We start from the raw sequence: 57042 nt of genomic DNA on the forward strand, positions 1-57042 counted from the left end.
CCTCACTCGGCGATCGGATATAACGTCCCGATTGACCTGCATAATCCCGGTGGTGCAACCAGCCAGCCATCGTGATCAAAGCCGGAAAACTCCAGCTTTCGGCGATCCAAGGTTCGGTCTCAGAGCAAAAGCCGGAAAACTCCAGCTTTCGGCGATCCAAGGTTCGGTCTCAGAGCAGCCTCATAGAAAGCGCTCGCCGCGCGTAACGGCGGAAATGGCAGCACGCATCAAACGTCTTCTTCTTGAGCGAATGATGCAACATGACATCGCGGCTACGTTCGGTATCAATCCGGGCAGAATTAGCGAGATTAAAACGGGCAGACGTTTCGGTGATGTCCGTCCGGCTTCGGAGGTTTGAAAAAATGGCTAAAAAGCAGTCTTCCTCTCCGGTTTCAACATTGGCCTCGAAGGTGCTTTCAGGCGCTAAGAAAGCCACGCCCGCCGATGCGAAGAAGCTTGCCGCTTCCGTCCTTTCGCAGGACGAGAAGAAGGGTAAGTGAATTAAGTGTAGCCCGTGTCATCTGCGGGCTACACTTGCCCTCCCCCAAAAAAGGTGAAACCCATGACGGATAAGAATAAAACATTCGCACAAGATGGCTTTATGCCAACGCCTCGGATCGCAACGGAAGGAAAGGTTGTCGTCCAAAACGGCTACTTACCAACTCCGACTATCTCGACCGCCCAAAGTCAATCTCAGAACCAGTCATCGGGGGAAAAGAAGTAATCATGATTATTCGGCGTTTCCCCTTCGATCCACTCGGCGGCGTGGTCCTTCCGCACAACGGGCTCACAGATCCACAGGGCGGATACCTGAACACTCCGCTCATTCGTCCACCGACAACATCACAGAACAAGACCGTTGAGGAAAAGCCAAAACAGAAAGACGAAGATAAGTAGTCGGCAACCTCATTAAGAACCCTAGCTTTAAGACCGCTTCATGAACGAAAAACGTATTATGCTAACAGAAGGCTGCAAGTCGGCTCCACCGATTGCTCCGCCTACAGCAAAGCCTACGACACTCTCGTCGGCGCCAATGCAGCTTTCCCCCAAGAAGTGGAGGTTCCTTGATGTCTGACGACAAGCTGAAAACTTCTCCAGACATCGCGGTGTCGCATGGCAGGGCGGAGCCGCCCGATTTGACGGGAGCCAACAGCTATCTTCCAACTCCGGTGATACGGCCGTCCTCTGCTTCGACAGGGCAAAGCACCTCTCAGGCCAAACCAGTTTCGACCGAGAAGAAATGATTAAAGAGATTGTTGATCTGTTGACAGATCGGCCTTTCGAGAAGGGCGTATTCTGTCTACTATCGACATGCGAGACATCAACGCAGTGGCGGTGGTTGCCGGAAAAGTTAAACTTGTTGGATGTCGCTACCGCTATTGGTGCTCTTGGCTCATTCTTCGCCGTCATAGCCGCTGCTGTTGCCATATTTCAATCGGCAAAGGCACGTAATTTAGCAACTGTTATTGAGCTAACGCGCCAATTGTCCTCTGAACGTGAGAAGGCTCACGCGGCCAAAATTTATGACTGGTCGGACGCACAGTTTCACGCCTTTCAGATGGTTCACCTCGTCGAGCAGGCGTCAATGATCGTGAATCAAGGTTGGGTATCAGGGAAAAAGTCTAGAGAATTTCTACTTGATTGGCTTCGCGGCGAAATTCCGTCGATGGCTAATCAAGAGGCTTATAAGGCAATGTTCGAAGGCGTTTCGGGGAACCAGTTATGCGAGCTATTCAAACTACGAGATCAGTTCGCCGCCGAACATGAGCGTGCTGAAAAAAAGGCGGAGGCCGAGAGAAAACAAGAAGCTCATTTCGAAAATATTTACCGGCGTCATAAAGCTAGGAAGCGTCAGCAATCTTCAACAAAATGACCGCCGTCATGCCGTTACAAAGAAATTTCTAAATAATATTTTTTAAATATATAATTTCGACCTAAAATCTCTCCAATGCCACCATTATCTCCCTAATATATCGCGAATGTTTAGCGCCGCGCCGTAACAGATTCGATGCGATTTTCCCGATCACCTATTTGATCGGCTCACTCCCAGTCGCCTTCAAAATATTGATAAACGCCTCCGCCGTCCACGAAAGCGGCGCCCCCGGAACAGTGATGATGCCGTAATCATACGCCTTGTCCGGCAAAAACGGCCGCATCGCAATCGCAGCGCTACGGAAGAATTCGGCGATCAGCGTTGGCACGATGGCGATGCCGAGGCCCTGGGCGGCGCAGGCGCAGGCGGTTTCCACCGAATGGACCTCCAGGCTGCAGCGATAGGTGGGCACGATGCGGCGCAGTTCGTGTTCAAGTTCGTTGCGGTTGATCCGCTGGCGGCCGAGCAGGATCAGGTCGTTGCGCGCGAGGTCGTTGACATCAATCGCCTCCTTTTCCGCCAGCGGATGGCCGACAGGCATGACGCAGGTCGTGCCGCTGGAAAAGAGCGGCCGGGCCTCGAAGGAATGGCTTTCGGCCGGCAGGCGCACGAAGCCGAGATCGGCGATGCGGTCATGCACCAGCCGTTCGATCGCATCATAAGGACCGCTGAGGATCTCGACCGTGACGCGCGGATGGTCCGCCTTGAAACGAGCGACGATCGGCGGCAGCATGGTGGTCGACAGGCTGTGCGGGAAAGCGACGCGCACCAGGGCCTCGCCGAACGCGCCGGTGCGGACGTCGCCGATCTTCACCCGCAGCCGGGCGACGCTCTGCGCCACGTCATCCACTTCGTCGCGCAGCAGATGCGCTTCGGGCCGCGGAATGAGCCGGCCCTTGTCGCGCAGGAAAAGTTCGCGGCCGATCTCTTCTTCCAGCGAGGCGAGCTGCCGGCTGATCGCCGATTGCGACAGGCCGAGCTGCGTGGCGGCCGACATGGTCGAGCCGGTATCCATGATCGTCTTGAAGATTTCGAGCTGCTTGAAATTCATTCGGCAATCCTACGGGTATCGGACCGCCGAACACAAGCGATGACGCGAGACAGGGTTACCCTCGCGCGCAAAACGCATAGGCCAATGCATTCTCCTCATAATATTGCGCATATTCCCATCGTCGCTATCGTCATCGGCAATAAACAGAATAAGGGAACGCAATTTATGAAGTTTCTCTGTCCTTGCGGGAACAAGGGTAAGCAGGAGCGCACGTTATGACGGTCTTCGTCATCCGCCGCTTCCTGCAGAGCATCGCCGTCCTGTGCGTGACCGCGATCATCGTTTTTATCGGCATCTATGCGATCGGCGATCCGGCCGAAATGCTGATTGCGCCCGATGCGAGCCAGGCTGAGCGCGCTCAGGTCGTTGCTTCGCTCGGCCTCGACAAGCCGCTCTGGGAACAGTTCTTCACCTTTGCCTGGAATGCGCTGCACGGCGATCTCGGACGCTCCTTCGTGTTCAACCGCCCGTCGATCAGCCTGATCTTCGAACGCCTGCCGGCAACTTTGGAACTGACGCTGGTCGGCCTGTTCATCGCCATCATCATCGGCATTCCGCTCGGCCTCCTGTCCGGCCTGAAGCCGAACACGGCGACGGACGAAGTGATCATGACCGGCTCGATCTTCGGCTTTTCGCTGCCGAGCTTCTGGCAGGGCATGATGCTGATTATGATCTTTTCGGTCTGGCTCGGCTGGTTGCCATCCACCGGACGCGGCCAGATGGGCGAGTTTCTCGGCATTCATTCCAGCCTGTTCACGCTGGATGGCCTGAAGCACCTCATCCTGCCGGCGATCAACCTGTCGCTCTTCAAGCTGTCGCTGGTGATCCGCCTGACACGCACCGGCGTGCGCGAGACCCTGCCACTCGATTTCGTCAAATTCGCACGCGCCAAGGGCCTGTCCGAAAACCGCATCGTCTTCGTGCATGTGTTCAAGAACATCCTGATTCCGCTGATCACGGTGATCGGCTTGGAGCTCGGCAGCATGCTGGCCTTCGCCGTCGTCACCGAGACGATCTTCGCCTGGCCGGGCATCGGCAAGCTGCTGATCGACAGCATCATGCGCCTCGATCGCCCCGTGGTCGTCGCATACCTGCTGGTTATCGTCAGCCTGTTCATCTTCATCAATTTCGTGGTCGACGTGCTTTATTCGCTGGTCGATCCGCGAGTCCGGCTGGGAGACGCATCATGAGTGTTGCCGCTCTCTTCGGTGAAGATATGCTGCTCGGCCGTCTGGTCGTCGGCATTTCCCGCAGCCCCAAGGCGGTGGTGGCCGCAGTGGTCTGCGTCATCCTGCTGTTCGCAGCCGTCGTCGGCCCGTATCTCGTGCCGCAGAACCCGTTCGATCTCGCCGTTCTCGACATCATGGATTCCAAGCTGCCGCCGGGTTCTGAGAGCATGGACGGCCTGACTTACATTCTCGGCACGGACGGCCAGGGCCGCGACATGTTCTCGGCGATGATCTATGGCCTGCGTACCAGCCTCGGCGTCGGCGTGTTTTCCGGCATCGTCGCATTGCTGGTCGGCACCGTGCTCGGCCTGATCGCCGCTTATTTCGGTGGTCGTATCGATGCACTGATCATGCGCGTCGTCGACCTGATGCTCGGCTTCCCGACCATTCTCGTGGCACTGATGCTTCTCGCTCTGCTGGGGCAGGGGCTCTGGAAGGTCATCTTCGCGCTGGTTCTGGTGCAATGGGCGACCTTCGCCCGCGCCGTGCGCAGCGCCGCGCTGGTCGAAAAGAACAAGGACTATATCGAAGCTGCCCGCACGCTCGGCATCTCGACGCCGCGCATCCTGCTTGGTCACCTGCTGCCGAACTGTCTGCCGCCGTTGATCGTCATCGGCATGCTGCAGGTGGCGAATGCCATTTCGGCGGAAGCGACGCTCTCCTTCCTCGGCATCGGCCTGCCGATTACCGAACCTTCGCTCGGCCTGCTGATCGCCAACGGCTACCAGCTGCTGATGTCCGGTGAATACTGGATCAGCGTCTATCCCGGCGTGCTGCTGCTCGTGCTCGTCTTCTCGATCAACATCGTCGGCGATCGCCTCCGCGAAGTGCTGAACCCTCGTCTGGGCGAAAGGTGAGTGGGATGACTCCAGTTCTCGACGTCAAAAACCTTTCCACCCATTTCATGACCCGCCGCGGCGTGCTGAAGGCCGTCGACGATGTCAGCTTCACCGTCGGCCAGCGCGAGATCGTCGGTCTGGTCGGCGAATCCGGCTCGGGCAAGTCGATCACCGGCTTCTCGATCCTCGGTCTCGTCGATCCGCCGGGCCGCGTCGTCTCCGGCCAAATCCTCTTCAATGGTGAAGACCTGTTGAAAATGCCGCCGACCGCCATGCGGACGATCCGGGGCAAACGCATCGCGATGATCTTCCAGGATCCGATGATGACGCTGAACCCGGTCCTTTCGGTCGGCACCCAGATGGTCGAGACGGTTCTCGCCCATGACAAGGTCTCCCGCGCCGAGGCCCGGCAGCGCTCGCGCGACGCGCTCGGCCTCGTCGGCATTCCTTCGCCGGAAGAGCGGCTGGACAGCTATCCGCACCAGTTTTCCGGCGGCATGCGCCAGCGCGTGGCGATCGCCATTGCGCTTTTGCACCGGCCGGACCTGATCATCGCCGACGAACCGACGACGGCGCTCGACGTGACGATCCAGTCGCAGATCCTGTTCGAGATCAAGCGGCTGGCCGGCGAGTTCGGCATGGCACTGATCTGGATCAGCCACGATCTCGGCGTCGTTGCCGCGCTCGCCGACCGCATCATGGTCATGTATGCGGGCAAGATCGTCGAGGCAGGACAGGTGGATGGCGTCCTCACCGAGCCACGTCACCCTTACACGTCCGGCCTGCTTAGCGCCGTCCCTGCCGCCGTGCCGCGCGGCGAACCGTTGCGGCCGATCCCAGGGTTTGCCCCATCACCGCTGTCGCGCCCCTCTGGCTGCGCCTTCCGCGACCGCTGCGCCCGTGCGACGGAAATCTGCGCCACCGAACCGATGCTGGAAATCGCCGCCGATCGCGAATTCCGCTGTTTCCATCCGCATCTCGGGAGAGCCGCATGACGACAGCCCTTATCGAAGCAGTCGACGTCAGCCGCCGCTTCTCCCGAAAACTCGACTATGCGGAAAAGATCGCCAATCTCTTCGGCGCAGGCCTTGAGGAAAAGACCGTGCACGCAGTCGACGAGGTCAATCTTGCCGTCTACCCGGGCGAGGTTGTCGGCCTGGTCGGGGAATCCGGCTGCGGAAAATCGACGCTCGGCCGCGTCATGGCCGGCATCATGCCCACCAGCGGCGGCGAGGTACGCTGGCAGGGCAAGGCTCTGACGTCGCTGGAAGGCGCGGAAAAGCGCTCGATGCGCCTTTCCGCCCAGATGATCTTCCAGGATCCGATGTCGACGCTCAATCCGCGCAAGAAGGTCATCGACCTGATCGGTGAGGCGCCCAAGGTGCATGGCATCGTCAAGGGCCGCGAGATGCGAGACTACGTTGCCTCGCTGGCCGAGCGCGTCGGCCTCGATGCCACCTATCTCGACCGCTACCCGCACCAGTTCTCCGGCGGCCAGCGGCAGCGCATCGGCATTGCCCGCGCGCTGGCGGTCAAGCCGAAACTGCTGGTCTGCGATGAGTCCGTCGCGGCGCTCGACGTGTCGATCCAGGCGCAGATCCTCAACCTGTTCATGGATCTGAAGCGGGAATTCGGCCTCACCTACCTCTTCATCAGCCATGATCTCGGCGTGGTGAAGCATATCTGCGACCGGGTCGTCGTCATGTATCTCGGCCGCGTGGTAGAAAGCGCCACGCCGGACGAGCTCTTCGACAATCCGAAACACCCCTACACCCAAGCGCTGATCCGCGAACTGCCGTCGGTCACCGACCGCCGCCGCGTCTTCACGCCGATCAAGGGCGAAATCCCGTCGCCGCTTCATCCGCCACCGGGATGCCACTTCCATCCGCGCTGTCCGATGGCCTTCGACCGCTGCCGCGTGGAGCGGCCGGCCCTGAAGCAGAATTCTGCCGGTCATGTCAGTGCCTGCCACCTGAACGACTTGCCGGCAAATGAGATCAAGAACGTAGCGGCCGAACCGGCCATCTAAAAAGAAAGGGAACGAACACATGAAACCGATGAAATTCCTGATGGCCGGCGTCGCCGCCACGGTGCTGATGATGAGCACGGCTCACGCCGCCGACCTGATTATCGGCAGCGCTACCGAGCCGTCCGCGATCGATCCGCTCTTCTCGCGCACCGGCAACAACCAGAACGTCGCCCAGGCGATCTTCGACCGTCTGGTCAACACCGATCCGGCGATCAACATGGAGCCGGCTCTGGCCGTCTCCTGGACCAATATCGATCCTCTCACCTGGCAGGTGAAGCTGCGCGAAGGCGTAAAATTCCACGACGGCAATCCGTTGACGGCAGACGACGTGATCTTCTCGCTGACCCGCGCCAAGGACGTGCCGAACAGCCCGGCGCCGTTTTCCGGCAACGTCGCGGCGATCGACAGCATGAAGGCGATCGACAACCTCACCGTCGAATTCAAGACCAAGAAGCCGACGCCGGACTTCATGGAGCAGATCGGCTTCGTCTACATCCTTGAAAAGAAGGTCGCCCAGGGCGCCACGATCGAGGACTATAACAGCGGCAAGGCGGCGATCGGCACCGGTGCATACAAGTTCAAGTCCTGGTCGCCGGGCGACAACCTGGCTCTGACGAAGAACGACGGCTTCTGGGGCAAGAAGCAGGATTTCGACAACGTCACGATCAAGTTCATCTCCAACGATGCCTCGCGCGTCGCGGCTCTGCGTTCGGGCTCGGTTGATCTCATCGATGCGGTGCCCCCACGTGACGTAAAGACCCTTCAGGGCATTTCCGGCCTCAAGGTCTTCTCGATCGCCTCGGCCCGCCTGATCTATCTCGCCCTCGACAGCGCGCGCGATAAAACCCCCTTCGTCACCGACAAGGACGGCAAGCCGCTGGAGAAGAACCCGCTGAAGGACCTCAAGGTTCGTCAGGCGCTTTCGCAGCTCGTCAACCGACAGCTCATCGTCGACCGCATTCTCGACGGTTCGGCCGAACCTGCCGGCCAGCTGGTCCCGACCGGTGTTGCCGGCAACGATCCGTCGATCAAGGCGGCTGCCTATGATGTCGAAGGCGCCAAGAAGCTCTTGGCGGAAGCCGGCTACAAGGACGGTTTCGGCATCACGCTGCACACTTCCAACGACCGCTTCCCGGGTGATGCGGATACGGCCCAGGCGCTCGGCCAGATGTTTGCCCGCGGCGGCCTGAAGGTGAACGGCGTCGTCGCCCAGCCCTATAACGTTTATACCAAGGGCGCCGGCAACGGCGAGTTCTCGGCCTTCATCTTCTCGCTCGGCAACTCGACCCCGACTTCGGCGACCGGCCTTCGCAACCTCTTGATGACCGTCAACAAGGATGCCGGCACCGGTTCGTTCAACCGCACCAAATATTCGAACCCGGCTTTCGACCAGGCCATGCAGGCCGCGACCGCCGAGTTCGATGCCAAGAAGCGCATCGAGGGGCTGCAGAAGGCGACCAACATGGTCTTCGCCGACGTGCCGGTCATTCCGCTCTTCTGGCAGAAGGTTCACTGGGCCGGCAAGGCGAACCTGACCTATGTCGCCAACATGACCGAAGACACGATCCCGACGCTCGCCGGTATCGCAAAGTAAGAGCGCCGTTTTAGACGCTGCCTCGCTTCGGTGGGACAGCAAATGTCCGGGCCGGCAGGAGTGTGGCCGGCCGGCCCGGATCTTCTTTGTCAATTTTTCAAGGATACGGACATGGATACCCTGACGCCTTCGCGCTTCGAGGTGATTGCCGACGACGTGATCGTCGAACGCGATGTGATGGTAACGATGCGTGACGGCATCAGGCTCGCGACCGATGTCTATCGCCCGGCTAAGGACGGCAAGGTGATCGAAGGCAAGCTGCCGGCGATCATGGAACGCACGCCCTATGGCAAGGCCGAGCGCTCTCGCTCCGAGATCGAAGTCGGCATGGATACGCCGATGAAGCGCAACGAAGTGGCGTCCTATTTCGTCCGCGCCGGTTACGCTGTTATTTATCAGGATTGCCGCGGCCGCCATAATTCCGAAGGCCAGTTCAGCAAATACATTTCCGAGGCGGCAGACGGTTACGACACCGCCCGATGGCTGGTGGAGCAAGGCTGGTCGAACGGCCAGTTCGGCACGATGGGCTTGTCCTATGCCGCGCATACGCAGGCGGCACTCGCCTGCCTCAATCCGCCGGGTCTTGCCTGCATGATCATGGATTCGGGCGGGTTCTCCAACGCCTACCAATGCGGCATCCGCCAGGGCGGTGCCTTTGAACTGAAACAGGCGACCTGGGCTTATAATCAGGCGATCGGCGAGGCGGACGAATTCGCCCGTGTGGCTATCGAGGCGGAAGATATCAATGCCTGGTTCACCTCCATGCCGTGGCGCGAGGGCGTCTCGCCGGTGCGCTGGATGCCGGAATACGAGAGCTATCTTCTGGAGCAGTGGCGCAGCGGCACGTTCGACGAAAGCTGGCGCCGCGTCGGCCTCTATATGGAAGGTTTCTACGAAACCTTCCCGGAAGTGCCCTGCGTGCTGATGTCCAGCTGGTACGATGCCTATGTAAAATCGACGCTCGATAACTACCGCGGCCTCTCCGGCAAGAAGGAACGCCCCCTGCAGCTCATCATGGGGCCGTGGCTGCATGGCAACCGTAACACCACGCTCGCCGGCGACACGTCCTTCGGTCCGACCGCACCGCTCGGCGGCAACGTCATGGAAAGCTGGCTCGCCTTCCGCCGCAACTGGTTCGATCGCTGGCTGAAGGGCAACGATAACGGCGTTTCCGAACAGCCGACCGTGCGCGCCTTCGTCATGGGCGGTGGCTCGGGTAACCGCAATGACCAGGGCCTGCTCGATCACGGCGGCCGCTGGATCGAGGCGGCAGACTGGCCGCTGCCGGGCACCGAGTTCCGCAATTTCTACATCCACGAAAACGGCTCGCTCTCCGCCGACAAGCCGAAGGCCGATATTGCCCCCTTCGTCTATGATTTCGATCCGAAGAACCCCGTGCCGACCATCGGCGGTTCGCTGACAAGCGGCCAGCCGATCTTCGAAGGCGGCGGTTTCGACCAGCGCGAGGGGAACAAGTTCTACGGTTCGAAGCACCCCGGCCTGCCGCTCTCGGCCCGCGCCGACGTGCTGTCCTTCGAGACCGAAATACTCACCGAAGACGTCGCCGTCGTCGGCCCGATCACCGTCGAGCTCTACGTCTCTTCCGATGCGCCGGATACCGATTTCACCGCCAAGCTGGTCGACGTCTATCCGCCGAGCAAGGATCATCCGACCGGCTACGCGCTCAACATCACCGACGGCATCATCCGTTGCCGCTATCGGAACTCCTTCGAAAAGCCGGAACCGATCGTCGCAGGCGAGGTTTTCAAGGTGACAATCGAGCCGTTCGCCACCGCCAACCTCTTCGCCAAGGGACATCGTATCCGGCTGGACATTTCCTCGTCCAACTTCCCGAAATACGACGTCAACCCGAACACCTATGCGCCGGAGGGCCGTGGCCGTACCACGCAGGTCGCCCGCAACACGGTGTTCTGCGATGTGGCCCGCCCCTCCGCCATCCGCTTGCCGATCGTCAGCGGCGAGGCGATGGCGGCGCTGAAGCCTTTCGGGAAATAGACGATGCCGCTCACCGTCGCCGTCATCGGCCAGATTTTGATCCACGGCTGCCTCGATCTTTCGGGCGAGGGGCAGCAGGAGGTGATGGATTTCCTGAAGGCGGATGTCGCCTTCGGCAATCTGGAAGCGACGGTGGAAACGGCCGGCGCCTGGCCGACTAAAACGAAGACGCTTCATCTGGCCTCGCCCGGAGCGCTCGCCTCGGTGCGCGACCTTGGTTTTCATGCGGTCACGCATGCCAACAACCATGCCTTCGATCTCGGCCCGCCCGGGATCGCTTCAACACGGGCTGCGGCGGAAGCCGCTGGATTACAGCTTGCCGGCAGCGGCAAGGATATCGATGCAGCAGCGACTCCGGCGATTGTTGCTCCCGCCGGAGCTTCAGGGAAATCCCTGGCGATCTTCTCCGTCGATCTCGGCCCGCAGCCGGATATCAACTACGCCTCGGCCGACCGGGCCGGCATCGCACCTCTACGGATGAAGCGCGCTGTCGCCCTGCCGCCTGCGGAATTCGAGACCCTGCAGCGGATTGTCACGACACTGGGAGATGACAAACGCAGTGCTGCCCGCGCAGCCGTCGGCTACGATGTCGGCAAGCAGCCCGAACTCGAAGCCTTCGGCACACAGATCGTGCCCGGTGACGCGATTGCCGCCCGTTGGATTGCCGACGAGCAGGATATGCAAAGGCTGGTGGACGGCATCGACGCGGCCAAGGCCATGGGCGATCTCGTCGCGGTAGCAATCCACGGCCATCACTGGGATTCGAACTGGAAGGAGCCGCCCGCTTGGCTCCTCGATCTCTGCCGCAGTCTGATCGACAATGACGCCGACCTGATCCTCGGCACCGGTGCACCGGTCATGCAGCCGATCGCCTTCCACCGTGGCAAGGCGATCATCCCTGGTCTCGGCAATTTCGTCTTCCACACCCGCCGTCCGGCGACTTATGACGAAAAACGTGTCGATGTCTGGCGCAGCGCGGCGATCCGGCTGACGCTTGCCGATGACGGAACCTGCGAAAAACTGGAACTCCTGCCGATTTCGGTCGGCCGACCTTCTGACGATACACCGTTTGGTCCTGTACCGTTGAGCGGCGCAGATGCGGACGAAATCCGCACTCGCGCTTTCTCCGACCTGTCGAAAACGGAAAAGGCGCTCGTCTCTTGAATCCTCAACAGATCCTGCCGGTAAACACGTAACCCACGCCGCGTACCGCCTTGATGAGCTGCGGGTGCTTGGCATCCAGCTCGATCTTGCGGCGCAGCCGCACGATTTGCGCGTCGATCGTGCGGTCGAAGGCTTCAAGCTGCCGCCCGCGTGTTTCGTCCATCAGGAAATCGCGGGTCAGCACCCGGCCGGGATGCTGCACGAAGGCGGCCAGCATGTCGAACTCGCCGGTCGTCAGCTCCACCTCCGTGCCGTCGCCGGACAGCAATTGCCGCCGAGATAGATTGAGCGTCCAGCCTTCGAAGCGGATGATTTTCTCGTCCGTCGGCTCGGTTTTCGACATCGAAGGCTGGCGGCGGCGCAGGATCGATTTCAGGCGCGCATGCACCTCACGCAGGTGAAACGGCTTGGCGATATAGTCGTCGGCGCCGATCTCGATGCCGATGATCCGGTCCACCACGTCGTCGCGGCCGGTCAGCATCATGATCGGGATATCGGATTGCATGCGGATTTCGCGGGCAAGGTCCAATCCGTCCTGGCCACCCGGCAAAGACAGATCGAGAAGGATGATATCAACTTCCTTAGCCTTCATCTGGCCGCGCATTTCCTGCCCGTCGGCGGCCGTGCTGACGCCGTAACCTTCGCCTTCGAAATAGCGGGTCAGCATCTGGCGAATGCGCGGATCGTCGTCGACCACGAGGATATGGGCAGCGGCGGGAGAAGACATCAGCAGAGAACCGTCGTGTTACAGTCTGTTACCAAATCGAACCAAGTTTTACTGGGTTAGCATTCGCGTGTTACCGGTAAGAGGTCAACTGCCCTCAACTGAACGGACGGGGCAAGACCATGTTTCTCACGGATTACGCGAAGGCTTTGAACACGACGGGCGCCGGCCTTTATGGCGAGCCGGATTGTCTGCACGGGCTTTTCGCAAAACAGCCCGCCGAATATCTCGCACCCGGTCAGGCGCTGTTCTTCGAAGGCGACGAGGCACGCCACATTTTCGAGGTAATCGAGGGCACTTTGCGGGTTTTCCGCATCATTTCGGACGGAAGGCGCGTCATCACCGGCTTCCTGCATGCGGGCGATATCGTCGGCGTCTCGCTGCGCAACGACTATCTCTACACCGCTGAGGCGATCACCACGGCCAAAATCCGCCGCCTGCCGCGCCGCCAGTTCGAGGCAGCTGTGGCGAGTTCGGACGGGTTGCGGCAGGATGTCTTGGCCCGCGTCTGCGACGAAATGGCCGCCGCTCAGGACCAGATGGTCCTGCTCGCGAGCAAGAGCGCCGAGGAGCGCATCTGCACCTTCTTCCAGAAGTACCTGCGGCGCGCATTGTCGGAGGGAAGCCTGCAGCCGGTCGTCGAACTGCCGATGAGCCGGCAGGACATGGCCGACTATCTCGGCCTGACGATCGAGACAGTGTCGCGCACCATCACCCGGCTGATCGGCAAGGGCGTCCTGAACGTGTTGGATCCGACCGCACGCCACTCGATCCGCATCGAACGGCCGGGAATGCTTGCACAACTCGCCGGAGACGACGATGACTGTATCGACATGCGGCGTGATTTGCAGGCTCAGGGTGAGCGGCGGCGCCACTGACCTTTGAACGGAATGTCTATGCCTGGCAGGACCCAAACCGGCACGTCCACCGACAGCCAGCTCGACGCCCTCACCATGCTGCTGGACGATGCCAACCTGATCGTCCATGGCACCGATGGCATCGTCCGCAGATGGACGACAGGCTGTGAGCGGCTTTACGGCTGGTCGAAAGACGAAGCGCTGGGCAAAGTCGTGCATGAATTGCTGGCGACGGAGTTTCCCGAGCCGGTCGAAGACATCCGCCGGCAGGTGCAGACCACTCACGCCTGGGAGGGGGAGGTGGTCCATCGCCACAGGGACGGTCACACCGTCTTCGTCGCCACCCGCTGGGTTTTAATCAACACGTCCGGTGATGGGCCTCCGATCATCATCCAGACCAACAATGATGTGACGGAGATGAAAAGGGTGCAGAACCATCTGGCCGAGCGCGAAGCGCATCTGCGCTCCATTCTGGATACCGTGCCGGAATCGATGATCGTCATCGATGAGTTCGGCAAGATTTCCTCCTTCAGCGCCGCCGCCGAGCGGCTGTTCGGTTATGCGTCAGAGGAAGTCTGCGGCCACAATGTCAGCATGCTGATGCCCAATCCGGACCGCGAGGCACATGACAGCTATATCTCCCGTTACCTGACGACCGGCGAACGCCGCATCATCGGGTATGGCCGCGTGGTGCAGGGCCAGCGCAAGGACAGGTCGGTTTTTCCGATGGAACTTGCGGTCGGCGAGGCGCAGACCAACGGCAAACGCATCTTCACCGGCTTCGTTCGCGATCTGACCAGCCGCCACAAGATCGAGGAAGAACTGCGCCAGGCCCAGAAGATGGAAGCGATCGGTCAGTTGACTGGCGGATTGGCGCATGACTTCAACAATCTGCTGACCGTCATCAGCGGTAATCTCGAAATGATCGAGGACCGCTTGAAGGATGCCGGCCTGCTGGAACTGCTGCACGAAGCGCAAGGAGCGGCGGAGGACGGCGCCAAGCTGACCGGCCAGTTGCTCGCCTTCGGTCGCCGTCAGCCGCTGCATCCAAAACTCGTCGATGTCGGCAGCCTCGTCAGCGGTTTTTCCGAACTTCTGCGCCGCACGCTCGGCGAAACCATCCAGCTGCGCACCACCGTGACCGGTGCGGCCAACGAAGCGAATGTCGATGGATCGCAGCTGCAGAACGCGCTTCTCAACCTCACGCTCAACGCTCGCGATGCCATGCCGCGCGGCGGCAAGCTGACGATCGAGATTTCCCGCGTGCGGCTGGATGTCGATTATGCGCAGATGTATCCGGACGTCCGCACCGGCGAATACGTGCTGATCGCGGTGACGGACACCGGCGAGGGCATGACCGCCGACGTGCGTGAAAAAGCCTTCGATCCCTTCTTCACCACCAAGGGCGCCGGTGCGGGCACGGGGCTTGGTCTCAGCATGGTCTATGGTTTCGCCAAACAGTCCGGCGGCCATGCGCAGCTCTATAGCGAGCTCGGGCAGGGCACGAGCGTGAGAATATTCCTCGCTGCGGCCCCACGCCACGATGGTGCGGACCAGCTCGCATCCGAGGCTGAAACGAAGCCAACCTCCATGCCCGGCGGCACGGAAAAGATCCTTGTCGTCGAAGACGATCCACGCGTGCGGCGTATCGCCGTCTCGCGATTGACGCAACTCGGTTACGAGATCGTCGAGGCGCCGAACGCAGCGGAAGCGCTGGACCGTCTCGATGAACACAATGATATCGCGCTGCTCTTCACCGATATCGTCATGCCGGGCGGCATGACCGGCGATGAACTCGCCGCCGAAGTCCGCATCCGCCGGCCCGGCATCAAAATATTGTTCACATCAGGCTATGCCGAACCCTCGATCGCCGGCCGCGAGTTGGCGCAGTCGGGCAGCTGGTTGAAGAAGCCTTATACGGCGCGGGAACTGGCGACATTGCTGCGGGAGTTGCTGGACTGAAGCCGTCTGGCCTCAAGTGTTTCCCGCCGTGAAGACCGCAAGCTGAGCCTCGAATGCGCGCTGATATGCTGGCCGTGCCTTACCCCGCGCGATATAGGCGGCGAGATTTGCGTATTCGTCCAAAAGACCGGAGCTTTCCAATCGGCGCAGCACCGTCACCATCAGGATATCGGCGGCGCTGAAGGCGCTATCGAGCCATTCGGCATCGCCAAGCCACGTGGAAAGTTCCATGAGCCGCTTGCGGATGCGTTCTTCGATCATGGCGAGGCGTTGAGAATACCAGGTCTCTTCACGCTCAAGGAAAAACGCCATCTCGCGCTCGACCACCGTCGGCTCGATCGTGCTCAGCGCCGCAAACATCCATGTAATTGCCCGCGCCCGAGCATCGGCATCATGCGGCAGCAGACCCGGATGACGCTCGGCGATATGAAACAGGATCGAACCGGTCTCGAACAGGGCGAGCCCGCCTTCCTCATAGGTCGGAATCTGCCCGAACGGTTGAAGCGCCAGATGTGCGGGCTCCTTCATCGTCTTGAATGACACAAGACGGACATCGTAGGGCTGCCCGACCTCTTCCAGCGCCCATCGAACGCGAAAGTCACGCGCCAGGCCACGGCCGCGATCCGGCGAGCTTTCAAAGGCGGTAATCGTAATCGTCATCGGAGTTCTCCCAAGCTTCATTGCTTTGAAGACGATCGAGCAGACGAGGTTCCGACATCGATCACTGAGATAGTTGCGGTATCGGACCCGTCCTTCACACTGGACGAACACCCGCCCGTCTGTCAAAAGGCGCGCGGGGCGCGACCGCCAGTAACTTTAGACTGGGTTCGGGCGGCCGATTGACGTCACGCTGCTGCCGCGAGATCACGCTGGCCGCCCCACTTAAAACAACTGATTGATTGTGATCTAGATTTGTGCAGCCGGATAAGGCAGGTTGGCCGCGATCGTTTTTGAATTTGGCTGGCGACATGAAATCCGCGACACTTTCCTACCATAGGGAATTTCCTTGGGCACCCATGAGTGGTTGGGCTGGCGCAACAACGGCTGGCTGGGTTCAGCAAAAGATGCCGAGCGGGCAGCGCAAGCGTCCCAAATCCGTCAGCCATCCCTTTCCGTTTCAAAGGAAGCTCTGGTGCCGTTTGGCTGTTCATTTTGATGGAGTGGATTTGATATTCGCAATGCCGGCAGAGCTGGATCTCTTTATCAGTGTGATGTCACAAAACCCACTGCCCTCTGGGTGGAGACTACTCAAAGGTTGGCCAAAGGGCAGACCAAACGGGCACTGGCTGTCGCGCTTGCCCAAAGAGGCGAAGCCGTGGAATTTTCGGCAAGCCATCTGCAAGTTTCTCCGAGAGAATGAAACGGTTAGGGAGTTCAGACAGTTTTATGTTGCGCAACCGGTAAAGTTCTCGTTCGAAGGTATTCACAATACCTGGCATGAAGCGCAGTTGGAGTGGAGGCAACAGAGCGGCCATTCTGTTCCTCGTTTCCTCCGCATTTTCTAGGCCGCCTTGCTGAATTTCCGACCGTTGACAGCCAGATAGGCGTCAAAACTTGACGCCACTGCCCGCACGATGAAGCGATGCTTTTCCGAAACACGCACAACACCATCGCGAACGTCTACAAGCCCGTCCTCTTCCAGCTGTCGCAGTCGTGTATTGTCCCTGAGAAGCATCTCCTCCCCAAAGCCATGCCTTGCTGCAATCCCGCGTACATCGGCGGAGAAGTCGCACATCAGCCGCTCGATAACCTCGCCGCGAAAACGATCCTCTGCCGTCGTGGCGCAGAGTTTGGCAACCGGCAGCTCACCGGTCCCGACCTTGGCTTCATAAAGCCCGATCGGGATTTCGTTCTGCGTATAGCCGCCATAGAATCTACCGATCGAGGAGGCGCCGATGCCGATCAGGGTTTCGCAGGCGTCGGTCGTGTAACCTTGAAAATTCCGGTGCAGCCGACCCTCAGCCTGGGCGAGCGCCATTTTATCATCGGGCAAGGCAAAGTGATCGAGGCCGATGGCCCGGTAGCCGGCAGTGATGAGCGCTTCAGCCATGGCTTCCGCCTGCCGATAACGCTCCTGCGCATTCGGAAGCGCGTCTTCGTCGATCATCCGCTGATGCTTCTTGAAACCCGGCACATGTGCATAACCGAAGACCGAAATACGATCCGGCTGCATGGCGACGGTCGTGGCGATCGTTTCCAGACAGGATTCGACCGTCTGTTCCGGCAGGCCATAGATCAGGTCGAAATTGATGCCGACGACACCGGCGCGGCGCAGGTTGCTGACCGTATCCATGGTCATTTCCGCACTCTGGATGCGGTTGATCGCCTTCTGCACCACGGGATCGAAGCTCTGTACGCCGAGGCTGGCGCGGGTGACGCCTGAAGCACCCAGCACTGCCGCCATCTCCGCGGTCAGCGTCCGCGGGTCGATCTCGACGGCGATATTCGGCTTCTCCACAAAGCCCAGTCGATCCTGCATCACATAAAGCAGGCCGACAAATTGTTCCGGGTGGAGAATGGTCGGTGTGCCGCCGCCGAAATGGAGTTCAGAAACAGAGAAACTGCGGCCGCGCTGTTCGGCCAGGAGCTCGATCTCCCTATGCATCGCCGCGACATAGGTGTCGATCGGCTTCTGCTGGCGGGTGATCGTCGTATGACAGCCGCAATACCAGCACATTGCCCGACAGAAGGGCACATGCACGTAAAGCGAGGTCGGCTGCCCGGCCGGAATGTTGCTCAGCCAGGTGCGGTGCAGAGCCGGATCGAATTCACCGGTGAAATTCGGCACCGTCGGATAGCTGGTATAGCGCGGCAGGCGGGCGTCGCCATATTTCTCGACGATGGCCTTTTCGGCGGCGGCTTGGGGCATGGCAGAATCCTTCTCGGGCATGATGTCCCGACACTATCGCTGGCCGCTGGGCGGGTGTTTGTTCGAAATCAATCGATCACTGTTCGGGCGGGTCGTCGCGCAGCACCCGCCAGGATGCGCCTTCCAGATCGTCGTACTGGCCGCTTTTCAGCGACCAGAGAAAGGCGAAAAGACCCAGCCCCCCGAGAAACAGGGCGATCGGGATGAGGTAGATCAGCATGTTCATGCGACACGAGCCTCCTGCGGCACCGGCCGCTCGGCTTCGGTAAGCGTCGGCTTTTCCAGCACGGCCAGCCGGCTCAGCCGAAGCGCATTGGCGACAACCAGTATCGACGAGGTCGACATCGCGACGGCGGCGATCAAAGGCGTGGCGTAACCGGCAAGCGCGATCGGTACGGCGATGATGTTGTATCCGATCGCAAGCGCGAAATTCTCGCGGATCAACCGTCCGGCGCGGCGCGAGATATCGATTGCGACAGGCACCGCTTCGAGGCTGTCATGCATGAACACGAAATCCGCCGCCTGCCTTCCGATATCGGCCGCTGTTGCCGGCGCGATCGACACATGGGCGGCGGCCAGTGCGGGCGCATCGTTGACGCCGTCCCCGACCATCAGCACCTTGTGGCCGGTGGCGGCCAACGAGGCGCAGGCCTCGGCCTTTTCTTTCGGCGAAAGCTCGGCCTTCCAGTTGTTGAGGCCGAGACGGATAGCAAGGTCTGCCACGACACGGGTCCGGTCGCCGGAAAGGATGCCGGTGTGGAAGCCTTGCGCGCCGAGTGATGTAATCGAAGTCGAAGTGCCGGGCCGAAGCACATCGTCGAAACTGAAGGTGGCGATCTCCCGACCATCAAGCGAGAGAACTGTCTCCGAGACCGTGTTGCCCGGATTTCCGGGCTCGATCCCCGGCAACGCAAAACGTCGGTTGCCGAGCCGGTAGACGCCCTTCGGCGTCACCGTTTCCAGCCCGCATCCGGGAGTTTCGGTCACCGTCTCGAAGATCTCGACCGGACCCGAGACCGCATGCGCGAGGGCTTGCGAAAGCGGGTGGCGCGAATGCACGGCGAGCCCTGCAGCCAACGCCAGATCCTTGCGGCTGAACTTCTCCATATCCAGCAGCCGAGGCCGGCCGAGCGTCAGCGTTCCGGTCTTGTCGAACAGCACCGTATCGATCTCGGCAAGCCGCTCCATCGCGGAGCCATCCTTGACCATGATGCCGTTCCGGAACAGCCGTCCGGCCGCCACGACCTGCACCACCGGTACGGCAAGCCCGAGCGCACAGGGGCAGGTGATGATCAGTACCGCGATGGCGATCAGCATCGCCTGCTTCCAGTCGCCACCGAAGATGCCCCAGGACACGAAGGCGGTGAGCGCCAGAAAATGTACGGCCGGCGAATAGATTTGCGCCGCCCGGTCGGCGATCCTGCGATACCGCGCCCGCCCGCCTTCTGCGGCTTCCATCAGCGCGATGACTTCCGAGAGGAACGAGTCCCTTGCGGCTGCCGTGGCGCGCAGCAACAGCGAGCCGGTGAGACTGAGCGTTCCGGCCTGCACCGCGTCTCCCGCCTTCACCGGGCGTGGCGCGCTCTCGCCGTTGACGATCGAGACGTCCAGATCGCTGGCGCCGCTTTCGATCACACCGTCCACCGGCACCCGTTCACCGGCAGCGATTGCAATTCGGTCACCGGGTTTGACCTCCTCCACCAACCGATATTCGCGCGAGTCATCCGCCGCGACCACCATCGCGCCGCGCGGCGACAATCGAGCGAGCCCGCTGATTGCGGCCCGCGCCCGGTCACGCATGACGTGATCCAGCGTGCGGCCGATCAGCAGGAAGAAGAGCAGAGACACGGTCGCATCGAACCACGCGTGTTCGCCATGATGGATCGTCTCCCAGAGCGATACGACATAGGAAAGCGTGATGGCGAGCGCGATCGGCACATCCATATTGGTGCGCCCGCGCTTCAGCACGGTCCAGGCGGACTGATAGAAAAAACGGCCGCCATAGATCAGCGCCGGGGCGGCGATCATCGCCGAAATCCAGTGGAAGAGGTCGCGGGTCGCTGCATCGGCGCCGGACCAGACCGAGACGGAAAGCAGCATGATGTTCGCCGCCGCAAAACCGCACAGCGCCACAGCGCGGATCAGATCCTTCTGCAGCTTCTCTCCGGCCTCCTCGGCATTGGTGAAGAGATGAGCATCGTAGCCGGTGGCATCGACGATCGCCTTCGCAAGCAGCGCCGGATCGGTCGCACCGGCTTCCGTCTTCTCCTTCCAGACGATCGAGACGCGGCGGGTCGAGAGGTTGACGCGCGCCCGCTCCACCGCCGGCAGCATGTTCAAAGTACCTTCGATCGCGGAGATGCAGGCGCCGCAATGCACCTGCGGCACGCTCAGATCCGTCTGCAGCAATCCGTCACCGACGGTGCGGCTGGAGAGCAGCAGCTCTTCCGACGAGGGCAGCGGATGACCAGACGAGCCTTCGGCTCCGGGCGCACAGCAGCTCATTCCTGCCCCCTCAGCACCGCGACCCGTTCTGCCTGGTGAAGAATGCGTTTGCCGTCCTTCATCGCACTGGCATCGACGATCCAGTGTCCGGGCAGAACCTGATGCGTCGTGCCGAACACGCCTTTGGAGATCGGGGTCAGATCGAGTTCGAAATCCTGATGTTCGCCCACCGGTCGCTTGAATTTCAGCACCAGCGTATCGGCTTCGACCAACCCGTTTTTCGGGTGGCGGATTTCGTAGCGGATGTCGGAACCGTGCATGGTGAGCACGCCCGTGACGCCGCTGGCGGTCAGCGCGCGGGCCTCTGCCGCCTTGCCGTTGAACTGCTGGCTGGCGACATAGGTGTTTTCCGCCACCAGCCCGCTCCAGCTGTGGATGGCGTTATAGGCCATATAGAAATTGACCGAGATGATGGTGCCGAAGAACAGCACCATGACGCCCATCATGTGCCAGCCCGTGAAGGTGCCAGCGAACTTGAAAGACTTGGCCCGGCCCGAATTGATATGATCCGTATCGATATGCGTCATGTTCAGCTCACTTTCTGGGGCCAGGCGTGTTGAAGACGGCCGGGTGGCTGTCCTTTTCGTGGCTCGATCGGTCTTCGGCGATGAAACGAAAATCGGTGGCCTCGGCGGAGATGGCATCCTTCGGCAGGGTGACGAAAACCTTCAGCGCCAGCGTCTTGTCCGGCTCGACCTGGATGGCGAACAGCCGGCCCGGCAGGTCGGTGACGCCGGTGATCTTCATGGTCGCTTCCGGCAGGCCTTCCATGGAGAGAAGGATGGTGCGCGGTTCGGGGATCATGTTGAGCAACCGCACGGTAAAGCCGTTGCGGATCGAACCATCGGACTCCAGCACGAATTGCGGATTGCGATCGTGCAGCACATTCACTTCCAGCCGGTCGCGGGAAAGAAGGGCATAAACGAGGCCGAGACCCACCAGCGCCCAGACGCCGAAATAGAGAAGCGTGCGGAAGCGCAGGATTATCTTCCAGTTGAAGTGCCGCATGGCGTCGATGAACGAGCCGTCCGTATTGCGCACCTTGCCGGGATCGATCGCCGTCGTGCCGCCGCTGGTGGCGATGTACATATTGTGATCGTATTCTTCGAGCGTTGCATAGGCGATCAGCCCTCGCGGCTTGCCGATCTTGTCCATCACGCTGTCGCAGGCATCGATGCAGAGCGCGCAGGTGATGCAGGCCAGCTGCTGCCCGTCTCGGATGTCGATTCCCATGGGACAGACCGCGACGCAGGCATTGCAATCGACGCAATCGCCGACCGGCTGGCCGGTCGCAGCCGCCTTCTTCGCATGCCGGCTGCGCGGTTCGCCGCGCCAGTCGTTATAGGTCACGACAAGCGAATGTTCATCCAGCATGGCGCCCTGAATGCGCGGCCAGGGGCACATGTAGATGCAGACCTGTTCGCGCATCAGCCCGCCCAGAACATAGGTCGTGGCGGTCAGCGTCGCGACGGTGGAATAGGCCACCATTGCTGCTTGTCCGGTGACGAAATCGAAGGCGAGAGACGGCGCATCGGCGAAGTAAAAGATCCAGGCGCCACCGGTCGCCACCGCGATCAGCAGCCAGATCGAGTGTTTGACGACCCGCTTCCACAGTTTGCCGAACGACCACGGCGCCGCATCGAGCTTGATGCGGGCATTGCGGTCCCCCTCGATGAAATGTTCGACGGCCAGGAAGAGATCCACCCAGACCGTCTGCGGACAGGCATACCCACACCAGGCCCGGCCGACCGCCGAGGTCACCAGGAACAGTCCGAACCCCGCCATGACCAGCAGGCCGGCAACAAAGAAGAATTCCTGCGGCCAGATTTCGATGAAAAAGAAATAGAACCGCCGCCCGGCGAGATCGACCAGTACCGCCTGATCCGGCGCAAACGGCCCGCGATCCCAGCGTACCCAGGGCGTCAGGTAATAAATGCCGAGCGTGATCAGCATCACCAGCCACTTGAACCGGCGAAACTGGCCTTCAGCCTTTTTGGGAAATATCTTTTTGCGTTTTTCGTAAAGCGGCTGATGCGGCTTGCCGGGCGGATGCGCGGACTGAACGTCGATGCGCTCGACCGACGAGCCGTTCTGTTCCAAATGCGAGGCGGTATAAAGGTTCATGGGACGATATCCTTAGGTCCCATATTTTCGCATCACGGCAGGTGTGAGCCGTTGATCAAGGTCAACCGACCGGGGCGTCGGGCTGCGGCATTCTGGCGGTGAGACGTGAAATGCATTATTTTTAATAGGGCCAAGGAGAGGATTATGGGTCTGCATAAAATAGTGATCGAAGTCGATGATAAGCTCTTGGCAAAGATCGACCGTATGGCGGCCCTTTGGGGTCTCTCCCGCTCCGAAGCTGTTGTGCGGATGCTGGAGGAGGCTTTTGCTGCAGAAGATGCATTGAACAGCAAAGGCCTGCAGGACCCGGATAATGGGCGTTGAGATTGGATGAAAATCGACCGGGGCATTCGCACCCCGGCCGGTATCGAGCTTCGTTACCTTACAGCGAGTGAATGATCACTCCCCGCCACCCAGCGAGTGGATGTAGACCGCAAGCTGCTTGACCGCGACGTCGCCAAGCCGGGCGTTCCAGGCCGGCATCACGCCGTGGCGTGGCGCGAGAATTTGTCGAGCGATGCCGGCTTCGCCATCGACTTTCAGCCAGATGGCGTCGGCGAGATCGGGAGCGCCCATGTCGCGATTGCCCTCAGCCTTTTCGCCGTGGCACGAGGCACAGTTGTCGGCGAAAAGCTGCTTGCCGGGGGTGGCCATGGCCGGGTCGCGGGGTGTGCCCGTGAGGCTCACCACATAGGCGGCGATCTCGCGGACCTCGTTCGGTTTCAGCATGTCGGCGAACGCCGGCATTTCCGAGATGCGGGTTTCCGGATCGGCGGGATCGCGGATGCCGTGGGCAACCGTTTGGTAGATCTGATCGAGATTGCCGCCCCAGAGCCAGTCGTTATCGTTGAGGTTCGGATAGCCCTGGCCGCCAGCAGCACCGCTGCCGTGGCATGGCGTGCAGTTGACGCGGAAGGCTGCCGCACCGGCGGCGGTCGCGAATTGCGACAGCTGCGGATCGGCAGCGATCTCCTGTAGCGACGAGGCGGTGATCTTCTCCACCACCGCGCTCTGCGCCACCTTGGCGGCATTCATGTCCGCCGCGAATTCGGCGCGGCTCGAAAAGCCGAGCACGCCGCGGGTTGCGTCATTGATCAGCGGCCAGGCCGGGTAGAGTACGCAATAACCGATTGCCCAGATGATGGTGGCGTAGAAGCACAGCACCCACCAGCGCGGCATCGGGTTGTTCAGCTCACGGATGCCGTCCCATTCGTGGCCGGTGGTTTCGACGCCGCTGACTTCGTCGATATGCCCATTGGGTGTAAGTTGATCCGCCATGATCAGTCCTCCTTCAGGGGGATCTGTGCAGCCTCGTCGGCAGAGGCTTTTCCGCCGGGGCGCAGGGTGAAGACGAGAACGCCGAGGAAGAACAGGGTCATGGCAAGCAGACCCCAGCTGTCGGCGAAGTGGCGCATGGCCGTGTAGAATTCCATGTCCTTGACCTCCTCAACGGTAACCGGCGGCATCGTCATAGGTCGAGAAATCGACCAGCGTGCCGAGCATCTGCAGATAAGCGACCAGCGCATCCATTTCGGTGAGCTTCGTCGCATCGCCGTCGAAATCACCGACCTTCGCCTTCGGGTAGCGAGCCAGAAGTGCTGATGTATCGGCGTTCGGGTCCGCCTGGGCGGTAAGGTCCGCCTTGGCGCTGGCGATCATCTCGTCCGTATAGGGCACACCGACCGAGCGGTTCGCTTTCAGGTCCATGGAGACGTCGGTGATCTTGAGTGGCGTTTCCTTGAGGAAGGCGTAGCTCGGCATCACCGATTCCGGCACGACGTCGCGCGGTTCGGTCAGGTGCTGCACGTGCCATTCGTTGGAATAACGATCGCCGACGCGGGCAAGGTCCGGGCCAGTCCGCTTCGAACCCCACTGGAAGGAATGATCGTACATGCTTTCCGCCGCCAGGCTGTAATGCCCGTAGCGCTCCACTTCGTCGCGGAAGGGGCGGATCATCTGGCTGTGACAGACGTAACAGCCTTCACGGACATAGATGTTGCGTCCAGCAAGCTCGAGCGGCGAGTAAGGCCGCATGCCTTCCACCTTCTCGATCGTGTTCTGCAGGTAGAAGAGCGGGGCGATCTCCACGATGCCGCCGATCGAGACGACGAGCAGCGAACCGACCAGCAAAAGCGTGGCATTGCGTTCGATGTAGTGGTGTTTGTCGAGAATAGACATGGTCGAACCTCCTTACTCGGCCGGCTGCAGGGCAGGCGACTTCGAGGGTGCCTTGGGCAGCGAGCCGCCGATCGGTGCCTCGTCGCGCTGATGGCCGAGGATGGTCATGGTGATGTTGAAGGCCATGATGAGCGCGCCGGCGAGGTAAAGCCCACCGCCGATGGCGCGCAGCACGTAATAGGGCAGCATGGCCGCGACGGTTTCCGCGAACGAATAGACGAGGAAACCCTGGTCGTCGTACTCGCGCCACATCAGGCCCTGCTGCACGCCGGCGACCCACATGACCGCGGCGTAGACGACGATGCCGAGCGTGGCGAGCCAGAAGTGCCAGTTGACCATGCGGACCGAATAGAGCCGCTCGCGGTTCCACAGTTTTGGCACCATGAAATAGAGCGCACCGAAGGTGATCAGGCCATTCCAGCCGAGCGCACCGGAATGCACGTGGCCGATCGTCCAGTCGGTATAGTGGCTGAGCGAGTTGACGGCCTTGATCGACATCATCGGCCCTTCGAAGGTCGCCATGCCGTAGAAGGCGACGGCCATGATCATCATGCGGACGATCGGGTCGGTGCGGATCTTGTCCCAGGCGCCGGAAAGCGTCATCAGGCCGTTGATCATGCCGCCCCACGAAGGCATCCACAGCATGATCGAGAACACCATGCCGAGTGTCTGCGCCCAGTCGGGCAGGGCGGTGTAGTGCAGGTGGTGGGGGCCGGCCCAGATATACATGAAGATCAGCGCCCAGAAGTGGATGATCGACAGCCGGTAGGAATAGACCGGGCGGTTCACCTGCTTGGGGATGAAGTAATACATCATGCCGAGGAAGCCGGCGGTGAGGAAGAAGCCGACCGCGTTATGGCCATACCACCACTGGGTCAGCGCATCCTGCACGCCCGAGAAGGCCGAGTAGCTTTTGACGCCGAGGAACGAGGCAGGGATCGCCAGGTTGTTCACCACATGCAGCATCGCGATCGTCACGATGAAGCCGAGGTAGAACCAGTTCGCCACATAGATATGCGGCTCGCGGCGCTTGATGATCGTGCCTAGGAAGACCACGAGATAAGCGACCCAGACGATCGTCAGCCAGATATCGACATACCATTCCGGCTCCGCATATTCGCGGCTCTGGGTAATGCCGAGCAGATAACCGGTCGCCGCCATGATGATGAAGAGCTGGTAGCCCCAGAACACGAACCACGCGAGATTGCCGCCGAACAGGCGCGCCCGACAGGTGCGCTGGACCACATAGAACGAGGTCGCCAGAAGTGCATTGCCGCCGAAGGCGAAAATGACGCCGGACGTGTGCAGCGGCCGCATGCGCCCGAAATTGAACCAAGGCTCGATATTGAGATCGGGGAAGGCCAGCTGCAGCGCAATGACCACGCCGACAAGAAATCCGACGATCCCCCAGAACATCGTGGCGACGGTGCCGTAGCGGATCACCTCGTCGAAATATTCCGACTGTTTTGCCGCAATCTGAGCCGGGGTTGGCGGCGTGAAGGAGATGCGGCGCATCAGCAGGATCGTGCTGATCAGCAGCGTGAAGAACAGCACCCACATATGGGCCTGAAACAGGCTGTCATGCGCAAAGGCCGCCCCCAGCAGAGCCAGGAAGGTGCCGATCGCCAGCCAGATGGTCTCGGAGACGTAATTCATGGTCTTGAGCCTCACAGCGCGAACGCGCTGCCGGTTGAAGGATTGTGACCATGATGGGGTGACACAGGGGGAGCGTGAGGCGTTTGACCTGCGTCAACGGGGAGGGTGTCGGGTGTTGGTAAGGTGAGGTTAACCGCTAATGTTGGAGCGCGGCACACCCCCCTCTGCCCTGCCGGGCATCTCCCCCACAAGGAGGGAGATTACAAGAGGCACGCTCCTCACCGCACATTAAACGTTGCGGCACTGAGCAAGATTAGTTGCCTGGGGAAACCGGTGCGCCCAGCCAATCTCCCTCCTTGTGGGGGAGATGCCCGGGAGGGCAGAGGGGGGTACCCCACGCTCCAACTCAAAATTGGAAGTCTCCTCAATCCTCCGGATCAAGAATGCAGCACTGCTCCGGCACAGGCGTCAGCATCGCTCTCGTCCCTGCCTCCAGCGGATCTGACAGCGCACCGTTGGCGGTTATCTCCCCCGCCGCCGTCTGGCACTTGTACTGATACGCCCGCCCGAGATACGTCCGTGTCCCAAGCGTCGCCGGAATACCCTCACCGTCGCGGCGCACCGTCAGGCCATCCGCTCGGCTCGCCAGCACGAAATCGTCCTTGATCGCCCCGAACACATCTTGCGACAGATGCAGCTTTGTCCCGCCGATGGCCTCCGCCGTCACCACCGCTCCATCGCGGCCGGTCACCTTCATGCGGATCAGGTTCTCGAACCCGACGAACCGCGCCACGAAGGCATTGGCCGGCTTGCGATACAGCATTTCCGGCGTATCGAGCTGCAGGATGCGGCCGGCATTCATGATGGCCACGCGGTCGGAGATCGAGAACGCCTCTTCCTGATCGTGGGTGACATAAAGCGAGGTCGTGCCGTTCGCCCGCTGCAGCTGGCGGATTTCGACGCGCATGTCGATGCGCAGCTTGGCATCGAGGTTGGACAGCGGCTCATCGAACATCAGGAGCGGCGGCTCGATAACGAGGGCGCGGGCGAGCGCGACGCGCTGCTTTTGACCACCGGACAATGCCGAGGGCAGGCGGTCGGCAAGCGGCGCGAGGCCGACGCGTTCCAGCATCGCCATGGCCCGCTTCACCCGGTCCGGCTTGGCGATAGTGCGCTGCTTGAGGCCGAAGGCGACATTGTCCAGCACGGTCAGATGCGGGAAGAGTGCGTAGTTCTGGAACACGAGCCCGATATCGCGGGCATGCGCAGGTAATGTCGTCAGGTCGCGGTCTCCGAGCCGCACGCGGCCGGCGGTCGGCTGCAGAAATCCGGCGACGATGCGAAGCGTCGTGGTCTTGCCGCAGCCGGAAGAACCGAGCAGCGAGACCAGTTCACCGGCGGCGACGGAGATGGAGAGATCCTTCAGAACTTGCGTGGTGCCGTAATGGGCCGAGAGGTTTTCAATAGTCAGGGATACGGTCACGAGAAACCTATTTGGTCAGGAATGTGAGGCCGAGCGTCGCTTCGACGATGGCCATGACGCCGACGGTTACCAGCATCAGCAGCACGGAAACGGACGCGATCGTCGGATCGAAGAACTGTTCCATATGCGCGAGAATCTGGATCGGCAGCGTGGAAATGCCGGGTCCCGTCAGGAAGACGGAGACAGAGACGTCGTTGATCGAGGTGATGAAGGCGAGGATGAAGGCGGCGATGACGCCGGCCTGGATATTTGGCAGCACTACCGTCATGAAGGTTTTCAGCGGCGGGCAACCGAGGCTCATGGCCGCTTCCTCGATCGAGAAGTCGAAGGACGCGAGGCTCGCGCCGACCACCCGCACCGAATAGGGCAGGACGAGCAGCGCGTGGCCGAGAATGAGGCTTGGGAAAACCGGCAGGCCGGCGGCAATGGTGATCGATTTCAGGAGCGAAAAGCCGAAGACGATTTCCGGTACCAGGATCGGCAGTACGAACAGCGTCGAAAGCCAGCGCGGCAACTCCACCCTGTAGCGGTTCAGCGCATAGGCAGCCGGAATGCCGATCAGCAGCGAAAGGCCGGTGCCGAGAAAAGCAACCTGCAGGCTGGTGATCGCCGTGCGCCGAAACGCCTCGATCTGGAAGATATTGGCGAACCAGCGCAGGCTCAGCCCCTGCGGCGGAAAGGTAAGGTAGGTCGTGTCGCTCAGCGATGCACCGATGATGATGACGAGCGGCGCAAGCAGGAAGAGGAAGACGAGGGCGGCAAAGGCGCCGAGGACGGGATGAATGCGTGTCGGCATCTTACACCGCCATCGGGTTCAGCCGGCGCGCGATCCGGCTCATGATGGAAACGACGGCGATGGTGATGACCACCATGATCGCCGCAACGGTGGAGGCGCCGACCCAGTCGAAGGTCACCATGGCGCGCTGGTAAAGGAATGTACCCATCATCATCTGCTTTTCGCCGCCAAGCAGCTGCGGCGTAGCGTAGGAGGTGAAACTGCCGGTAAAGACCAGCACCGCGCCGACAATGAGGCCGGGTGTGGCAAGAGGCAGGATGACCTGGAAAAAGGTGGGGATCGGCCTGGCGCCCAGCGAGGCGGAGGCCTCGATCAGGTCGCGCGGAATGCCTTCCAGCACGCCGGTCAAGGTGAGGATCATCAGCGGCACGAAGAGATAGACCATCGCGACGATGACCGAGCCTTCGGTGTAGAGCATGGAAAGCGGCTCGTTGATGATGCCGATCGACATCAGCGTGTCGTTGATGATGCCGTTCTTGCCGAGGATGATTAGCCAGGCGAAGGATCGGACGACGACGCCGGTCAAAAGCGGGAAGACCGCGGCGATGATCATGATGCTCTTCAGCCGGCCGGGCATCTGGGCGATGACATAAGCGGTGATGAAGCCGATCACGAGCGACAGCGCCGTGGTGATCAGTGCCACTTCCAGCGTGCGCCACAGCACGGCGCGGCGGAAACCGCTGTTGAAGAAGGCGGCATAGGTGGAAAACGCCCCCTTGGCCTCGCCGAACGTGGTGGCGATGGTGAGGGTCACGGGGATGATCAGCAGCACCGTGACGGCGATCGTCGCGGGTAGCGGCAGGCCCCATTTGGCGAGTTTGGTCATTGGTTTGTTATCTCATGTAGTGGGCTTGGCCCCCTCATCCGGCCCTTCGGGCCACCTTCTCCCCGAGGGGAGAAGGTGAGGTGCCGCACCGTCTCTATTCCCTCCTCTCCCTATCGGGGAGAGGGTGGCCGAGCAAAGCGGAGGCCGGGTGAGGGGGCTCCGGGCTCTGATCTTGCTCAGTGGCAACTGCCACCCTTACTTCCCAAACACCTCATTCCACTGATCGATCCACTCGGTCTTCGCCGCATTCATCTTCGAATAGCTGATCAGGCTGAGGCTTCCGACCTGCTCGGCGCCATAGGTCCAGATCTTCGCCTGTTCCGGAGTCAGCACCACCTTGGTGTTGATCGGCGCATCGACGCCCTGTTCGGCTTCCTTCTGCTGCACGTCCTTCGACAGGATGAAGTCGATGAACTTGTAGGCGAGGTCGAGGTTTTCGGTGCCCTTGGAAATGTTGATCGTGTTGACCGTGGCGATATCGCCTTCCTTGAGCTTGGCCCAGGTCATGGTCTTCACCGCGGCCTGCATGGAAGCGAGCGTGAAATCCTGCGCCATGGCGACGCGCACTTCGCCGGTTGAAATGAGGTTCACCAGTTCGGAACCGGTATTGTAATTCTTGACGATGTTCGGCTTCAGCGCCTCGACGGCGGCGAAGGTCTTTTCCGTGTCGGCATAGGGATCGACGCCAGCATGTTTGCCGGCTTGGATGACGGCCATCGGGCCGGCCGTGGTGGTGATACCCGGCAGCGAGACGGCGCTCTTCAGGTCCGGACGCCACAGGTCGTTCCACGACGTGACCGGCGGGTTGACCTTGGCGGAATCGTAAACCAAGCCGACGCGGCCGATCGTGTAGGCCGGGCCATACTTGCCCTGCGGCGCGCGGCCGAGTTCGTAGATCTCGGCAAGGTTCGGGATCTTCGACGGGTCGATCTCCTTGAACATGCCCTGCTCGATGCCCTGCTGCGAGAAGCTGTCGGAGAGGTAGACGACATCGACGCCCTTGCCGTCGCGGAGCTTCAGCTTGTTCAGGCGGTCGGCATTGTTGCCGGTCTCGAACACGATGTTGCAGTCGCAAATCTTCTTGAACGGCTCGATGATGTTGGCGTTCATCTTCTCGCCGTTATACCCCCACCAGGAAATGGTGAAGGTTTTCGACTGGGCGCTGGCCGTCGCGGCACCACCGAGAGAAGCGAGCAGGGCGAGGGTTGCCATTTGGGTGAAGCGAGCGGCTTTCATGAGCCATGTCCTTTGCGAGAGAGCGGCGTTGATCCGGCTCCGGGCGTCCCCCCGGATTTGAGGGGATACTATTTTTTGAACCGCCCCGTCGCAAGCTCAATAATTGGGCATTCGCGAATTTGAACAGGAGATGCGGTTGCTTTACAGACAGGGTGCCTGACTTTAGTTTCCGGCCATCCGAACTTTCGAAAGCATGCCCATGGTGACCGTGTCAGAAACCCTTCCAGACGACCTCCTGATCAACGCGAGCGACGAAGTGCGCATCCGGCAGGATCTCGTTCTGACCGCGCTGGGAAAGCGCCCGGCCGATCGGCTGCTCAGGGTCGGAAGGTTGCTGGATGTCCACAGCCGCACCTGGCTCGAAGACCAGGAAATCGTCATCAAGGGCCGCCGCATCGCCTATGTCGGCCCGGCTGGCAGCTATACGGGCGAAGTGATCGAGCGCATCCACGAGCCGAACCTTTCCGCCGTGCCGGGTTTCGGCGAGGCGCACAAGCATATCGAAAGCTCGCACCTGACGCCGGAATTCGAGGCCGCACTTGTCATGCCGCATGGCGTCACCTGGGTCTGTGAGGCAAGCCACGAATTCTCCAACGTCAACGGCGCGAAGAACCTCGAATTCTGGCTCACCGCTCGCCGTGCCGGCTCGCCGATGAAGATCTTTCCGCTGCCGGGCTCGGCCGTGCCGCCGACCGCCTATGAGTGGGGCGGCGGTCATTTCGGTTATGATGAGCAGAGGCAGTTCATGGGCGAAAGCCTGATGGTCGCCGGCCTCGACGAGGTCATGGACTGGCCTTCGATCACCGACCCCTCCAATCCATCCTATGATCGCCTCTGGGGCATGATCGGCGCGACCTTTGAACAGCGCGGTGTGGTGGAAGGCCACGGCGCCGGCCTGCGCGACTTGGCCTCGGTCAATGCCTTCGCCGCTGCTGGCCTGGCGTCGGATCACGAAGGCTGGTTCCTCGAAGAGGTTTGGCAGAAGCTGCAGCACGGCCTGTTCATCGAGCTTCGCCCGCATTCGCTGCCGGAAGTCATCCGCGGCCTGATCGAAAAGAACCTCGCAGACTGGTCGCAGGTCGCTTTTGTCACCGACGACCGCAGCGCCACCGATACATTGAAGATGGGCGCGACCGATTACAATGTCCGCCTCGCGATCGAAAACGGCCTTTCGCCGGAGATCGCCATCCAGTGCGTCACGCTCAACCCGGCACGGCATATGCGCCTGACGCCTTGGGTCGGCTCAATCGCGCCCGGCCGTTTTGCCGATATCGTGCTGCTCGACGATGTCGAAAAGCTCTCCATCGCCAAGGTATGGGCCGATGGACGTCCGGTCTCCAAGGGCAAGAAGTTTACCGGCTCATTGCCGAAGATCGACTGGCCGGACTGGGCGACACAGACGGTGACGATCGACCGCGAAGTCGCCGCCGCCGATTTCCGCATCGAGGCGCCCGCCGGTCGCGAGACTGCCAATGCAGCGCTGCTCCGTCCCTTCCACTGGTCGGACGATTTCATCACCATGGAACTGCCGGTGGCCGATGGCGCCGTGCAGCGCGATCACGACCGCAATGTCACGAAATTCTCGATCGTCGATCGGTTTTCCGGTCAGGCGAAGGTTTCAAAGATGTTCTGGCTCGGCACCGGGCCGCGCACGCCGGATACCGCTCTGGGCTCGACGCTCGGTCATGACAAGCACAATATCTGGGTCGTCGGCTCCTCGGACGAGGCCATGGCCATGGTCGCCAACGAGCTGAAGTCACAGCAGGGCGGCTGGGTTCTGGTTTCGGGTGGCAAGGTTCTGGCCCGCGTGCATTACGAGGTCGGTGGCCTGATGACGGCCCGGCCGGCGGAAGAGCTGGATGCCGAGATGCAGGCGCTCTACAAGGCCGGCGAAGCGATCGACTGGATGTATGAACCGACATTTTCGCCACGCTGGTGGCCGGGTTTCCCCGAGCGCCTGTCGTTTGCAACGCTCACCTGCTCGCCCTGGCGCTGGGTTCTCGTCGCGCCGTCCGAGCGCGCGCCGCAAGGTTTCGTCAACGTTTTGACCGGTCAGACGCATCCCATCGTCTGGTAAAGGTCCAGGATTTCAATCAAGGAAAACGAATATGCCCGAACCGACACTGTTTACGCCTTTCAAGGTCCGCAATCTCGAACTCCAGAACCGCATCGTCATCGCCCCCATGTGCCAGTATTCGGCAGAGGACGGCTGCATGACCGACTGGCACCTGATCCATCTCGGCCAGCTGGCGCTTTCCGGCGCGGCGCTGCTGACGATCGAGGCGACCGGCGTCACCCCGGATGGCCGCATCACCTATGCCGACGTTGGCCTTTATGACGACGCGACCGAGAAGGCGATGGGCCGCGTGCTGGACGGTATCCGCAAATGGTCCGATATGCCGATCGCCATCCAGCTCGCGCATGCCGGCCGCAAGGCTTCCACCGACAAGCCCTGGTTCGGCGGCAGCCAGATCGCGCCTGATCATGAGAACGGCTGGCAGACGGTTTCCGCCTCCAACATCCCCTTCAACCCGAAATACGTCGCGCCGACCGCACTCGACAAGGACGGCCTGAAGCGCATCCGCGACGGCTTCGTCGACTCCGCCAAGCGCTCTGCCCGCTTGGGCATCGCCGCGGCACAGATCCACGCAGCGCATGGCTATCTGCTCCACCAGTTCCTATCGCCTCTCTCCAACCAGCGCACCGACGAATATGGCGGCTCGCTGGAAAACCGTATGCGCTTCCCGCTCGAAGTCTTCGATGCGGTTCGCCAGGCCTTCCCGTCCGACAGCGCGGTCACGGTTCGTGTTTCGGGGACGGACTGGGTGCCCGGCGGCTGGGATATCGACCAGACCGTCGCCTTCGCGCAGAAGCTCGACGAACTGGGCTGCGACGCGATCCACGTTTCGAGCGGTGGTCTCTCCATGGAGCAGAAAATCCCGCTTGGCCCGAACTACCAGGTGCCGCTCGCCCGTGCCGTCAAGGCGGCGGTGAAGATGCCGGTGGTCGCCGTCGGCCTCATCACCGAACCGACCCAGGCGGAAGCGATCGTTTCGACGGGCGATGCGGATCTCATCGCACTCGCCCGCACAATCCTCTACGATCCCCGCTGGCCCTGGCATGCGGCAGCAGCGCTAGGCGCTACGGTCTCCGCAGCACCGCAATATCTCCGCTGCCAGCCGTCGCAGCTGAAGAGCCTGTTCAAGAGCTGACGGTCGTATGCACGGCATGGACCAGCGGTTCTTTGATCGCGGCGCGGTAGATGTCGCCCGCGACCTCATCGGCGTCGAACTCGATGTCGCGGGCGTCGGCGGCATCATCGTCGAAACGGAAGCTTACGAGCCGGATGAACCCGCCTCGCACAGCTTTCGCGGGCCGACACCGCGCACCGCCGTGATGTTCGGCCCGCCGGCTCTTGCCTATGTCTACCGGTCCTACGGCATCCATTGGTGCCTGAATTTCGTCTGCAGGCCCGGCAGCGCGGTGCTGATCCGGGCCATGCAGCCGGTTCGTGGTCTGGACGAGATGGAAAGGCGGCGCGGCCTTGCCGATCCGCTGCTCTTCTGTTCCGGGCCTGGCCGGCTGTGCCAGGCGCTCGGCGTCGGCATCGAGCACAATGGTCTGTCGCTCCTGCAGGCACCGTTCGAATTGCGCCTGCCGGACGTGCCGCCGCTGGTCGTGGTCGGCCGGCGCATCGGAATTTCCAAGGCAGTCGATCTGCCCTGGCGTTTCGGCCTGTCCGGCTCGCTGCATATCAGCAAGAAATTCACCGGCAAGGGCGGTCTCGCCCCGGCCTGACCGCGCTTTACCGGTTGCGGCCGAGCAGCGACAGAAGCCCGCCGGTCGCAAGGCCAAGCAACACGCCGCCGGCGGCCAGCAGCAGCGCATAGGACATGATGTTGTCCGAGAGCCAGTTGGCGGCGATCAGGCGGACGTTTTCCAGCGAGAAGGGCTGCGTCGGCAGGAAGCGGAACCGGCTCACCGGAATCTCCGTCAGGTCTTCCTTGCCGTCATAGACGATAATGCGGCCGCGCAGCTTGTTCCATTCCTCGCGGGGAGCAAGTGCCTGCATGCCGTCCTTCAACGCGCTTCCGTCTGGTGAGACGATCGCGGTCCACGTACCGAGCTGTGTCGGGTCGCTTTCCTGTGCGATCAGCATCTTGGCGGTCTGATCGGGCTTGTAAAGATTGTCTGTCGCCGGGGCGAAACGCAGCATGCCGAAGGACAGGTCGAAATTGTCCTTGGCCCATTCGCTGAGCGTCGCGAATTGCCGTGCGAAGAAATTGTTACCGGTGCGCTGCTGCCAGTCCTGCAGCGTCACAGAGGAAGAGGCCGCTGCCGTGGCGGGGCTGCCGGATGGGCTCCAGCTGTTGCGGGCTTCCTGGTCTATCTTCAACTGAGTGAGGATATTGGCGGGAAAATCGGAAACGGCCCCGACAAAGAGCGCGTTCGTTCCGGTAACCCGGGCTGCCGATATGGTAACGTCGATCGGCAGGATCGTATGCGAGGCCACCGACATCTTGCTGACGAAGGTTGCTGCCGCCGAAAGTGTCTGCTCGTCGATACGCCCAAGGAAGAGGGAGATCGGGTCCGCATTGGTTCGATAGGGAAAACCGGTGCCGGCCGTTGCCGCGAGATTGGGGATCTGGGCAATGCGCGCGAAATTCGGCATCTGGAACTGCGAGCTGCCGAAGATCGCAAAGCGCGCCTTGTTGTCGGCCGTTGCCCCTGGCGCGCAGACGCTGTCCTTCTGGGTGCGCAATGCCGCTTCGATGGTGATGGTGTTCACGCCCGGTTTGAAATGCTGCAGCGTCAACTTGATCGGCAGGTGGCGCAGCACGGCGCCGCCGCCCGAGGTGATCGGTACGGTCGAAGCGATATTGCCGTTGACGAAGATGTCGATATGGCTGCCCGGCTGGACATCGCCGGAATAGGCGGCGTCAAGCAGGATGCGCGCCTCGCCGTAGGCATTGGCGTAAAAGTCCGACGGCACGCCGATCGTGAAGCGGCTGCGGAACAGGCGGCCGGAAAACTCCTGACCTTCGATGCCGAGCTGGGTGAAATCGATCAGCGCATTGTTGAACAGGAACGGCGTATCGAGGCCGTGCCAGGATTGGGTCGCCAGCGTCTCACGCCTCTGGGTGGACACGCCGCCGCCCGTGGAGGCGACGAAACTGTCGATCAGGCCGTCGAGTGCTGGCCAGCTGGGGCCGGAAAGCACCAGGGCCGAATAACCGTCCGCGCCGGGATAATCGAGGAAGCTCGCCACCGCCGCATTCGCAGCCGCTGGCGGAAGGTTGGGCAGGTACGGGCGCAATTCATCGTAGGTGCCGATAAAGATTGCAAGCTCTCCCCGTTTCGGAAGTGCGCTTGGAACCTTCTCGAAGGTGAACGACTGGTTCGGCATGCCGCCCATCAGCGCCAGTCCCTGCGAAAGCCGCATCAGCACATCGGTGGCGCCAAGCTGGTCGAGAGCCGGTACGATCAGCCGAAAGCGGGTATTACCGGCATCATCGAGACCGATTGCCCTTATATCGTCCAGCCGCGCGAAACGGCTCATGTTCGCGGAGTCAAAGGACAGGAACGTGCGGGTCGGATCCACCTCCGTCCACAGCTCGAACGTCGATTCGATCGTGCAGTCGGTGCGATGGCGCTGGTTGCTTTGAAACTTGATGAGATTGATGCCGGCCTTCAGCGTGCTGGGCGGCACCTCCACGACATGATCGCTCACCTTTTCCGGCGAGTTGATCGAGCTGGCGTAGACCAAAACATCGTTGATGGTGATACGGAGGTTCGACATCTCCGGCGCAACGACGATGGCGTTCTGATAGGCGATATGCAGCTTGGACGGCGCTGCGGCCTGTTCAGGCGTCAGATAGACCGACCAGGAACGTTGCTCGGTTTCGCCATTGAGGCGCAGGCTCTTTTCGGGAACCAGATAACGGCGGGTCGAGAGCTCCGCGATCGAAGGCGCAGGTTTTGCCGGTGCCTGTCCGGCCTGCTGCACAGGGGCGGGTGCCTTGGGAGCAACCGGTACCGGTGCCTGGGCGGGCGCTGTCGACGGTGACGTCGGCGCTGGAGAAAGAGGGATTGGCGTCGCTGCCGGGGCCTGCGTCTGAACCGGAGCCGGAGCTGCAGGTCGTGCCGGTACCGCCGGAGCAGCTTGCCGAGGCGGCTGCTGTGCAGGCTGTTGGACCTGCGGTGCGGCCGGCTGAGCAGGCGATGATGCGGGCGGCAGGTTATCCCGCGCCCGCTCCTCGTTCATGCTGAACGGAGCGGACGACTGGCCGGCGGCCAGGCCGGCGGAAAGAAGCAGAATGCCAAGGACGAGCGCTTTTTTCATCATGCCCTCCTATTTTTGCGCGGGAACGCTGTCGCGTCCCATGGTACGGACCAGATAGGACAGGCCGCGCGCCGTCTGATAGATGGCAAGCCCCAGGAACCAGAGCGTTCCGCCGAGCAGGCCGGGATTCTTGCGTCGGGAAACCTGGAACTGCGTCCATAGAGCCGAATTGGCAAACATCAGATCGGCGATCAGCCGATGATCGACGGCCTTTTCCGGCATATAGCGGCAGCCGATCGAGCTGACATCGCCGGTCGTCTCGAAATTGCGGATTTCGACCGGCAGGTCGCTCACCGGCAGATCGCTATAGGGCTGGAAGCGCAGGACGGCGGTCTTCTCGACCGAGAGTTCCTTGAAACCCTCTGTATAAACCTGAACCGCTGCGCCATGCACCGAAACGTCCTCGATCGTCGCCGTGAACCACTTGTCGCCAATGCCGAACTCGCAGCGCCGGCTGACCTTGATGCGCCGGGAGGCCTGCCGTTCTCCGCGTTCGGAAACGACGCCGAGCGCGCAGCCGGCCAGGATGATGTTGAGGAGGTTCCAGCCGCCGACGACCAGCGTCACGTCCGCCTTGTAGGGTTCGGCATAGACACGGTAGACGCTGATCGCGAAAGCGACGATGAGCACGAAGAAGATGACGAAGAAGGGCCGGCTGATTTCCGACAATCGGCTCACCGCGACCGACTCGTCCTTTGCCGTCACCTTGAAGGTCGGCTTTCGCGGATTGAGCATGACCGACACCACGGCGGGCAACAGATGCACCGTCTGGACATATTCGTAGAGCTCGGAAATCCAGGGCCAGCGGAACGATCCGTAGAGATAGTTCTGCATCATCAGGTTGGTGACCATATAGGCCAGCGAATAGACCATGAATTCGCCGCCGGAAGACATGAAGATTTCCAGGTCGAAGAACAGATAGAAGAGCGGTGCGAACAGGAAGATCGTCCGCGGGAACGGAAAGAGCCAGAACAGCGTCGACGACATGTAGCAGAGGCGTTGCGGCAGCGAGAGACCGCGTTTCAGCGGCGGGAAGCGGAAGCGCAGGATCTGCATCATGCCCTGCGCCCAGCGGCTGCGCTGGCCGATGAAGCTCGCGAATGTCGCAGGCTGCAGGCCGGCGATCAACGGCCGGTCGAGGTAGAGGCTATGCCAGCCGGAGCTGTGCAGGTCGAGTGCCGTTTCACAGTCCTCGGTAATGCTGACGCCGGAAAAGCCGTTGGACTGTTCCAGCGCCTTGCGGTTCAGAACAGCAGCCGATCCGCAGAAGAAGGCTGCATCCCACTTGTCGAGGCCGCGCTGGATGATGCCGTAGAACATCTCGTTCTCGCTCGGCATTCTTTCGAACGTGCGCAGGTTGCGCTCGACGGGGTCGGGATTGAGGAAGAAATGGGGTGTCTGGACGAGGAAGAGTTTCGGATCCTCGTCGAAATAGCCGGTCGTTTCGAGCAGAAAATCGCGCGTCGGCGCGTGGTCGGCGTCGAAAACCGCCACCAGCGAGCCGGTCGAGTGTTTCAGGCCGTTATTGAGATTACCGGCCTTGGCATGTTCGTTCTTCTCGCGCGTCAGGTAATTGACGCCGAGGTCCTCGCAGAGCTGCATAAGCTGCTTGTGACGCTGTTCGGCGGCGCGGGCGTCCGCGACATTGGCGGATTTCCGCTTCTGCACGGTGCCGCCGTCGTCGAGAAGCCAGACGGTCAGTTTATCCGGCGGATAGTCCATGTTGCGGGCGGCGGCGAGGGTGTTGGCAAGCAGGATTTCGTCTTCGTTATAGCTTGGCACGAAGACGTCGACCGTCGGCAATTCCCGGTCGCGTTTGCCATAGAGCGGACGCGGCGGCAGCGGCATGGAGACGACGAAAAGGCTGAGTGCCAGCATCATCACGCTATACATTTCAGCCAGATAGACCAGCAGGCCGGGAATGAAGTTTTCGAGCTGGTTGATCGGAGGCAGCGTGCTTGTCGTGCGCCAATAGACATAGCGCAGCACCATGGCGGTGCCGAAGGCGAGCGCCACGAGCCGCCACTTGCCCTCCGCCTTGACGATCTTGATGATGGCCATGACGCCCACCACGACCAGGCTGGCGATCAGCTGAGTGCGGGTGTTGATCGGCAGCGTCACCAGTGTGATGATCAGGACGCTGGCCAGCGCCCAGATGAAGGCGGAGAAGACTATACGCATCTTACGTTACCTCCGTGCGCCGCAAATGGTGGTCGCAAGCGATCATCTGCACGCATTGGCCGCCCCGCTGGTCTGGCTGCAGGCGGGCGACGGCACGGTGACCCGCTGTCCCCGCGGCTGGTTCAAGCCCGAAGGCGTAGGGACGACGGGAGAACGCGTCGCGGCCTGGCCTGACGGCGTTCCTACGGGTGCAGTTGCATAGCCGCTGGTCGTCTGTCCGGTAACCGGTCGGGGCACGGAAACGGTGGGAGACGCGCTGACAGCCGGAGGTGGAACGAAGACCGGGGGAGCCGTCGCAACGGGTGCAGTTGCAACAGGCCGCGCCGCCCGGGTGACGGCCGGACGGACGTAGACCGGAGCAGGCTTCGGCGGCAGCACCGGCACGATCGTCTCGTTGGATGTCGGCCGCGGGTAGATCGGCGCGCTGGTGGCACCAAGCGTCGGCGCAACGGATTGTGGCTCGCCATAGGGGTTCCAGCCGGCGGCATCGACCGAGGCGGTGATCGTATAATTGTACATGACCGCCAGCAACTGTTGTTCGGTCGCGTCTGCCTGGCAGTAGCGCAGGCGAACCTGGATCGCGCCGAAATTGGCAAAGGGCGACATCGTGCCGCCCGGCGAGCGCAACTGCTGCCAGGCATACATGCAGAGATCGCCGCCGCCGCTATGGCCGAAGGCATAACCGAACGGTCCGTAGTTGTTCTGCACGTAGTAGGAGGAGCGGGCCATGCGGATGCTCGGGAAGGTCTGCCGCATTTCCGAATTGATGCTCGCTTCCGTCAGGCCGGCGGAGGAGAGCTTGTTTTCGCTGAAGGTGAACGGGCTCTCGGTTCCGAAGAGCTGTACCTTCAAGCTATTCTGCCCCGGTGTGCGGGCGGATGTATAAAGCGAAATGTCCTGCTGGACCGCATTGTCATAACGCCGTTCGATGACGCTGACGATCGCAGGCCCCGAAGGAGGCGGCAGGACCATGGCTTCCTCGTTGGGCACATTTTTTGCAAAAGTGCCCATCTGGGTCGGTTGTCCGGCGCAGCCGGTGGCAGCGAGCGGCAGCAGGGCCAGCAGCAATATCTTGTTGCGGAAGCCCCGGCTGCGCTTCTCTTCGATTCGAATCAGATGGTAATCCGCCATATGTGAGCTTTATCGTTTGAGCCGCGGACATCAAGCATCCACGGGCTTTCCCAAAGTCCATAAGCGGGGCCTCGACGCGAAAACAAATCACGGTCCCGGGTTAATGAGCCTTATCTAATTAGGCAAATCTAAAATGTTCGTTAACCATATCGTAGCAATGTGCAGGAAATCGAAGTGATTGTGCCAAACCTGTTCCGAATGGGAGCGGGCCGATCCGTAGCAGGACGATACGGGAGTACGCATGCGGTTTCCATTGATAGCATTGACGGCGTTGGGCTTTGCCGCAGTTGGCCTTTACGTGTTGAAAAGCCGCCCCGATGTCGATCTCGGCATGGTTACGCAATCCGTCACGCCCGATGTACCGCCGGCCAGTTCGTCGAAGAGCCCGCGTCCGGCTGCTCCGTTTGCGGAAAAGACCGAGCGCATCGTCGCCCAGCTTTTGACGCCGAATACCAAGACGGACACGAAATCCGGCCCATCCTCGCTGGTCATTGCCCAATCGCCGCAGCCTTCCGGTACATTGTCACCAGCCTCGCCAAGCCCTGACCCGGTTGAGACGGCCCAGACGCCGGCACCCCAGCCGGTCATTTCCGTTACCGCACCCAGCCAGGCGGATCAGCCGGCGGTGGACGAAAGCGCGCTTCGCTATTTCGCAGCCCGTGGAGACACCGCCCGCCTGCAGGCCGAAATCTCTCGCCTCCGCGCGCTATATCCGAACTGGAACCCGCCGGCCGATCCGCTGGCCGTTCAGGTGAACACCGACCGGCAGCTCGAAAACATGTGGGCGCTTTATGCCCAGTCGCGTTATGCCGATGTCCGCAAGGCGATCACCGATCGCCAGACGGCAGAACCGGGCTGGCAGCCGCCGGCCGATCTTCTCGACCGGCTGAAACTTGCCGAAGCCCGTGTCGGCGTCGTTGCCGCTTCGGACGCGAAAAACTACGACACCGTCATCCGTCTCGCGGCCGAAAACCCGACGCTTCTGACCTGCAGCGAAATCGACATGCTGTGGCGCGTGTCGGAAGCTTTTGCCGAGACCGAAAAGGCGGGTCGGGCGCGCGATGCCTATCTGTATATATTGAACAACTGCGACGATGCCTCGGCGCGGTATGCAACGGTGCAGAAGGCGAGCGAGCTGCTCGGCCCGGACATGCTGGAGCAATTGCTTGCCAAGGAGCGGACGCCGGCCGGTGGGCAGCCTGAATTCGAACCGTTGCGCGACGACATCGCCCGCCGCCTCGTGGCGGACGGCAATAGCGACGCTAAACTCGTCGTGCCGGAAAAATACCTGACGCGGCTGGAGCGGGTGGCCGAAAGCAATGACATGGCCTCGGATGCGCTGTTGCTCGGCTGGTATTATTACCGGCGCGACAATCTGGGCGGCGCCGAACGCTGGTTCCGCAAAGCCTTCACCAAGGAGGAGACGGCGTCTTCCGCAGAAGGGCTGGCGCTGACGCTGGTTGCCCAGAACTCTCCGGTCGAGGCCGAATCGGTCCTTTACCGCTGGCGCGATTCCTCCGATGGCTCGCGCGAGGCCTATCTGGCCGCAGTAGCCAATCTTCTGGCGCTTGATCCGCCGCCTGTCCTGCAGCAACAGGTGCTGCAGCGCATGGCGCCGGTGGTCATCGCCGCCCGCAATGCCGATGCCGCCCAGCAGTTCGGCTGGTATGCCCGCGCGATGCAGCAATTGCCGACAGCCGCCGAATGGTTCCAGGCCGCTCTTTCCTGGAAACCGGATGACGAACCCTCCGCTTATGGCCTTGTCCTGACCCGCAACGATCTTAACGATCGAGCTGCCGTCGCGCAGATCCAAAGGGTCTGGGGTGGGCGTTCGGAGCGCATCGCCCGGCTTGGAGAGGTTGTGACCGAACGCGGCGGAGCACGCCGGCAACTCAATATCGCATCCAATGCAGTTGTCGATGAAGGAACGCGGACCGAAGCGGTTACCGTGCAGCAACCAACGGCGCCGCCTGTTCCGGCCTATCCTGCTCAAAGGACGGAAGCGCCCGTCGCTCGGCCCATGCAGCAGGCAGCGCCGAGAACGGCACGCGTCGCCGTTCAGCCGGCCGCCAGTCGCGGTGGGTGCTGGACGACCCAGGATCCCAACCAGATGGCACCCGCTGCCGCGCTTGATCGCGGTTGGTGCCTGATGAATATCAATCGCCCGCTTGAGGCAGCCAAATCGTTCGAAGCCGCTTATGCGAGCCCGTCGCCGGATGTCCGGTCCGATGCCGCCTATGGCAAGAGCCTTGCCTATCTGCGCGCCGGCCTCACCAACAAGGCCTCTGTCGCCGCGGCCGATACGGCCCAGACGAACAAGCGCGCGGTGGAGCTACAGACAGCCATCCTGACGGACCGGGCGCTCAATGCTTTCAGGCTGGGGCGTTTCCGCGAAGTGATCGTCGCGCTCGACCAGAGGGCGCAGATCGCGCCCGAACAGGCCGACCTCATGGGGTTGCGTGGTTATGCCTATCAAAACCTCGGCCGGGAGGGAGATGCCCGCCGCATTTTCCAGGCGCTTGCCGACACGGGCGACAAGACCGGCCAGCGGGCGATTTCGGACATGGACAGCGATTACCACTAATCGGCAGGCCTAAAGCTTCGAAAGTGGAAAAGATGTTTCTGTCTGGGTCAACTGCAAGAAGCAAAACATGGGTTCTAATACTGTCTATTAACCTTCAGGCAAGGAATTAACCATACATATTAGAGACCACGGCGAAATGGGATGACTACGGTCACCCACCAGGCATGAAGCCGCAAAGCCGTACCGGTGACAATCCGGTATCCGCTCATGAAATCCAGCAATGCCTGCGGTGACCGTGTTGCCCCCGCCCGACGGATGTTATCCGGTCTGGCAAGCACCCCCATTCATCCTTGGCGCCTGGCCTTCAGAAGCTGCGCATGCCGCCGGTTCTTGAGGATCGGCCAGTTAATTCGTGGGGACGGGTTTTGGTGCAGGAAACGCCATCGGATCAGGCGCGACGAGCTCAGGCGGGAAGCCTGGGTGAGAGACTGGCATTTGCCGGGCTCGACGGCGAGCTGCGCGATCTTCTCCGCCGTTGCCGGCCGGAGCTCGAACGCCATCTGAAGGGTGGCCTCCGCGATCTCTTCCATCGTTTCCAGTCCTTCCCCGAAGCTGCCCGCAATTTCGAGAGCGAACAGCAGATCGAGCGCCTGCACGACCTGCAGGCCTCCCATTGGGGCGTGCTGACCGACGCGCGGTTCGATGCGGTTTACGCCGAGCGGGTAAAAGTCCTTTCCGACGTCGAGAGCCGCATGGGCCTCGATCCGCGCTGGCACATCGCCGGCCATGGCGTCATGCTCGAACACCTGATCGCCGGTGCGATCGTCGATATGGCGCCGAAATCGCTGCTGCCAGGTGGCCGCAAGCGCGAACAGGAACTTCTCGATCTCGTCGGTGCCGTCATTCGCCTCGTCATGGTCGATGTCGAAATCGCCGTATCGCTGCGCTTCAACGAACTGCGCCAGCGCCACCAGCGCGCCCTTGCCGAACAGCGCGTCGCCGATCAGGCGCAGGCGATCGAGACATTCTCGGATGTCATCGCCGCACTTGCCGACCGCGACCTGACCTCCTGTCTGCCCGAAGGCGTCCCGGACGCCTATCGCGAACTGGCCGGCGTCTTCAACGAAGCGATCACCGGCCTGCGTTCTTCCGTCGAAGTGGTCGATGGCCATGGCCGCAAGGCAGGCTCGCTCACCGACATGCTTGCCGGCAGTTCACGCTCTCTGGCATCCGCATCCACCGAACAGTCCGACCGGTTGCGCGAGGCTGCAGGTTCGCTGCAGGCCGTGACGAACAGGGTCAAGGGAAGCGCTGCCGAAACCGCAGCCGCAGAAAAGGTTGCTGCCGCTACCCGCGTTTCAGCCGAGGCAAGCGGTCAGGTCGTCGGCAAGGCGATCAGTGCCATGTCGGATATCGAAAATTCCGCCGAAAAGATCGGCCAGATCATCGGCGTCATCGACGAGATCGCCTTCCAGACCAACCTGCTCGCCCTGAATGCCGGCATCGAAGCGGCCCGCGCCGGCGAGACCGGTCGCGGCTTTGCGGTCGTTGCCCAGGAAGTCCGCGCACTTGCCCAGCGTTCCGCCGAGGCCGCCCGTGAGATCAAGACGCTGGTCAACACGACCAAGGGTCAGGTCGATGCCGGCGTGGACATGGTCCACCGCACTCAGGATGCGATCGGCGGCATCGTCCGTCAGGTCTCCGAGATCAACGATACGATTGCCGGCATTGCCCGAGATACCCATGAGCAGGCGGGCAGCCTGGACAAGCTCACCTCCGAGATAGGCTCGGTCAGCGAACGCGTCGCGGTGAACGCCGATATGGCGAGCCGGGCAGGCGAGGGCGCCGATGAGCTGCACACCGTCATTCTCGAACTCGGCCGCACCGTCCGCGAGTTCCGCATCGAGCGTCAGAACCGCCGTGACGAAACCCGCCGGCCGGTTGCGCCGCCCGCATCCCACGCCCAGCCCACGCTGGTGTCGATCGCCCAGGCTCCGATCGAGCGGGCGGACGACGACGAATATCTTTTCCAAAGAAGACAAGGAATGAACTGATGGCAGCGAAGAAGGCAGCCCCCGGAAGTGTGAAGCTTTCCGCAGTGCTCGACCTCAATGAGGCGTCCGTCCTGCACGGCAAGCTCATGTCCATACGCGGCAGCGACGTCGTCATCGACGCTTCCGGTGTAGAACGCCTTGGCGTGCAGTGCGCCCAGGTTCTTGTCGCAGGCCACCGTGCCTGGGCGGAAGATAAGAAGTCTTTCCTGGTTGAGAAGGCTTCCGACGCATTTCAAAAGACGATGCAGCTCATCGGCATCGATAACGGAAATTTGGTTGCTAAGGAGATCTAGCAATGAAGAAAAAAGTCCTCACCGTGGATGATTCACGGACGATCCGGAACATGCTTCTGGTGACCCTGAACAATGCTGGTTTCGAAACCATTCAGGCCGAAGACGGCGTCGAAGGCCTCGAAGTCCTCGAAGGTTGCAATCCGGACGTCATCGTCACGGACATCAACATGCCGCGTCTCGATGGCTTCGGCTTCATCGAAGGCGTCCGCCGCAACGAGAAGTACCGCGCCGTTCCGATCCTCGTCCTGACGACGGAAAGCGATGCCGAAAAGAAGAACCGCGCGCGCCAGGCCGGTGCGACGGGTTGGATCGTCAAGCCTTTCGATCCTGCAAAACTGATCGATGCGATCGAGCGTGTAACCGCCTGAGCCAGGAATTCCTCCGATGGATATGAACGAAATCAAAGAGATCTTCTTTCAGGAATGCGAAGAGCAGCTCGCTGAACTGGAATCTGGTCTTCTCAAGCTGAACGACGGGGATCGCGACCCCGAGACGGTTAATGCCGTTTTTCGCGCCGTTCATTCCATCAAGGGGGGCGCTGGCGCCTTCGGTCTGGACGATCTCGTCTCTTTCGCGCACGTCTTCGAGACGACGCTGGACTGCGTCCGCTCCAACAAGCTGGAGCCGACCCAGGACGTTCTGAAGGTCATGCTGAAATCGGCCGACGTTCTGGCCGATTTGGTCAGCGCGTCCCGCGACGGCGGCGGTATCGATGAATCCCGCTCCCGTGCCCTGGTCAAGGAACTGGAAGCACTCGCCCATGGCGAGATGCCGTCCGCCTCCGCTCACGAAGCTCCGAAGCCGGCTCCCAAGGCCGCTCCGGCTCCCGCCCCGGTCGCCAAGGCAGAGCCGCCGAAGCCGACCGACGAAAGCGGCTTCCAGCCGATCCCCTTCACCTTCGATGGTTTCGGCGACGACGAAGAGCCGGCGCTCGAAGGCTCCGTCTACGAAATCACCTTCAAGCCCCGTCGCGAACTCTATTCCAAGGGCAATGAAGCAGCTCTCCTGCTTCGCGATCTCTCCCGCCTTGGCGATATGAGCATCAACTGCGACATGGATGCGCTGCCGGCCCTCGATAAGATGGACCCGGAAGCCTCCTATTTCGGCTGGAAGATTTCGCTCAAGACCGTCAAGAGCGAAGACGACATCCGCACCGTTTTCGAATTCGCCGAATGGGATTGCGATCTCGACGTGAAGCTGGCTGAAGAAGCGGCTTCCGACGAAGAACTGCCGATGATCCCGGTCCCGTTCGATCTCGGCATTCTCGACGAGCCGTCGACCTCCGAAGAGGAAGAGAAGGCTGTCCAGTCTTCCGCCGACGAAACGGTCGCTGCTGCCGTCTCCGCCGCCGAAACCGCGACGAGCGTCGCCAAGGCCGCCGGCCGGGCTTCGGAAAAGAAGGAATCCGCTGCTGCAGCCGCTGCAGCCGCTGCCCAGAACAATGCCGCTGCGGCTGCCGCCGCTGCCGGCCAGACTATCCGCGTCGATCTCGATCGCGTCGACCGCCTGATCAACCTCGTGGGCGAGCTCGTCATCAACCAGGCCATGCTGTCCCAGAGCGTCGTCGAAAACGATGCGACCGGCACTTCGGCAGTCAACATGGGTCTCGAAGAGCTGCAGCAGCTCACCCGCGAGATCCAGGACTCGGTCATGGCCATCCGCGCGCAGCCGGTGAAGCCGGTCTTCCAGCGCATGTCGCGTATCGTTCGCGAAGTGGCCGACATGGTCGGCAAGCAGATCCGCCTCGTCACCGAGGGTGAAAATACCGAAGTCGACAAGACGGTTATCGACAAGATCGCCGAACCGTTGACCCACATGATCCGTAATGCCGTCGACCACGGCATCGAATCGCCGGAAAAGCGCGAAGCCGCCGGCAAGGATCCGGAAGGCACGATCAAGCTCAGCGCGAAACATCGCTCGGGCCGCATCCTGATCGAACTCACCGACGACGGCGGCGGTATCAACCGCGAACGCGTCCGCCAGAAGGCGATCGACAACGACATCATCGCCGCCGACGCCAACCTGTCGGATGATGAAATCGACAACCTGATCTTCATGGCGGGCTTCTCCACCGCCGACAAGATCTCCGACATTTCCGGTCGCGGCGTCGGCATGGACGTCGTCAAGCGCTCGATCCAGGCACTTGGCGGTCGTATCTCGATCTCCTCACGTCCGGGCCTCGGCTCAACCTTCACCATGAGCCTGCCGCTGACGCTCGCCGTCCTCGACGGCATGGTGGTCACGGTTGCCGGCCAGACGCTCGTCGTGCCGCTTACCGCGATCGTCGAAACGCTGCAGCCGGAAGCTTCGGCCATCCATTCCTTCGGTGCCAGCCAGCGGCTCATCTCGATCCGTAACTCCTTCTGCCCGCTGGTGGATGTAGGCCGGGTCCTCAACTATCGCGCCACCCAGGCGAACCCCGTCGAAGGTGTTGCTCTCCTGGTGGAATCGGAAGGTGGCGGCCAGCGTGCTCTGATGGTCGATGCGATCCAGGGCCAGCGTCAGGTCGTCATCAAGTCGCTCGAAGCCAACTACACCCACGTACCGGGTATCGCTGCCGCCACCATTCTCGGTGACGGACGCGTCGCTCTTATCCTTGATGTCGATGCGGTTGTCGCAGCGTCGCGCGGCCAGTCGATGAAACCTGAAATGTCACTAGCCGCCACGGGTTGATTGTATGTCGTCTTTTGCCGTGAAAAACCTTGCCCAGGGAAGCCGGGAGCTGATTGCTTTCCGGGTGGGCGATCAGGAATTCTGCGTCAATATCATGTCCGTCCGCGAAATTCGCGGATGGACACCCGCTACGCCGATGCCGCACGCTCCCGCCTATGTCATGGGCGTGATCAACCTGCGTGGCGCTGTCCTGCCGATTATCGATCTGTCCGCGAGGCTCGGTATGGCGGAGGCGGAGCCGACGGCCCGCCACGTCATCATCGTCGCGCAAGTAAAAAGTAAGGTTGTTGGCCTCTTGGTCGAGGCCGTTTCCGATATCCTTACGATTACCGAGGAGAATATCCAGCCAGTGCCGGAAATCTCTTCGGACCTTGAGAAACAATACGCCCGGGGAATTCTCGCCATCGACAAGCGGATGATCTGCATGATCGAGCTGGATGCTCTCTTCCCCGAAAAGGAAAGCGAAGCCGCATGAAGCCTTTGGGCGCCATCGAGATAAAGCAGTCGCCGGATGAGGTTCTGGCCAGCGGAGAATATCCGTTGACCAGACGCGACCTCTCCGAAATCGCTGCGATGATCTATGCCGATGCCGGGATCTATCTCAATGATTCCAAGGCCTCGCTGGTCTATTCGCGCCTTTCGAAGCATATCCGGTCCCTCGGTCTGCGCGGGTTCAGGGATTATTGCGTCCTCGTGGCCTCGCCGGAGGGTGCTGCCGCCCGCCGTGAGATGCTGTCGCATCTGACGACCAACTTCACGCGATTCTTCCGCGAGAACCATCATTTCGAGCACCTGCGCGATGAAGTCCTGCCGGGTCTGATCAACCGCGCCAAGGGCGGCGGCCGCGTTCGCATCTGGTCCGCGGCGTCTTCCGATGGCCAGGAACCCTATTCGATCGCGCTCACTGTACTGTCGCTCCTGCCGAACGCTGCGGACCTCGATTTCAAAATCCTCGCGACCGACATCGATCCGAAGATTCTCGCTGCCGCTCGCGCCGGCATTTATGACGAGGGCGCGCTAGAGGCGGTGAGCCCGGCGATGCGCAAGCAGTATTTCCGCGACATCGATGTTGGCGGCCGCCGCAAGGTGCAGGTCGACGACCGGGTCAAGAAGCTGATCACCTACAACGAGCTGAACCTGATGGCGCAGTGGCCCTTCAAGGGCAATTTCGACGTCATCTTCTGTCGTAACGTGGTCATCTATTTCGACGAGCCGACCCAGATGAAGATCTGGTCGCGTTTCGCATCGCTGCTGCCCGAAGGCGGGCATCTTTATATCGGCCATTCCGAGCGCGTCTCTGGCGACGCGAAAAACCTGTTCGATAACATCGGCATCACCACCTATCGGTATGTCGGTAAGAACGCGGGGAGGAAAGCATGAGCGCTCCGGCACGAGTCCTAGTCGTCGACGATTCACCCACCATGCGTGGCCTGATCACGGCAGTTCTGAATTCCGATCCGGAAGTGAACGTGGTCGGGCAGGCCAGTGACGCCATGGAGGCGCGTGCTGCCATCAAGCAGCTCAATCCCGATGTCGTGACGCTCGATATCGAAATGCCAAACATGAACGGTCTCGAATTCCTCGAGAAGATCATGAAGCTGCGCCCGATGCCGGTCATCATGGTCTCGACCATGACCCATCACGGCGCTCATGCAAGCTTGGCCGCGCTGGAGATCGGCGCTTTCGATTGCGTCGGCAAGCCGGCGCCGGGCGACTCCCGTCCTTTCTACGATCTGGCCGAAAAAGTGAAGGCTGCGGCGCGTTCCGCGCACCGTCGCAGCGGGCCGGCGCCGGTGCCGACCGTGGCACCTGCAGTCGAATATCGCGTCGGACGTAAGGTTGTAGCGATTGGTTCATCAACCGGTGGTGTGGAAGCGCTCATCGCGGTGCTACAAAAGTTTCCACAAAACTGCCCACCGACCGTAATTACTCAACATATGCCTTCCACGTTTACCAAAAGTTTTGCTGAACGGCTTAATCGTATCTGCGCTCCTGTGGTGCAGGAAGCGACTGACGGGGCGAGATTGGAGATCGGCAAGATCTATCTGGCGCCGGGTGGCGAACGGCACCTTCAGGTAGTCAATCCGTCGGCACCCTGTTGCCGGCTGGTCGAAAAGGAGCCGGTCAACGGTCACAGACCTTCGGTGGATGTGCTTTTCGATTCGGTCGCGGAACTGGCGGGCCGCAATGCAGTCGGGGTCATCCTGACAGGCATGGGCCGCGACGGAGCATCCGGTCTGCTGAAGATGCGTAGCGCAGGCGCTCGCACCGTAGGTCAGAACGAAAAGACCTGTGTGGTCTACGGCATGCCGAGGGTCGCCTACGAAATTGGGGCCGTCGAGCAGCAACTGCCGCTAGGCTCCATTGGAGAAGAAGTTTTGAAGTTAACTGCCGCCCGAAAAGAAGGTACCGAATAAATGTCTATCGCTGAAAAAATCAAAGTTCTGATCGTTGACGATCAGGTAACTAGCCGTCTTCTGCTCAGCGACGCTCTGACACAGCTCGGCTTCAAGCAGATCACCGCCGCCGGTGACGGTGAGCAAGGCATGAAGATCATGGCCGAGCAGCCGCATCACCTAGTGATCTCGGACTTCAACATGCCCAAAAAGGATGGCATCGAATTCCTGCAGATGGTGCGCGCCAATCCGAATACTAAAAAGGCTGCGTTCATCATCCTGACCGCCCAGGGCGACCGCGCCCTCGTTCAGAAAGCAGCTTCGCTCGGCGCCAACAACGTTCTCGCCAAGCCGTTCACCATCGAAAAGATGAAGGCCGCTATCGAAGCGGTGTTTGGAGCATTGAAATGATAGACGCCGCTGCAGCCAGGCGTGTCCATATTATCCAGGGAGAGTACAAGGTCGTAAACGATCCTAATGTCGTGCTTTCAACCATTCTGGGCTCCTGCGTGGCTGCATGCCTTCGTGATCCTGTCGCCGGTGTCGGCGGCATGAACCACTTCCTCCTGCCGGGGTCGGCAACTGCCATGGCATCGGGCGGCGATGCGACACGCTACGGCGTGCATCTCATGGAATTGCTGATCAACGGGCTCCTCAAACAGGGAGCCCGCCGCGACAGGCTGGAAGCAAAAATATTCGGCGGTGCCAAAACCATCGCCAGCTTTTCGAATGTCGGCGAACAGAATGCCGCATTCGCCATGGAATTTCTCAAAGACGAAGGCATTCCGGTGGTCGGCTCCTCTACCGGGGGAGATCATGGACGCAAGCTCGAGTTCTGGCCCGTCAGCGGCCGTGCTCGTCAATATCCGCTGACCGGCGCCGAAACGCAGAGGACTGTCGCTCTCGAGGAACGTCCCGTTCGGACCCCGCCGAAGCCGGTCGAAAGCTCTATCGAATTCTTTTAAGGGTACGGGTACGGCAATGAACGACATCACCAAGCCGCCAATCGCTTCTCTCGAGGAACCGCTTCCCGAGATTCTGATGCGGCTGGTGTCGGAACTTCACGACGTTGCCTATCTGATCGAACGGGTCGAACCGCAGTTGATCGAACTGGGCGGCGACCAGCTGCTTTCTTCGCCGGACAGCATGAAAGTTCTGCAGGGTATCGACCTTGCCGTTCAGAAAACGCGCGGCATCGCGGAATTCATCGACACGATCACTGCGACAATTCCCGACGAATGGGCCGTCGACGTGTCGACGGCGCTGAGCCTCGTCAAGCTTGCCGATATGCAGAAATCGCTCTCGAATGGCCTGCGTCATGGCCACTCCCAGCCGCTCAGCAAGGCAGCGGGCGACTTCGATTTCTTCTGATAGCCTCAGATCAGAGTGGCCAAAGCCTTGCGGGCTGGGCCTCCCGTCTAAATTCCGTTCCAAATCGTCAGACAGGACGCACCAGCGAAACGCTCGCACAAGCTTCGCTTTCTAGGGTGCACACAGGCATAAGCCTCTATATCCTTGTTTGGCGATGTGGGAACAGAATGAATCTGTTGGCTCAATTTCAGCAAATCTTTAAAAACCTGGCGGGTTTAGGCCAGACGCGGCTCATTGCGTTGGCCGCGGCGGGTGTCATTTCAGTAGCGATCGTTATTGCAGCAGCAATGTTCGTGAACAAACCGGCTTTCGAAACCCTTTACGTCAATCTGGAAGCGGGTGACCTTAATCAGGTCAGCATGGCACTTGCCGAAGCGAACATGGGGTTCGAAGTCGGCAGTGATGGCAAGAGCATCCAGGTTCCGGTCGGCACCACCAGCAAGGCTCGCCTTATGCTGGCCGAAAAGGGCCTGCCGAACAGCCACAATGCCGGTTACGAACTGTTCGACAATGTCGGTTCGCTGGGTCTCACCTCCTTCATGCAGGAAGTCACCCGCGTCCGTGCGCTTGAAGGCGAAATCGGCCGGTCGATCCAGCAGATCAGCGGCGTATCGGCCGCCCGCGTCCATATCGTCATGCCGGATGTCGGGAACTTCCGCCGCGGCGAGCAGAAACCGACCGCGTCGGTGATGATCCGTGCCGCATCCAATGCCGGCCGCAAGGCCGCTTCATCCATTCGCCATCTCGTCGCTTCGGCCGTTCCCGGGCTCGATGTTGACGACGTCACCATCCTCGATTCGACCGGCCAGCTCCTGGCTTCGGGCGACGAGAACGGTGGTGAAATGAACAAGTCGCTCTCGATCGTCCAGAACGTTCAGCAGGAAATCGAAAGCAATATCGACAAGGCGCTCGCGCCCTTCCTCGGCATGGACAATTTTCGCTCCAGCGTTACCGCATCGCTGAACACGGACAGCCAGCAGATCCAGGAAACGGTCTACGATCCGAATTCCCGTGTCGAACGTTCGGTCCGTACCACCAAGGAAAATTCGAAGTCGCAGCAGAGCGCGGACGACAATGCCGCGACCGTGGAACAGAATGTTCCGCAGGCAGCTCCGCAGCAGGGTGGCGCAACCGGTCCGAAGTCTTCCGATCAGTCCGACAAGAAGGAAGAGCAGACCAACTACGAAATCAACCAGAAGACCACGGCTACGGTCCGTAACAGCTACCAGATCGAAAAAGTCTCGGTCGCCGTCGTGGTCAACAAGGGTCGTATCGCCAAAATGGTCGGCGAACCGGCCGACCAGGCCAAGGTCGACGCCTATCTCGCCGAGATGCAGAAGATCGTTTCCTCGGCAGCAGGCATCAATTCCGGCCGCGGCGACGTCGTGACCCTGACGGCCATGGACTTCCTCGAAAACCAGCTGCTCGACGACGCTGCCGGCGGCCCGGGCGTGATGGAAGTGCTGACCCGCAACCTTGGTGGCATCATCAACTCGCTCGCCTTCCTCGGTGTTGCATTCCTGGTGGTCTGGCTCGGCCTTCGCCCCCTCATCCGCTCGGTCGGTGGTGGCAGCGCAGCCCTCGGCGACACCTCGACCGAAGGTGGCGGCCTGGAACTGCCGGACTTCTCCCCGTCGACCGGTGCACCGGCCCTCATGGACGGGTTCGGTTCGGACTTCGGCTTCGACAGCACCGGCGATGCGTTCGGCGAGGACGAAGGCGAGGGCTTCAACCGCCGCGTCAAGGAAGGTCCGGAAAAGAGATTGGCCCGCATGGTGGAGATTTCCGAAGAGCGCGCTGCCAAGATTCTCCGCAAATGGGCTCTCGAAAAAGCAGCTTGATCCGCGATCACGAAAATATGATTACCAAGGGCCGGCCATTGTCCGGCCCTTTTCTTATGAGTTTTGCCACACACTTGGCTAAATCACTTCAACCCCGAATTATGACGTTCATACCTGCAGTTGGGGAAATCCCATGCCTTGGCGATGGTAATTCGGTGGGTCTTTCCTACAATGACGGTGATTCGGTGGAATGTTCCAAAGCGCCAGCGATACGGCAATGCGGGAAATTACCAATGGAGGCCAGACTGCCAAACGTGTCAGGAAGAAGGCAATGATTCGCTGGAAACTTGGACCGTTTCGGTTTTGAAGTGGTTGTGCGTCGTTGAGACGTGCCGCGATACGCGCATTCATGATGAATGTGCGACGGGGCGAGGAGCAGATAACGCATGGAGTTGCAGGGGGTAGACATGACAGCGGAGGGGCGCTCCTTTATGGAGGCGACCGGCTCCAAGGTCCTGTCGCGTGAGCAGTTGGTCCGCCGGCTTTCGGTGCTGACAAGTTCCAACAATGTTCAGGCGGTGATGCGCCTGCTTGCCGATTATGTCGGCGCTTCCCATTTCCTTCTGGCCCGGTATGACCTGATCCAGGAACAGGGGCTCGACTTCATCGTCACGTCCAACTGGCCTTTCGACCTTGTCCGTCGTCTCGGTTCGGAGCTTGCGAGCGGTTATGCCCGTTCCACCGAACTGGAGAAATGCCTATCTCTGCTGACGCCGAGTTTCGCGCTTCTTCCCGACGATATCGTGCCGCCGGACGACATCAGCCGCCAATATTGCGCACTGACCTTCTGTGTCGGTCGTACGCGCTTTTCGCTGATGCTGCTGTTTTCAGAAGGCATTATCCTCTCGCAGGAGCGGTTGCGTGAAGTCGGCCTGTTCGCAGCTTATGGCGCAAGTTTCGCCGAAGGCTCGGATGCCAGGACGGAGCGTGACTTCGAACTGACCGAGCGCGAACTCGAATGCCTGTTCTGGATCGCGGAAGGCAAGACCAGCGACGAAATCGCGGTCATCCTCGGCATCTCGCGCAATACGATCAACAATTACATCACCAGCGTCATGCGCAAGACCGCCACCAAGACCCGCTCCGAGGCGATAGCCTACGCGGTTCGCAACAATCTCGTATAAGGACTGAAATTTCATGGGGTATACGCGCGGCGGCATGGCAGAGGGACCTGGAAGCATCCAGTATCTGCGTCTCCAGCGCGCTTCGAGCCGTTCGGACATCTTTCCGAAGCTCGTTGCCATGCAGAAGAACCTCAAGGCGCGCAATTTCGCGGTCTACCGCATCGCAGGCGCCGGATTGCCGAACAAGCGCAAACTGGTCTGCGAGCTGGAAAACTGGGGCGCGGGCGCGCAGGAATGCGGCACTCAGCTGCTGAACGGTTATGGCGATGCGTTGCTTGATCACATCGAGCTGTCGCTCCTGCCGCTGGTCTGGAACGGTTCCGAGAATGCAAGTTTTGCCGAAGCCGGCGAATTCACGCCGCTGACGCGCCGGCTTGATTCGGATGTCGTGCCGTTCTCGGGCATAGCCTTCCCGGTGCGCCTGGGCGCACTCGGAAACGGTTACGTCACCTTTCTGGCGACCGCCATGGAACTGGCCAGCGATGCGATCATCGACCAGCATGTGCGTAGCTGTCAGGTAATGATGGACCTCCTGGCGCTCGACGAGCGCCGCAGCGTGCCGGCCGAATCGCTGAGCGAACGCGAGATCGCCTGCCTGCAACTCGCCGGCGACGGACGGATCAGTGAAGAAATCGCCGAAAAGCTGGGCCTGTCCGTGCACACGGTGAACGCCTATCTCGGCTCGGCGACGATCAAGCTCGACTCGGTCAACCGCATCCAGGCGATCGCCAAGGCCATACGCCTCGGCTACATCCACTAAAGCGTCCTTTGGAACGTAAAAAGGACGCAGCCTCTTCGGGATTTTAGTCGATCCGGCGCGGCAGAATCACTGCGTCGCGCTCATCCTGACGAATTTGGATTCCTGCAGGCTCTGCGCCAGGAAGGCCGTATTGTCCTGCGGATCCTCGGATGGGTCCTGGAAGGAGATATGGTCGATTTCCAGGCCGGCCTTCTCGTCCGCGATCGTCAGGCGCGCATAGACGGAAACACCGCGCGGCTTGATTTCAAGGTCGAGGACGACCTCCGGCTGACCGCCCCATTCAAGTTTGTAGTCGCCGCCGGCGCCGAAGCTGACGGTGCCGGGATGGAAATAGAGCTCCGCCGCCGACGAAACGAGATCGGCGAGGCTGCTGTAGCACTCAAGGCGCAACAGCGAAATGAGGTCGCCGGCATCGAGCAGGCGAAGTTCCGTAGCCACCGGGCTGATTGCTTGTGCGACGATTACTTCTCGTTCGGTGGAGTAGGTGCATTTCTTCATGACGCTCAGCGTGTCCGTTTCTGGCGCGACCGGGACGCATAAACCCGGTGCACGAGTTCTGCCACAGCCTTGTAAAAGACCGGTGGAATGACACTATCCACCGAGACTTGCGCAAACATGGAGCGCGCCAGAGGCGGATCTTCAAAAACGGGGATATCGTTTGCCTCGGCGATTTCGCGGATTCTGAGCGCAATCAGGTCCTGTCCCTTGGCAACGACGATCGGGGCGTCGCTTTCCTCACGCGAATAGCGCAGCGCGACCGCATAATGGGTCGGGTTTGCAATGACGAGCGTTGCACGCGGCACGTTGTTGATCATTCGGCGGCGGGCGCGGTCGCGCGCAACCGATTTCTGGCGCTGCTTGACGATCGGGTCGCCCTGCGCCTGCTTGTATTCGTCCTTGACCTCCTGCTTGGTCATCCTCAATTCCTGGTACCAGTGATATCTGGTCCACAGCACGTCGATAACCGCCAGCACGCCGATCGACAGGATGAGGATCATCACCATCTTGCGGATGATGGCGCTGAGCTTGACGAGAATGATCTGCGGATCGGAGAACATCGCGTCGAGCGTTCCGTAGAAGTCGCTGCGCAACGCGATAACCATGATCCCAGACACGACCATGACCTTGAACAGCGACTTGCCGAATTCGACGAAGCCGGGGCCGCTGTAGATTCGGCCAAAACCCTTGGTCGGCGAGACGCGCCCGGCCTGTGGGCGGATGCGTTCCAGCACGAAGGACGGCATGTTCTGGCCGAACGCCGATACGAGGCCGAAAATAATGAAAAGCAGCATGGCAGGCGCCAGGAAGGCGGTCATTGCCCAGCCGAGATGGCTGCTGATCGAAACCATGTCGGAGGAGTTCTCAAGCGTCCACTGGTCCGGCTGCTCGAAGAGGTCTTT

52 protein-coding genes and 1 pseudogene (1 of these 53 only partly in view) are annotated in these 57042 nt (G+C 61.0%); 32 read left to right on the forward strand and 21 right to left on the reverse strand.

Annotated features, from left to right (window positions below):
• From KX729_RS04290 to KX729_RS04305, 4 genes and pseudogenes are all read left to right on the forward strand, one after another.
• Window positions 1–358 (forward strand): annotated as a pseudogene (locus KX729_RS04290) (hypothetical protein); the annotation flags it as partial.
• Window positions 359–362: 4 nt separating this feature from the next.
• The gene (locus KX729_RS04295; RefSeq protein ID WP_219741222.1) at window positions 363–500 is read left to right on the forward strand and encodes a hypothetical protein; all 138 of its coding nucleotides are present in this window, start codon (window positions 363–365) and stop codon (window positions 498–500) included.
• A 567-nt stretch (window positions 501–1067) separates the two neighbouring features.
• Window positions 1068–1244, forward strand: coding sequence for a hypothetical protein (locus tag KX729_RS04300; RefSeq protein WP_219741223.1), 177 nt, complete (start codon window positions 1068–1070; stop codon window positions 1242–1244).
• The gene (locus KX729_RS04305) at window positions 1241–1873 is read left to right on the forward strand and encodes a hypothetical protein (RefSeq protein ID WP_219741224.1); all 633 of its coding nucleotides are present in this window, start codon (window positions 1241–1243) and stop codon (window positions 1871–1873) included. The genes KX729_RS04300 and KX729_RS04305 overlap by 4 nt, the downstream gene beginning before the upstream one ends.
• A 154-nt stretch (window positions 1874–2027) precedes the next feature.
• On the opposite strand, the gene KX729_RS04310 is transcribed toward KX729_RS04305, so the two are convergent.
• Window positions 2028–2924, reverse strand: a complete 897-nt coding sequence (locus tag KX729_RS04310; protein WP_219741225.1) for a LysR family transcriptional regulator — start codon at window positions 2922–2924, stop codon at window positions 2028–2030.
• 215 nt (window positions 2925–3139) lie between these two features.
• Here KX729_RS04310 and KX729_RS04315 point away from each other — a divergent pair, with 215 nt between their 5' ends.
• From KX729_RS04315 to KX729_RS04345, 7 genes are all read left to right on the forward strand, one after another.
• Window positions 3140–4114 (forward strand): ABC transporter permease, encoded by a 975-nt coding sequence (locus tag KX729_RS04315; RefSeq protein ID WP_219741226.1) that lies wholly within the window; start codon window positions 3140–3142, stop codon window positions 4112–4114.
• On the forward strand, window positions 4111–5010 hold the full coding sequence (locus tag KX729_RS04320; RefSeq protein WP_219741227.1) for an ABC transporter permease: 900 nt from the start codon (window positions 4111–4113) through the stop codon (window positions 5008–5010). Before KX729_RS04315 ends, KX729_RS04320 begins: the two co-directional genes overlap by 4 nt.
• Window positions 5011–5015: 5 nt before the next feature.
• Window positions 5016–5987: an ABC transporter ATP-binding protein gene (locus KX729_RS04325; RefSeq protein WP_219741228.1), complete on the forward strand. Its 972-nt coding sequence runs from the start codon at window positions 5016–5018 to the stop codon at window positions 5985–5987.
• Window positions 5984–7021, forward strand: a complete 1038-nt coding sequence (locus tag KX729_RS04330; RefSeq protein WP_219741229.1) for an ABC transporter ATP-binding protein — start codon at window positions 5984–5986, stop codon at window positions 7019–7021. Before KX729_RS04325 ends, KX729_RS04330 begins: the two co-directional genes overlap by 4 nt.
• 19 nt (window positions 7022–7040) lie before the next feature.
• Window positions 7041–8615: an ABC transporter substrate-binding protein gene (locus KX729_RS04335; RefSeq protein WP_219741230.1), complete on the forward strand. Its 1575-nt coding sequence runs from the start codon at window positions 7041–7043 to the stop codon at window positions 8613–8615.
• A 111-nt stretch (window positions 8616–8726) separates the two neighbouring features.
• Window positions 8727–10631: a CocE/NonD family hydrolase gene (locus tag KX729_RS04340; protein WP_246617411.1), complete on the forward strand. Its 1905-nt coding sequence runs from the start codon at window positions 8727–8729 to the stop codon at window positions 10629–10631.
• A 3-nt stretch (window positions 10632–10634) separates the two neighbouring features.
• The gene (locus KX729_RS04345; protein WP_219741231.1) at window positions 10635–11795 is read left to right on the forward strand and encodes a CapA family protein; all 1161 of its coding nucleotides are present in this window, start codon (window positions 10635–10637) and stop codon (window positions 11793–11795) included.
• A gap of 4 nt (window positions 11796–11799) precedes the next feature.
• On the opposite strand, the gene KX729_RS04350 is transcribed toward KX729_RS04345, so the two are convergent.
• Window positions 11800–12522, reverse strand: coding sequence for a response regulator (locus KX729_RS04350; RefSeq protein WP_219741232.1), 723 nt, complete (start codon window positions 12520–12522; stop codon window positions 11800–11802).
• 119 nt (window positions 12523–12641) lie between these two features.
• Between KX729_RS04350 and KX729_RS04355 the strand changes: the two genes are divergently transcribed.
• Both KX729_RS04355 and KX729_RS04360 read left to right on the forward strand, forming a co-directional pair.
• Window positions 12642–13397, forward strand: coding sequence for a Crp/Fnr family transcriptional regulator (locus KX729_RS04355; protein ID WP_219741233.1), 756 nt, complete (start codon window positions 12642–12644; stop codon window positions 13395–13397).
• Window positions 13398–13415: 18 nt separating this feature from the next.
• Complete coding sequence (locus KX729_RS04360; RefSeq protein WP_219741234.1) at window positions 13416–15338, forward strand: hybrid sensor histidine kinase/response regulator; 1923 nt, start codon at window positions 13416–13418, stop codon at window positions 15336–15338.
• A gap of 12 nt (window positions 15339–15350) precedes the next feature.
• Here the strand turns inward: KX729_RS04360 and KX729_RS04365 are convergent, their stop codons facing one another.
• Window positions 15351–15998: a glutathione S-transferase family protein gene (locus KX729_RS04365; RefSeq protein WP_219741235.1), complete on the reverse strand. Its 648-nt coding sequence runs from the start codon at window positions 15996–15998 to the stop codon at window positions 15351–15353.
• A 308-nt stretch (window positions 15999–16306) separates the two neighbouring features.
• Between KX729_RS04365 and KX729_RS04370 the strand changes: the two genes are divergently transcribed.
• Window positions 16307–16843: a hypothetical protein gene (locus KX729_RS04370; protein WP_219741236.1), complete on the forward strand. Its 537-nt coding sequence runs from the start codon at window positions 16307–16309 to the stop codon at window positions 16841–16843.
• Here KX729_RS04370 and hemN read toward each other — a convergent pair.
• The 5 genes from hemN to ccoG form a co-directional block, all read right to left on the reverse strand.
• Window positions 16840–18207 carry an oxygen-independent coproporphyrinogen III oxidase gene (gene hemN, locus KX729_RS04375; protein WP_246617412.1) on the reverse strand — a complete coding sequence of 456 codons (1368 nt, stop codon included), beginning with the start codon at window positions 18205–18207 and terminating at the stop codon, window positions 16840–16842. The genes KX729_RS04370 and hemN overlap by 4 nt on opposite strands.
• Before the next feature lie 76 nt (window positions 18208–18283).
• The gene (ccoS, locus tag KX729_RS04380; protein ID WP_219741238.1) at window positions 18284–18433 is read right to left on the reverse strand and encodes a cbb3-type cytochrome oxidase assembly protein CcoS; all 150 of its coding nucleotides are present in this window, start codon (window positions 18431–18433) and stop codon (window positions 18284–18286) included.
• Window positions 18430–20712 carry a cation-translocating P-type ATPase gene (locus KX729_RS04385; RefSeq protein ID WP_219741239.1) on the reverse strand — a complete coding sequence of 761 codons (2283 nt, stop codon included), beginning with the start codon at window positions 20710–20712 and terminating at the stop codon, window positions 18430–18432. The genes ccoS and KX729_RS04385 overlap by 4 nt, the downstream gene beginning before the upstream one ends.
• Window positions 20709–21239, reverse strand: coding sequence for a FixH family protein (locus KX729_RS04390; protein ID WP_219741240.1), 531 nt, complete (start codon window positions 21237–21239; stop codon window positions 20709–20711). The genes KX729_RS04385 and KX729_RS04390 overlap by 4 nt, the downstream gene beginning before the upstream one ends.
• 7 nt (window positions 21240–21246) lie before the next feature.
• Entirely contained in the window at window positions 21247–22836 is a 1590-nt protein-coding gene (ccoG, locus tag KX729_RS04395) for a cytochrome c oxidase accessory protein CcoG (protein ID WP_219741241.1), read from the reverse strand.
• Window positions 22837–22980: 144 nt separating this feature from the next.
• On the opposite strand from ccoG, the gene KX729_RS04400 reads away from it, so the two are divergent.
• Window positions 22981–23160 (forward strand): ribbon-helix-helix domain-containing protein, encoded by a 180-nt coding sequence (locus tag KX729_RS04400; protein ID WP_219741242.1) that lies wholly within the window; start codon window positions 22981–22983, stop codon window positions 23158–23160.
• A gap of 75 nt (window positions 23161–23235) precedes the next feature.
• On the opposite strand, the gene ccoP is transcribed toward KX729_RS04400, so the two are convergent.
• From ccoP to KX729_RS04440, 8 genes are all read right to left on the reverse strand, one after another.
• Complete coding sequence (gene ccoP / locus KX729_RS04405; RefSeq protein ID WP_219741243.1) at window positions 23236–24114, reverse strand: cytochrome-c oxidase, cbb3-type subunit III; 879 nt, start codon at window positions 24112–24114, stop codon at window positions 23236–23238.
• Window positions 24115–24116: 2 nt separating this feature from the next.
• Window positions 24117–24269 carry a cbb3-type cytochrome c oxidase subunit 3 gene (locus KX729_RS04410; protein WP_219741244.1) on the reverse strand — a complete coding sequence of 51 codons (153 nt, stop codon included), beginning with the start codon at window positions 24267–24269 and terminating at the stop codon, window positions 24117–24119.
• 13 nt (window positions 24270–24282) lie between these two features.
• A complete protein-coding gene (gene ccoO, locus KX729_RS04415) occupies window positions 24283–25014 on the reverse strand; it encodes a cytochrome-c oxidase, cbb3-type subunit II (protein ID WP_219741245.1) in 732 nt (243 codons plus the stop codon).
• A gap of 12 nt (window positions 25015–25026) precedes the next feature.
• Window positions 25027–26670, reverse strand: a complete 1644-nt coding sequence (gene ccoN, locus KX729_RS04420; RefSeq protein WP_219741246.1) for a cytochrome-c oxidase, cbb3-type subunit I — start codon at window positions 26668–26670, stop codon at window positions 25027–25029.
• A gap of 364 nt (window positions 26671–27034) precedes the next feature.
• Window positions 27035–28093 carry an ABC transporter ATP-binding protein gene (locus KX729_RS04425; protein WP_219741247.1) on the reverse strand — a complete coding sequence of 353 codons (1059 nt, stop codon included), beginning with the start codon at window positions 28091–28093 and terminating at the stop codon, window positions 27035–27037.
• Between the two features lie 7 nt (window positions 28094–28100).
• Window positions 28101–28889 carry an ABC transporter permease gene (locus KX729_RS04430; RefSeq protein ID WP_219741248.1) on the reverse strand — a complete coding sequence of 263 codons (789 nt, stop codon included), beginning with the start codon at window positions 28887–28889 and terminating at the stop codon, window positions 28101–28103.
• 1 nt (window position 28890) lies between these two features.
• Window positions 28891–29715, reverse strand: coding sequence for an ABC transporter permease (locus KX729_RS04435; protein ID WP_219741249.1), 825 nt, complete (start codon window positions 29713–29715; stop codon window positions 28891–28893).
• A gap of 195 nt (window positions 29716–29910) precedes the next feature.
• Window positions 29911–30951 carry an ABC transporter substrate-binding protein gene (locus KX729_RS04440; RefSeq protein WP_219741250.1) on the reverse strand — a complete coding sequence of 347 codons (1041 nt, stop codon included), beginning with the start codon at window positions 30949–30951 and terminating at the stop codon, window positions 29911–29913.
• Window positions 30952–31150: 199 nt separating this feature from the next.
• Here KX729_RS04440 and KX729_RS04445 point away from each other — a divergent pair, with 199 nt between their 5' ends.
• Genes KX729_RS04445 through KX729_RS04455 form a run of 3 tightly spaced genes read left to right on the forward strand, consistent with a single transcriptional unit; the run spans window position 31151 to window position 34749 of the window.
• Entirely contained in the window at window positions 31151–33028 is a 1878-nt protein-coding gene (locus KX729_RS04445) for an adenine deaminase (protein WP_246617413.1), read from the forward strand.
• Window positions 33029–33059: 31 nt separating this feature from the next.
• A complete protein-coding gene (locus tag KX729_RS04450) occupies window positions 33060–34163 on the forward strand; it encodes an NADH:flavin oxidoreductase/NADH oxidase (protein ID WP_219741252.1) in 1104 nt (367 codons plus the stop codon).
• A gap of 16 nt (window positions 34164–34179) precedes the next feature.
• On the forward strand, window positions 34180–34749 hold the full coding sequence (locus tag KX729_RS04455) for a DNA-3-methyladenine glycosylase (RefSeq protein WP_219741253.1): 570 nt from the start codon (window positions 34180–34182) through the stop codon (window positions 34747–34749).
• 7 nt (window positions 34750–34756) lie between these two features.
• Here the strand turns inward: KX729_RS04455 and KX729_RS04460 are convergent, their stop codons facing one another.
• The 3 genes from KX729_RS04460 to bcsN are packed head-to-tail and all read right to left on the reverse strand — an operon-like array spanning window position 34757 to window position 40606.
• The gene (locus KX729_RS04460; protein WP_219741254.1) at window positions 34757–37294 is read right to left on the reverse strand and encodes a cellulose biosynthesis cyclic di-GMP-binding regulatory protein BcsB; all 2538 of its coding nucleotides are present in this window, start codon (window positions 37292–37294) and stop codon (window positions 34757–34759) included.
• Between the two features lie 9 nt (window positions 37295–37303).
• Window positions 37304–39475: a UDP-forming cellulose synthase catalytic subunit gene (bcsA, locus tag KX729_RS04465; protein ID WP_219741255.1), complete on the reverse strand. Its 2172-nt coding sequence runs from the start codon at window positions 39473–39475 to the stop codon at window positions 37304–37306.
• Window positions 39476–39517: 42 nt separating this feature from the next.
• Window positions 39518–40606, reverse strand: a complete 1089-nt coding sequence (gene bcsN, locus KX729_RS04470; protein WP_219741256.1) for a cellulose biosynthesis protein BcsN — start codon at window positions 40604–40606, stop codon at window positions 39518–39520.
• Window positions 40607–40847: 241 nt separating this feature from the next.
• Between bcsN and KX729_RS04475 the strand changes: the two genes are divergently transcribed.
• From KX729_RS04475 to visR, 14 genes are all read left to right on the forward strand, one after another.
• A complete protein-coding gene (locus KX729_RS04475) occupies window positions 40848–43190 on the forward strand; it encodes a cellulose synthase (protein WP_219741257.1) in 2343 nt (780 codons plus the stop codon).
• 365 nt (window positions 43191–43555) lie between these two features.
• Complete coding sequence (locus KX729_RS04480; RefSeq protein ID WP_219741833.1) at window positions 43556–45184, forward strand: globin-coupled sensor protein; 1629 nt, start codon at window positions 43556–43558, stop codon at window positions 45182–45184.
• Complete coding sequence (locus KX729_RS04485) at window positions 45184–45477, forward strand: STAS domain-containing protein (RefSeq protein ID WP_219741258.1); 294 nt, start codon at window positions 45184–45186, stop codon at window positions 45475–45477. Before KX729_RS04480 ends, KX729_RS04485 begins: the two co-directional genes overlap by 1 nt.
• A gap of 2 nt (window positions 45478–45479) precedes the next feature.
• Window positions 45480–45845, forward strand: a complete 366-nt coding sequence (gene cheY1 / locus KX729_RS04490; protein WP_007753206.1) for a chemotaxis response regulator CheY1 — start codon at window positions 45480–45482, stop codon at window positions 45843–45845.
• Window positions 45846–45861: 16 nt separating this feature from the next.
• On the forward strand, window positions 45862–48150 hold the full coding sequence (locus KX729_RS04495) for a chemotaxis protein CheA (RefSeq protein WP_219741259.1): 2289 nt from the start codon (window positions 45862–45864) through the stop codon (window positions 48148–48150).
• A 4-nt stretch (window positions 48151–48154) separates the two neighbouring features.
• Entirely contained in the window at window positions 48155–48625 is a 471-nt protein-coding gene (locus tag KX729_RS04500) for a chemotaxis protein CheW (protein ID WP_025603108.1), read from the forward strand.
• Window positions 48622–49530 (forward strand): protein-glutamate O-methyltransferase CheR, encoded by a 909-nt coding sequence (cheR, locus tag KX729_RS04505; protein WP_219741260.1) that lies wholly within the window; start codon window positions 48622–48624, stop codon window positions 49528–49530. The genes KX729_RS04500 and cheR overlap by 4 nt, the downstream gene beginning before the upstream one ends.
• Window positions 49527–50567: a protein-glutamate O-methylesterase CheB gene (gene cheB / locus KX729_RS04510; RefSeq protein WP_219741261.1), complete on the forward strand. Its 1041-nt coding sequence runs from the start codon at window positions 49527–49529 to the stop codon at window positions 50565–50567. Before cheR ends, cheB begins: the two co-directional genes overlap by 4 nt.
• Window positions 50568–50957 (forward strand): response regulator, encoded by a 390-nt coding sequence (locus tag KX729_RS04515; protein ID WP_025603105.1) that lies wholly within the window; start codon window positions 50568–50570, stop codon window positions 50955–50957. It begins immediately after the preceding gene.
• Window positions 50954–51511 carry a chemoreceptor glutamine deamidase CheD gene (gene cheD, locus KX729_RS04520; RefSeq protein WP_025603103.1) on the forward strand — a complete coding sequence of 186 codons (558 nt, stop codon included), beginning with the start codon at window positions 50954–50956 and terminating at the stop codon, window positions 51509–51511. Before KX729_RS04515 ends, cheD begins: the two co-directional genes overlap by 4 nt.
• A 16-nt stretch (window positions 51512–51527) precedes the next feature.
• Window positions 51528–51917 (forward strand): chemotaxis protein CheT, encoded by a 390-nt coding sequence (gene cheT / locus KX729_RS04525; protein WP_025554912.1) that lies wholly within the window; start codon window positions 51528–51530, stop codon window positions 51915–51917.
• Between the two features lie 167 nt (window positions 51918–52084).
• On the forward strand, window positions 52085–53758 hold the full coding sequence (gene fliF, locus KX729_RS04530; protein WP_025554914.1) for a flagellar basal-body MS-ring/collar protein FliF: 1674 nt from the start codon (window positions 52085–52087) through the stop codon (window positions 53756–53758).
• A gap of 386 nt (window positions 53759–54144) precedes the next feature.
• Window positions 54145–54882 carry a transcriptional regulator VisN gene (gene visN / locus KX729_RS04535; RefSeq protein WP_025603424.1) on the forward strand — a complete coding sequence of 246 codons (738 nt, stop codon included), beginning with the start codon at window positions 54145–54147 and terminating at the stop codon, window positions 54880–54882.
• Window positions 54883–54895: 13 nt separating this feature from the next.
• Window positions 54896–55642, forward strand: coding sequence for a transcriptional regulator VisR (visR, locus tag KX729_RS04540; RefSeq protein ID WP_025603423.1), 747 nt, complete (start codon window positions 54896–54898; stop codon window positions 55640–55642).
• A gap of 66 nt (window positions 55643–55708) precedes the next feature.
• Here the strand turns inward: visR and KX729_RS04545 are convergent, their stop codons facing one another.
• Entirely contained in the window at window positions 55709–56140 is a 432-nt protein-coding gene (locus tag KX729_RS04545; RefSeq protein WP_025603422.1) for a BspJ family T4SS effector nucleomodulin, read from the reverse strand.
• A 5-nt stretch (window positions 56141–56145) separates the two neighbouring features.
• A protein-coding gene (gene flhB / locus KX729_RS04550; RefSeq protein WP_219741262.1) for a flagellar biosynthesis protein FlhB crosses the window boundary here: on the reverse strand, window positions 56146–57042 show its 3' portion. The gene runs 183 nt beyond the window's last position; only the last 897 of its 1080 coding nucleotides appear in the window; its start codon lies beyond the right edge, outside the window — the gene reads right to left on this strand; its stop codon occupies window positions 56146–56148.

Source organism: Neorhizobium populisoli, assembly GCF_019430945.1.
In the GTDB taxonomy this organism is placed as follows: domain Bacteria; phylum Pseudomonadota; class Alphaproteobacteria; order Rhizobiales; family Rhizobiaceae; genus Neorhizobium; species Neorhizobium populisoli.

Excerpts from the sequence above, each read along its gene's own strand:
- KX729_RS04450 (WP_219741252.1), top strand. The coding sequence starts at position 33,060 with ATGCCCGAACCGACACTGTTTACGCCTTTCAAGGTCCGCAATCTCGAA.
- fliF (WP_025554914.1), top strand. The coding sequence starts at position 52,085 with ATGAATCTGTTGGCTCAATTTCAGCAAATCTTTAAAAACCTGGCGGGT.
- KX729_RS04430 (WP_219741248.1), bottom strand. The coding sequence starts at position 28,889 with ATGCCGACACGCATTCATCCCGTCCTCGGCGCCTTTGCCGCCCTCGTC.
- KX729_RS04345 (WP_219741231.1), top strand. The coding sequence starts at position 10,635 with ATGCCGCTCACCGTCGCCGTCATCGGCCAGATTTTGATCCACGGCTGC.
- KX729_RS04325 (WP_219741228.1), top strand. The coding sequence starts at position 5,016 with ATGACTCCAGTTCTCGACGTCAAAAACCTTTCCACCCATTTCATGACC.
- KX729_RS04390 (WP_219741240.1), bottom strand. The coding sequence starts at position 21,239 with ATGACGCATATCGATACGGATCATATCAATTCGGGCCGGGCCAAGTCT.
- KX729_RS04515 (WP_025603105.1), top strand. The coding sequence starts at position 50,568 with ATGTCTATCGCTGAAAAAATCAAAGTTCTGATCGTTGACGATCAGGTA.
- cheY1 (WP_007753206.1), top strand. The coding sequence starts at position 45,480 with ATGAAGAAAAAAGTCCTCACCGTGGATGATTCACGGACGATCCGGAAC.
- KX729_RS04370 (WP_219741236.1), top strand. The coding sequence starts at position 16,307 with ATGAAATCCGCGACACTTTCCTACCATAGGGAATTTCCTTGGGCACCC.
- bcsA (WP_219741255.1), bottom strand. The coding sequence starts at position 39,475 with ATGCGTATAGTCTTCTCCGCCTTCATCTGGGCGCTGGCCAGCGTCCTG.
- ccoS (WP_219741238.1), bottom strand. The coding sequence starts at position 18,433 with ATGAACATGCTGATCTACCTCATCCCGATCGCCCTGTTTCTCGGGGGG.
- ccoN (WP_219741246.1), bottom strand. The coding sequence starts at position 26,670 with ATGAATTACGTCTCCGAGACCATCTGGCTGGCGATCGGCACCTTCCTG.
- ccoG (WP_219741241.1), bottom strand. The coding sequence starts at position 22,836 with ATGAACCTTTATACCGCCTCGCATTTGGAACAGAACGGCTCGTCGGTC.
- KX729_RS04350 (WP_219741232.1), bottom strand. The coding sequence starts at position 12,522 with ATGTCTTCTCCCGCCGCTGCCCATATCCTCGTGGTCGACGACGATCCG.
- hemN (WP_246617412.1), bottom strand. The coding sequence starts at position 18,207 with ATGCCCCAAGCCGCCGCCGAAAAGGCCATCGTCGAGAAATATGGCGAC.
- KX729_RS04360 (WP_219741234.1), top strand. The coding sequence starts at position 13,416 with ATGCCTGGCAGGACCCAAACCGGCACGTCCACCGACAGCCAGCTCGAC.
- KX729_RS04400 (WP_219741242.1), top strand. The coding sequence starts at position 22,981 with ATGGGTCTGCATAAAATAGTGATCGAAGTCGATGATAAGCTCTTGGCA.
- KX729_RS04485 (WP_219741258.1), top strand. The coding sequence starts at position 45,184 with ATGGCAGCGAAGAAGGCAGCCCCCGGAAGTGTGAAGCTTTCCGCAGTG.
- visN (WP_025603424.1), top strand. The coding sequence starts at position 54,145 with ATGGAGTTGCAGGGGGTAGACATGACAGCGGAGGGGCGCTCCTTTATG.
- KX729_RS04300 (WP_219741223.1), top strand. The coding sequence starts at position 1,068 with ATGTCTGACGACAAGCTGAAAACTTCTCCAGACATCGCGGTGTCGCAT.
- KX729_RS04365 (WP_219741235.1), bottom strand. The coding sequence starts at position 15,998 with ATGACGATTACGATTACCGCCTTTGAAAGCTCGCCGGATCGCGGCCGT.
- ccoP (WP_219741243.1), bottom strand. The coding sequence starts at position 24,114 with ATGGCGGATCAACTTACACCCAATGGGCATATCGACGAAGTCAGCGGC.
- KX729_RS04295 (WP_219741222.1), top strand. The coding sequence starts at position 363 with ATGGCTAAAAAGCAGTCTTCCTCTCCGGTTTCAACATTGGCCTCGAAG.
- cheB (WP_219741261.1), top strand. The coding sequence starts at position 49,527 with ATGAGCGCTCCGGCACGAGTCCTAGTCGTCGACGATTCACCCACCATG.
- KX729_RS04410 (WP_219741244.1), bottom strand. The coding sequence starts at position 24,269 with ATGGAATTCTACACGGCCATGCGCCACTTCGCCGACAGCTGGGGTCTG.
- KX729_RS04335 (WP_219741230.1), top strand. The coding sequence starts at position 7,041 with ATGAAACCGATGAAATTCCTGATGGCCGGCGTCGCCGCCACGGTGCTG.
- ccoO (WP_219741245.1), bottom strand. The coding sequence starts at position 25,014 with ATGTCTATTCTCGACAAACACCACTACATCGAACGCAATGCCACGCTT.
- KX729_RS04460 (WP_219741254.1), bottom strand. The coding sequence starts at position 37,294 with ATGAAAAAAGCGCTCGTCCTTGGCATTCTGCTTCTTTCCGCCGGCCTG.
- KX729_RS04385 (WP_219741239.1), bottom strand. The coding sequence starts at position 20,712 with ATGAGCTGCTGTGCGCCCGGAGCCGAAGGCTCGTCTGGTCATCCGCTG.
- KX729_RS04305 (WP_219741224.1), top strand. The coding sequence starts at position 1,241 with ATGATTAAAGAGATTGTTGATCTGTTGACAGATCGGCCTTTCGAGAAG.
- KX729_RS04315 (WP_219741226.1), top strand. The coding sequence starts at position 3,140 with ATGACGGTCTTCGTCATCCGCCGCTTCCTGCAGAGCATCGCCGTCCTG.
- visR (WP_025603423.1), top strand. The coding sequence starts at position 54,896 with ATGGGGTATACGCGCGGCGGCATGGCAGAGGGACCTGGAAGCATCCAG.
- KX729_RS04495 (WP_219741259.1), top strand. The coding sequence starts at position 45,862 with ATGGATATGAACGAAATCAAAGAGATCTTCTTTCAGGAATGCGAAGAG.
- KX729_RS04440 (WP_219741250.1), bottom strand. The coding sequence starts at position 30,951 with ATGAAAGCCGCTCGCTTCACCCAAATGGCAACCCTCGCCCTGCTCGCT.
- bcsN (WP_219741256.1), bottom strand. The coding sequence starts at position 40,606 with ATGGCGGATTACCATCTGATTCGAATCGAAGAGAAGCGCAGCCGGGGC.
- KX729_RS04435 (WP_219741249.1), bottom strand. The coding sequence starts at position 29,715 with ATGACCAAACTCGCCAAATGGGGCCTGCCGCTACCCGCGACGATCGCC.
- KX729_RS04500 (WP_025603108.1), top strand. The coding sequence starts at position 48,155 with ATGTCGTCTTTTGCCGTGAAAAACCTTGCCCAGGGAAGCCGGGAGCTG.
- KX729_RS04340 (WP_246617411.1), top strand. The coding sequence starts at position 8,727 with ATGGATACCCTGACGCCTTCGCGCTTCGAGGTGATTGCCGACGACGTG.
- KX729_RS04355 (WP_219741233.1), top strand. The coding sequence starts at position 12,642 with ATGTTTCTCACGGATTACGCGAAGGCTTTGAACACGACGGGCGCCGGC.
- KX729_RS04455 (WP_219741253.1), top strand. The coding sequence starts at position 34,180 with ATGGACCAGCGGTTCTTTGATCGCGGCGCGGTAGATGTCGCCCGCGAC.
- KX729_RS04310 (WP_219741225.1), bottom strand. The coding sequence starts at position 2,924 with ATGAATTTCAAGCAGCTCGAAATCTTCAAGACGATCATGGATACCGGC.
- KX729_RS04320 (WP_219741227.1), top strand. The coding sequence starts at position 4,111 with ATGAGTGTTGCCGCTCTCTTCGGTGAAGATATGCTGCTCGGCCGTCTG.
- KX729_RS04475 (WP_219741257.1), top strand. The coding sequence starts at position 40,848 with ATGCGGTTTCCATTGATAGCATTGACGGCGTTGGGCTTTGCCGCAGTT.
- cheT (WP_025554912.1), top strand. The coding sequence starts at position 51,528 with ATGAACGACATCACCAAGCCGCCAATCGCTTCTCTCGAGGAACCGCTT.
- KX729_RS04545 (WP_025603422.1), bottom strand. The coding sequence starts at position 56,140 with ATGAAGAAATGCACCTACTCCACCGAACGAGAAGTAATCGTCGCACAA.
- KX729_RS04330 (WP_219741229.1), top strand. The coding sequence starts at position 5,984 with ATGACGACAGCCCTTATCGAAGCAGTCGACGTCAGCCGCCGCTTCTCC.
- KX729_RS04445 (WP_246617413.1), top strand. The coding sequence starts at position 31,151 with ATGGTGACCGTGTCAGAAACCCTTCCAGACGACCTCCTGATCAACGCG.
- cheR (WP_219741260.1), top strand. The coding sequence starts at position 48,622 with ATGAAGCCTTTGGGCGCCATCGAGATAAAGCAGTCGCCGGATGAGGTT.
- cheD (WP_025603103.1), top strand. The coding sequence starts at position 50,954 with ATGATAGACGCCGCTGCAGCCAGGCGTGTCCATATTATCCAGGGAGAG.